The following is a 57,671-nucleotide window of genomic DNA, read 5'->3' on the forward strand; positions in this document are numbered from 1 at the left end:
ACTTACTCGGATTGGACTTTCACCAACTAGCAATTAACGGCTTGCTGGGCACGCAATAAAAAAGACACTATTGCTAGTGCCTTATTCCTTTTTATTTTATTCAAGTATGATAAATGCTGGTGGTCTATGTAAAAACTCAAGGAGATTAAAGCCGTCTTTTTGAACTTCCTGCCCTGCTTCGGATACTAATGCCTCATTTAAGAGATTTATATCTTCAAATTCTAGTTCCCCAATTAGGAACAAGTTTGCTTCAGTATTTTGTGATTGAAGAACCCTTGAAACTGAAACACTTTTTAAATTTGGAAGTTTCTTAGCAAGAGGGATATGAACATCAAAGTAGTGTCTTTCAAAACCCACTTGATTTTTCGGCATTTCATATTGTACCAGTATCTTTGCCAATATAATCACCACTTTCTCTTTTTTATATATTCTATTGATAGCTAGAAATTTCACATTTTAGATTCCTATGATTTAAATAATCAGATTAATTATCCAGGCATGTTGATTAACCAAATTTATACAAGCGACTTCCGAAAAAATGTAAAGTATTGATGTAGAAATCAGGCAATTTCTGCCTGCCATTCCAGAGGCAGCCCACTGTAAAGAAGCATTCGTTGAAAGTCTGCAAGAGCATTTTCTATATGAAGTAATGCAGGACCCAAAAAGTACCTTTCAAATCCTGTCTACTTATAATTTACTGTATACTCCCCCTTCCAATTTAAGGAGGAGCATGGACGATGCAAAAGAAGGGAGTGATGAACGATCTCAACTTTTAATGTACGAAATCACATTTCAAAAAATAATTAAAATGTATATTCGAATTTTGTTTCTAAGTATGCTTTAATGAAACTACATTATCAGCCCCCCTTCGATATGCCACCGCCCATATTAACTGTCACACCGCACATGGAACTAGCGGCATCCGAGGCAAGGAAGGCTACCATATTCGCAACTTCCTCAGGAAGTTCAACCCGTTCAAGTTCCACTTTATCATAGGCAGCGAGCATAGGCTCTATAGCTGGCCAATTTTCCTTAGTTGGATTTTTCATTAGATATTGTAATCCTTCGTGCATCATTACGCCAGGAGCAACACCGAGAACGTAAATGCCGTGGCGAGCCACCTCCGCAGAGAGATTACGTGTAAAACCGTGCACACCAGCCTTGCAAGCGTCGTAAATGCACAAGTCTGGGATTTCCGTACGACCTCCTTCAGCGCCGACATTGATAATACGACCGCTCCCCTGTGGAATCATATAGTCAAGAACCGTACGACACAAATATATTAGTTGTGTCAACGTCCCCTGAACTGTCTTGTCTATATCCCCCTTAGCAGCCGTCACAAAATCCCCAAAGTGCATACCTGCAACGGCATTGTTCACCAAGATATCTATGCCACCAAGCTTTTCATGACTCTCACGCATCATCCTTTGCACATCTTCCCAGTCGGTGATGTCACCCTTCACCGGGATAGCCCTTGTCCCCCAACGCTCTGTTATTCGTTCAGCAACCATTTTAGCCCCTTCAAAATTAATATCTACCACCGCGACATCTGCTCCGCTTCCTGCCAACCGGTTGGCACACGCTTGTCCCAAACCCGGCCCTCCAGCACCAGTAATCACAGCCTTCTTGCCCTTCAGGTTGAGTAACTCCGGCACACTCTTCTCTATAATTTGGGTGGGCACACGATCAAAGCCTACCTCTTTCAATAAATCTTTACCTTGATAATCCTCTAATTTAAATCGCTTTCCCATTTAAAAATTTCCCCTTTCGATAATTTAAATAATCTGCTTCCCCAATCGCATATAACTGACTGTTCCAAGAAAAATGCAGGTAAACCATAATCGTAGGGCACCTTGTAAACTATTTGGTATTTTCTATGACATAATTTCGGCATCTTCCACCATTATGTCATGTAATCACCCCCTTTCAGTTAGTTAAATGTTTGCTTGGAATCGACAACAGTCACTTCTAAAATTCTATTCCTTTTTTGCATTCTCAGGATTTGCCGCTATCCATCGAAGTGGACCTCTAAGTCCAAAATCAAGATTTCCCCCAAAAGGCACCATGGTGTTCGAACCTTGCAGGAAGGTTGTCGTTGATGATAAAGGACAGGAAGCTGTGGTGACGTTGACGTAGCAACCTAAATCATCTCAAAAAATAACCCATTACATACTTGTTATTACTAGTTAACCATCTGCTAGACTACTACCTTTTTCAAATTTTGATATGTATATAAAAGATTTTATTCAAGTTTAGCACTTACAAAGTTAAATCTTACTTCCCATGTGACCATATGGCATCAGTGGAGAAAACCATGAAGCTATCCTTCAACCAATTCTTCTCTGTCTTAAGAATTCCTATGATTTGACCCCATTGTTTTATTAAGAGTGTTTGACGGTGTGTTCGCTGTTCACTATAATCAATATATATGGACGTTATTACAAACACCACAGCACTTTTCTCAATTGTGTTTTAGGACCAACAAATAGACTGAAATTGTCGGAATACTAGTACAAAAAATCTATTGAAGGAGGTTAAAAGTGATGTCGAAAAAGAATCGGCGAGTCATGTACAGCAAAATTTGCTTGCAGCAGGCCCTGATTACACTGCTAAATGACCAGGATTTGACCACCATTAGTGTCAAGAAGCTATGTCAGCAAGCGGAAGTAAACCGCAGCACTTTTTACGCCCATTATCAAAACACAAGCGAGCTGCTGGCTGAAATTGAAAACCAACTGCTTCACGACATAAACGAGGGCATCTTTTATGCCAAAGGCGGCACCTCTCGTGACGACTTGCCGCGTAACATTGAAAAGCTGCTTCTGTTTTTGGAACAAAATCGTGAGCTCTATATCACCCTATGCCACCGCAGCCCCACCTTCATGACCAAGGTTACCGAACGCGCCATGGAAATGGACAGCCTGGCTCGTTCTAGCCGTGGGCTGCAACGCTATGCCTATCTATGTACCTTTAAATTCGTCATTGACGGCCTTTTCAGCGTCGTCCTGCAGTGGTTGGAACAAGTGAACCGCCTGCCAGCAGCAAGAATGACGCCCCTGTTCTGCCACCTACTGGACAATACTTCCCCCTTTAGTGAGGGGTTAATCTCATAATATACAGGCAGGTCCTCTATGATTATCTCAGTGAAAACTTTATGTTCAACCTGATACATGGATAACAGATTTATCATGCGTAATTCATTTAAGAACTCGAAGTTTCTGAGTGAAAATTTTCACTTGAAACCTTGTTACAATTGAATTTCTATTTAGATCTAAAAACAAAAAACACCCTTTCCCTGGTGAAATAAAGGTAACGACACCAACCAAAGAAAGGGTGTTTACTGTGTCCCATTTTTGAAAGTGCTTATTAATGTGAAAAATAGTGGTTGAGTGGGATAGGGCACAATTGTGAATGTGCGTTTTGGTCTCAGAAAACTAGATTCATTAACTAAAGCTAGTTATCTTTAAACAGCTGTGCAGTTAAAATATTATTCCTACACTTCACCCCCGCTTAAACTCGCATTCCCTCGTATCGGGATTACGATGGATACATATACTCATGTGTTACCAAATATGCAAAAAGAAGCTGCCCATCAATTTGAGCAGCTCATTAAATAACCTATGTAAATGAAGAAAAAACCCATGTTACCAAAATGTGACCAAAGATGATATTTTCAGTTGTTGGCCAACAACCTTAACCTCAATTTAACTTCTCAAATTCCTTATATATTAAGGTTGGCGGGACTGCGTGGGAATCGAACCCACCAGACCTGGCACGCAGGTCTCAAGCAGTTTTGAAGACTGTGGAGGACACCAGTACCCCATTCGCAGTTTCAAAATACCGTTAAATCAACATTTTCTATGACGCCAAAACAGATTTCTTATAACTTCTGATACAGTTTTCGTTCAACCATTACAGATTTATTATAGTTATAAGTTTATATTAGTGTCAATTATTCATCCACTTATTGATTAAACCCTGCTTTTATTTAATCTCAACCACATCAAAATTTTTACCAAAAAATCCTACTTCTACTAAAGGAGGTTGGATTAATTCTGAGGTAATATTACTAGAACTTTTGCTGCCTTCGATTCTACATAAGAACCATAGTTAATCGGTTCAGTTACCTGCCCCATCCCCTATTGAAATATACGAAAAAGACCGCACAAGTGAATAAATCACTACTATGCGGTATGTAATAGTATAAAAGTTAGCAAACTACGTGGTAATCGAAACTCCCAGTATACTATATATCCTAAATAGAAAAATACATCAATTAGAAAGTCAGATACATTTAGAAAAATCTGTGCATAAATTCCTGTGCTGAATGCTTATCATTTCTATTATAAACAAAATAAAAATCTTTATTTGAATTTTCATCCAAAACAACATTCAAATCAAATTGCACATTTATATTCTTTTGTTTTAAATACATATTTAAATATACTATTTCCGCAAAAAACCAATTATAAGATTCATTAACAAAAGCACAAGTAAGATTACAATTATTTTCATCAAAATACTTGAAATCACAATTCGCTTCAGAGATATGCTCCTTACCTTCTTCGAAGAATCCCTTTAGAGACTCTCCAGTAAGTCCATCATCTTCTAATTTTAATTTACATTTACGCCCACACCGATTTTTCAATCTTTCACTCTCAATTTTTCCTGTTGGTAAGTAATTGTGTATGATGGATAATTGAACAATAACTGGTTCATTGATATCTTCATTACGAATAGTTTTAATTTCTAAACTATTTACGCTTAAGTGCTTAACCCAATGGAATATAGATATATCATCCATTCTCTTAAAATTTCTTTCGAGTATTTCTTGTCTCACTCTTTCTCTAGATACATCAGATAAATCTGCCAACCTTAATAAAAGAGATAATAACTTTAATCTAATAGGATGATTACCGTCATGTAAAACCTCATTAATTTTGTTAACATTGGATTTTAACTCACCGTGGGCAGCACTCATTATTCCAATATCTCTTCTTTCAGCAACTGTTAATGGTAATGAAGGATAGTCTGAAACCAATTCTCTCTCTGACACATAAGGGTGTTCACTTCTAATAATCCCTTCCCTTATTTTTTCAACCTCGGTATGAATGTCATAAATATAAGGTAATTTAAGATACTTCCCTTCTTTACCTTTTTCTGTTGAAAATGGATTATCAATTATTTTCCCAACATTAGATATTAATTTATTTACATCTACTTGTGTGTGGTCTGCTAGCCTCTTATCGTCTGGTGAACTTAGCATTCCTAAATCATGTAGGTAACATGCCGCAAATAATCTAAACGCCTCTTTTGAATTTATATATATTGAGAAATCAGACCTCTTAAATATTTCGTGAATATTATAAATCAAATACCTAGCATGTTCATGATTATGCAGAGTATAAAAATTACATTCTTTTGCACCATTTTTCCAGCTATTCTCTACAAAAACACTTATTAAAAATAAATTATCCAGCGAATGGAAATCTTTAATGTAATGTTTTAGAGTTTTTTCCAATTTAAATTGTTCGAAACTTAATTCTATTCTATATCCTTCATATTTAATTGCATCTAATAAAAAACTAACAAATTCTTCAATATTAAATCTGTTGTGGAATAACTTTCTTAATACCCTATATTGCCATATATTTATTATTTTTGATTCATTGAATATATTAATCCCATTTTGCAAATCTATTTCAAATAAAACCTCAAATAATTTTATAAAAGATTCTCTCCAAATCTTATGTGAAGGTTCATAATAATAAATATCATTTTTATATAGGGGATTTCCAAAAAAGTAAAAAGTTTGGGATTCGTTGTTAAAATAAATATAATCTGGGTTAATAACACTGCATGGGATTCGTTGATTTGTAAATTTAAATTGATAATCTAACCATGAAGCCAAGTTAGTCAATACTAATTTTACAAAGGAATCATTTAAAGACATTTCTCTAAGAGATATGCCACAATTCTGAAATTCACAAGTCCATTGTCCACTGTTATCCTGATTAAATTTTTTGTATTTTATCTTTTTGAAATCTTCAGTTTCTAAGTAATTATCCTGAAGGTCATAAGAAGTACTAGAATGATATAACATATTATTTTGTAAATATATCCTTTTTTCACGATTGTAAATACTGTATATACTATTTATTTCTGAATTGATATTTAAACTAAATATTAAATTTTGTAGTTCAATATCTGAAAAACCCTCCAGATACTCCTTGTAAGGCTTTAAGTATTTTATCCAGTCTGGATGCAAATTAGTTAAAATTGCCTTTATCATAATTGGTGAACTACATGGAATATGAAAATCTAATTGTTCTTTAATTTTTTCTTTAGAGTACTTCAATTCAACTGGAGACCATCTATACATATATGAGAAAATAATATATTTAACGTAATTTATCTCTAGTAAATCTTCATTAGTTAGTAAACTATTCAATTTATCAATAAATGAGAGTTTTTGATTTAGATTGGACGCACTTAAGAACAAAGCATGCCACATAGCAATAAAATTCGAACTTAGATTTTCTAAATTCATAAATCGTATTAAATTAACATCCCATTCTTCTACATCGTCTTCAATTAACTTAATAATCCTATAATCAACAAATTTTCCAATTCTCTCCTCTAATTTATTCTTCTTTTCTTCAAACCTATAGATTTCATTTAATTCTTTTAATAGTAGACTTAAACGTTCTCTCATCTGTTCTTTATCTTGTGAAGAAAGTATTACATCATCTCTAATTGCTCTATCTAAATTAGATGCTCTCCCCATTATTTTTGTCTCATTTTTTTTACTCTCATCTACTTCATATATACCTGACTTATCTTCATTTAATTTAAGGTTTCTATTTCCCATAAATACTGATAACTCTTCAATAACCTCTTGTGCTTCTTCCTTAGTTTCACAATATACTCTAATATCATCAACGTAACTAAATGCAGCAACATTGGAATACTTATTTCTAATACTGTCTAAATACTTTCTGATGTAAAATAAAGCAAGAATTGGGGAATAAAGTGTACCCTGTGGGAGTCCACTTAATTCTTGTTTCTCTCCCACTTCCGTTATGCAATTTAGGTTTAGGATTTTATTTAACCAATGTACAAAGTCATTATCAGTTTCATCTAATGACAAAACACTAACAATCTCTTCTATTAAAAGTTGTTTATTAATATTAGGATAGAAATTTTCAATATCTGCCTCAACTACAAACCTGTATTTTTCATTTTCAGAACAAGTAATTTCCTCATTAACAAACTTCGAGTAACCATATTTCCAATATTGATACATATTTTCGGAGGTAGAACTGTTTAATTTATAACCAAAATTCGATATAGGCAGCATATATCGAATTTCTTCAGCCAATACGTTAATAACCGACTGAATAATCACGGAATCAAAAAAACTAGATTTTACTATTGGCCGAATCACCCATTGATTATCAATCTTTTTCTTTGGCTTATTTAATAATTCTAGAGGCTTAAGGATATAATCTTTTTTGCCTATTAAAATTGATTTTATTTCATCATAGACATATGGGACAGATTTTTCAAAAAGTTCCACCTCATGCAAATTATGGAGTTCTTTATTCATAAAATTATTTCTTGCTCTTAAATAGGCTAAATGTATATTTCTATAATCTGAAACTCTATCCATAATATTACCAATTATTTTATTATCTTTCTCAACAATAGTTAGCATAAACTTCCTCCTTGATAGACTGGCTAATACATTATAAATTAGTGAATTCCTCTTAGTTCAATTATACTAAAATTTGGCATTTGGTAGGGATATTAATTAATTTTAAAAGAATTATCTTAATCCTTGGTGTTTGAGTGAACCGACTATGGCTTTATTCCACTTCCGCCTCTAGTTCAAATGCGGAAATACACCCCCACCTCTACAATATTTAAAAAGAGACCCCTTTAGGAGCCTCCTTATTAAATAACTTGTTGATGCTCTTTGATTAACTTATCTAGTGTAGGTCTAGATACCTGTAGTTCCTTTGCAAGCTGAGACTTTGATACTTCACGATTCATATATCGTTGATAATGCTTTTCGAATCCTTGGATTGCTACCTCTTTTCGTCCTTTGTACTTTCCTTCTGCTTTAGCTATGGCTATGCCCTTACGCTGTCTTTCGAGCATATTTTCACGTTCAAAATCGTTTATAGCACTAATCATCTTTATCATTAGTCTACCTGTTGCTGTTGAGGTATCAATCTGCTCTTTAATTGATACTAGCTGAACCCCTTTTGATTCTAATAGTTCGACTAGTTCTAACAAGTCTTTTGTTGAGCGTGCTAATCTTGAGAAGTCTGCAACATAGATTGTAAGTACATGGGGAAATAATTGCAATATTTATAGTGTTGTAGCTAATTCTCCCGCTTACCATGAATCATATGCTAATAATAAATGCTAATGCTCTTAACTGTCTTTTCAAAGCAACTTCGAGATATCAATAGCAGGAAAAGTTAAACTCTCCTGAACTTTCTTCAGTAATTCATCAACTTGCTCTTTTAATTCAAATTGATGATACTCAAATGCGTAGTCAAATTTCGTTGGCTCTTTCTTATATGGGTTAATTCTATAATTAACCTCTGATAGTTTTTTACTAATTATTTTAGGATTACGTGAAGTTAAATCTTCAAGTAGTGAATCGTAATTACTAAGTACATAGTTAATCATTTTTATTTGTTGAGAATATTTATTAGTCAAGTAAATCTCTAGAGTTTGCTGTTGTTCTTCCAGAAAACTCAATTTCTGTACTTCTTCTTTATTATACAATTTTAGAATGATACTATGATTGAGGATGGTACTATCTTCCATGCGTATAATTTCTTCACCGAAACTTTGGAGTTTTTTTGCATATTTATTATATTTAGAGAAAAACTCCTCTTCAGATAAGTTAAACACATCATCTTTAATGTCTTCCTTATTAGCCTTCATAAAGGACCACATATAACTTGAAAAATCTTCTCCATAGTTTTTAACAGCAAATTCTTTTTTACGTCTTGCTCTAACTTGAAGTTCATCGTTCCATTTTTGTTCTTTTTCTTTCTCAAATTGTCTTATTTTTGCTTTAAACCTTGTGGATACTCCGTCAGCAATATTTTTAAAAGTTAATGCAGCAAAGTTAAATTCATTATTATATACAAATCCAATATCGCTTAATTTACTAGAATGGTCATGCGGAGCATGGAACTTATACTCTTGCGGAGGGAATTTCCTCCCATATTTATCTTCTCCTCTAATATCTTTGTATCGAAATGAAAAATCTATAGTAGTTTCAGAAGTATCGAGTTTTAGAAAATAACAAAATCCTGTTGTACTAAAAATTGTTTCCACAGGGTCTTTACGACGTCTTGCTTTTTGTATGTATGGGTCTTTTGAATTGGAAAATAATAAGAATTTATCAGCGTCTAGAATCCAAAAATCATGTATATTTGCCGCTCTATAAAGATTATGTCTTTGTTCCCAATCATTAGAAGACAATGGGCTATGTTGAAATTCAAAAGCCCACCTCATACCTTTTGCTTTTCCATTCGTATGAGTAACTAAAATATCAGCAATTTGGTGTGTTTCTGGAATATACACTTCTAATTCTACTATTGCATCTTTAAAACGTGTGGTAAGCCACTTAAACAGCATGTCTTTACCTTGCAAATGCTGCTTAGTCTCTTTTTCATAATTTGTAACAACACATTGAGCATCTGGTAGGTGTGAAAAATACGCTCCTTTTATTGGACCATTATTAAACCTTACCCCTTTTAAACAGTTAGGACATAATAGAGACCCTATCCTCGATAATTTCCTTGTAGATTCATCTTCGCATTCTGATGCAAATAGTACAACTTGCTCATTAGTTATACATCGTATCATAGGGCATTCACTCCAATAGGATTTCAAATTGAATTAATTCTTCTATTATTTTGTTAAAGAAAAGCAACGATGTTATTTAATTAATAGAAAAAACCTTTATTCTTGCATCATATGTTTATGGTACTAGTTGAGAGATTATACATCAATATATTTCTGGTTTTTATTGTAAATAAATCAATATTTCATTAATCGAATGAGTTCGGAAAAACCATGACGTGTGGATAAGCCTGCCTATCCCGTTTCCCACTTAAGACCCAGTGAATATGTGGAAATATCCCCCCCATATCCTTATGCAAAAGAAAAGAGACTCCTTGGTTCGGGAGTCTCTTATAATTGCTTTGCTTCTAGTTCATTCTTTCTGTTAATTAGTGTTCGCTTCTTTATTCCAGTCATTGCTTCAACTTCTTTGTATGTATGAGTCTTTAGCAATTCTAAAGCATGTAGAACTTGTTGCTTGGAGTGTTTTCTTGGTCTACCTTCTCTGAAATCATCTCGTTGCTTAGCCAATGCCTTACCTTCTTGAGTACGTTCTACAATCATATCCCGTTCAAACTCTGCGAATGAACTGAGTATATTGAAAATCAGTCTTCCTGTTGGGGTGTTTTCTACTAGTCCCATATTGAGGATGTGAACCTTTACTCCTCTTGAAAATAGAGCCTTAACTCTTTGAATACCTTCAACAGCTGACCTTGCAAATCTATCTAGCTTTGTTACGACTAGTGTATCACCTTCTTGTAATGCCTCAAGCACCTTGTTGAACTCTGGTCTATCTGTTTTAGTACCTGTGAACTTCTCTTTATATATAACCTCGCAACCTTCCGCTTGTAATGCTTGAAATTGAACATCCAAATCTTGTGCTATTGTTGATACCCTTGCATATCCATATTTCATGTTACATCCTCACTATTCGTCATACATTTATTGCACTAAGTTAATGCACCTGTTGAAGCCTATTATAGCAAGGTCATTAAAACAGTGCAATAACTTTCAAGTTTTTACACTTTATAATTATTTTAAAAATTACGGATAAACTAGTTAAATAAATCATTTAACAAGTAAACAATGTTACAAGGATTGATGATGATGTATTTATTTGGGAAGCATAATCAATCTCAATGAACCGTTTCGAACAATGTAAACATTTTACTAACACGTTTGCTCATTTATTAATCTTTAACCTAACTATATTTGAGTCGTATCGGAAATTTACTAAATGCTTTTGTGTGAATGAGAGTGGTTTCTTTAATCACATTATTGACACGTATTATAACGAATAAGACATTCAACCAATTTGGATGTCTTCCTAGGACTAATTCACTTGTTCTTGTATCATTTAATGTAACTTTGTAGCATTTAAAGAAATAATACCGCTAAAATTGTACTTAATATAGCACCAATCAACCCACCAATTACATAGTCCTTAAGCTTACTCTTTATTGAATTAGCTTCTTTCAGATTTTCCTCAAGTTCTTCAATTTTTTTAGATTGAGTTTCAATTGTCTTTGTTTGTGTCTCAATTTTTTCTGACTGAGTTTCAATTGTCTTTGTTTGTGCCTCAATTTTTTCTGACTGAGTTTCAATTGTCTTTGTTTGTGTCTCAATTTTTTCTGATTGGTTTGCAATATCATTCGCTAGTCTATCTATCGATTTATGTAGTCTATCAGATTCCTTATCCTTTTTAATTTCATCTGCATCTAATTTGTACGCTTGTAAAATACCAGATGCAGTCATTGTTTTTACCATTTCACCCTGCCTTATGTAATAAGCACCATTAGCAGATATAGGTTCATCTTTAACTTTTTCTACCTCAACAGCAAGAAGCGATTTCCCCTTATAATTTATTTCATAAATCTCTAAGTTAGGAGAGACGGACAAAATCTCCATAGCTTTTAAAATAGCTTTTCTTACATATGTTGTATCACAACCAACAACCCCTTCTACTTCACTTATCCCAAAAACAATTGTACCGCCTTTTGTATTTGCAAAAGCCGCAATCAGTTTTGCGATAATTGATGGACGTGGTTGGCCAATTTTAAACTCAATATTATCATTTTCCCCATTTCTTATAATATCTTCTAAACTTTCAAGTGTTACCTTCATTTGTAATTCCCCCATATCAAATAAATTCTACTAAACAGTTTCATTCACATAAGTATTGAAAAGTATGAAAAAAAACAATAATACCAAATTATACCACAACCATGCTACATAAATGAATGAAATCACAGTTTTATTAATCTTGTACAGCTATGTTTTGAACTCTTCCTATTTTAGACATCCGCCCCAAGCCACAAAAAGGGATAACTTAATCCAAGTCATCCCCATTCTGTACTTATTTTCATATAATTTCAGACCTATTACCAATCAAGAGAAATCAAAGAAGATATATTGTCTTTAATAAATTAATCAAGATGTCTCGCTCCTGTATACTTCTTAAAGTGAGCCTCCACACATTCCTTAGAGCAGAATTTATATCGTTCGTCGCCATAATATTCATAGTAATATTGCTGGTCTTCATCTGTCACACGTTTACCACAGGAAGGGTTTGAACACATAAATTGTTCTTTTTTCCTTTTATTATAACGTTGTTGAATCATGTCCTGAAATTCCCCTTGAAATTCTTTATTCCTGATGTAAGAAATGTCTTCTTCTGTTAACGCAAACCAATTATTTGTCACCATTCGATGAGTAAACATAATTTGAAGAAACTCTTTTAAGGAAACCGTATCTTCACTATAAATTTCAATCACAAAATCTAACGCTGCAGGAGAAGAGTTTTGCAAAGATTCCTTCCGTCTACTGATTTCCTTGGTTTCACCAAAACGATAGTTATTAGACACTAACTCTTTGTAAATGAATACATACCCTTTTTTTCTTCTACTCAGAAAACGGTAGTGGTTAAATTCTTGACGATGGTAATCAACATATTCTGTAGGTTGTTGGTTGTATTCAATGATTTCGTTATCGTCTACAATCTCGACGAAATTCATTAATCCCCTAACCACTTCAATCGTTTCTTCCTTCGTTAGAATATCCCCGAATTGGGTGTATAAATAAGCACTTTCCGTATCCTCATCAAATTTGAGGGAAAGTCCTATCTTATTAAATTTACGTAATACATTTTTATTAATCTCTAATTTTCCCATAAGACAAATTCCTCCACCATTATCCTTTTCCATGTCAATTTCGATGCTCATAAAATTCCGTTTGATAATGATAGTTGCCGTTCTGAACGCAAGTGAAGAACGAGCAACCGCCGAGGAGAAACGGAGCGATAGCGAAGTGACGGGCAGGCTGCCCATGTTTCCTCGAGAAATGATAGGCTTGTCAGCCCGTCACTCGTTCGTTCCTCCCCGACCATGTGCTAATCTTCGCTACGCTTCGATTAGACACATGTATAAGATTTCTTCGCATTAATACTTATGCGTTTTTATATATTCTTTTATAAGGAAATTAACACCAACCCCAACAACCACAAGGGTTCGGGGATTCACTTATGCAAAATTTCAAATATCCAATTCGTTATACGGTAAATACTTCATCTTTTTCAAACCAAGCAACAGCTTCTCCATTTAGATACTTCTCCAATAAATCTCTCATTCTACTGGAAGGAATGTATAATTCGATTGGCTTTCCTCGTCTTATTCTGCTTCGGAAAAGCCATTGAATCAACTCTGATAACGCCCAGAAATCTTCATCAACATTGACCTCATGATATTGGAAGAACTTAACTTCTACTGGATTCATAAATCGATTTCCAAGGTATATACAAACTTCTTTATCTACATAATCATTTGTTGCTCTCTTAGTAATGGAAACAAACTGTTTCTTTGCTGACTTTGGAGTCAATTTCTTTTCGAAATCCTTCAAGCATGTCCAAATCACTTTTTCAGACTTTACCTTGCATTTGTTCCAGTAGAAGTTATAAGCATGACTTTTAATTAATTTAACCATCTCTTTATCCTTAACGTTTTCTGTTAACCATGCCTTACTGAATGCACCTTTTTTATCTCCTACAGCGTTCATATCCTTCTCATTGTATCTAGTAGGGTAATAAATATTGATGTTTTGTTTAAGGAATGCGACATTCTCTTGTGTTGGTTTAACATATGGAATTAGCTCAAAGCGACCTGTCTCACTGTTTAATTCCACAGAATTGAAATACATTGGCACTTCAAACATTTTGAAATAATACCGCTGCGATTGTCCCCAGAACATATAAGTAAGAATAAAAACATCCTTGAACGCTTTGAATACTGATACAGGAAATGTCCAAAACATGGCTGTATTATTAAATATCATCAAATTATTGGTCTTGGCTACCCTTTCAATCCGCTTAAATGTGCCATCGTATTTTTCCTTTTTCCAAGAAACAAAACCATTTTCATCAACTGTAACATAAGGTTCATTACCATCATGACCAAGCAATAGTTTAATGTCATCCTGTGAAATTTGTGCTTGTACAATTACATTTGCTACCTCATCAAGAATAAGGGTATAGTTATGAGATTTGATAAAAGTTAATGTCGCTTCATCAATGTTTGAAAATAACTCGTGAGTACTAACGATGTTTTTCCCTTGCCTTACTAATCGTTTTAAACTGTCTAGTTTTGTTACGTTGTCTTTATCCACCTCAGGTTCTGAAAACTTCCTGTTTGTAACAGCGTTCTTAATCCTTTTGACTTCAGATAAAAATGGAGTAATAAACATAAACCTTTCTGATTCATGAGCCTCGTTCATATATTGAATTGCCCAAGAAGTTTTTCCTTTTCCACATGTAGCATCTATTATTCGAACTGCTTGGCTTTTTAATAATTTTTCCAATTTAACTCCCTTTTCTGATGGCTAGGTTTTGCTATTATTAGCAGCCATCTATTTCACTCCCTTCATGTTTTGGTTAGAAAATGAATCCTATAATGCTTAAATTGGTCTTATTCATTTTGATTTTTTTGATTACAAATTTTGTATCGTATCAGCCTCAAAATATTTATATATTAGTACCTCAATTCGGTACAGTTTTTTCATCCTAATTTAATAGTAATTTATTGAAAAAACTAGGCACTTCTAAATTCACTTTTTTTAATGATTACTTATTCTATTGTTGTGATAATCTTTTCTTTTTTTGCCTTTGATACCTTCTGCGTTGACAATCTCTCTGATAACATATTCTACATAAGTTATTAGTAAACACTCGTGGTACTGCTTCGTTGCAACAACTACATTTCTCCTTATATTGTTGACGCCTTTTTTCTATTTCGTGCTGATGTTGTTTTACATATTCCTGCTCAGCCTTGATTAATGATTTGAATTTTTCATCTGGCATCTTTCCTTTGCGAAGATTACATTCCCTACATAGTATCTGAAGATTAGATATATCATTACTACCACCATCTGGAAGTGCAACAATATGGTCTGCATGTGCTTTATTTGGCAAATTACGACCTACTCCGTACTCATCATGCACTTTGCATCCACAAGCTTTGCAGTGATAACCTTCTGTTTCAAGCAAGGGTCTCCTAACCTTAGCCAATTGATATGATGTCATAATCTCCATAAAAATCTCCTTTTTATTGATTTTTTTAGAGAACGCCAAAAAGAGCGATTCTACACGAATCACCCTGCAATAGACATACCTATCCCTATATAGTATAAGGGAATCAAAAATTATTATCTGTAATGATGGTATGTCCTCTTGCGAGGATTCATGTAAAAATCGCTCCTATATAGTTTATTTGTTTATAGCTTTATGTAATTTGAATGATTTAGAGTTATATTTTAACAAAATATGAGTCAGGTTACAATGGTAATTGTATCCACCAATTAAAAAGGAACAGTCTTGTTTGGCTGTTCCTTCGGCATAGTTACTAAATTGGTTTTACTTTCTATATCTTGAAATCCATTAACGATGTAAGAAATATAATACTCAGACCATTTTAGTTCATTATACTTTGGATTGAGTACCCATATAAAGTCGATAGATACCATTAGAAAGGACAGGAATGCCACTTTCTTAAAGGTCTTATTCCTGCTTTAATGTCATTTCTTTCAGGAAAACACTTGAGTCTGTGTCTATTTTTATCATGGTAAGAAATCCCCCATCGACGTCTACTATTTTAATACATCCCCCATTTTCTTCTATGTTTACTTTTTACTAAAGACATAATTTAGCGGTGAATGAATGTTATGCTGTTTTTGAACATCCATGTTTGTCATTTGGATATATCTACGAACCATGTTCATGTGCGAGTGACCAAGTATACGTTGTAAACTGAATGGGTCACCGCCATTTAATATATAGAATAATGCTCCCGTATGACGCAATGTGTGAGGACTACAGCGTTTATTATTAATACCCGCAACATGACCATATAACCTCATATTGTCCCTTACAGTAGCCTCACTCATCCTTTCACCCTCGTAAGTTAAAAACATATATTCATTCTTAAAATCCTCTGTTTCAGCCATATACTCACTTAGTAGTTTTGCAGTTTTTGCTGATATTGGAACAGTGCGGGCGATTCTTACTTTCGTATCCGCTGCCTCTAATTGAATGGTTAATTTTTTAAAATCTATATTTTTTCTTTTTATATCAACCAATTCAGACACCCGAACCAGTGTATCTAATAGGACAAACAAAATTACCTTAGTTCTAAACCCAGTATAAGTGGATTCATCTATTGCACCAATTAACCGTTTAAACTCCTCAGGTGTAAAAGCTTCAACATTATCAATAGGTGCTTTGATTGGCTTAAAGCGTTTGTGAATAGGTTCTTGAATCCATTGCTTATCTTCATAGATGTATCGTAAAAATGCCCTCATTGTTCTAACCCGTATGTTCACAGTTGCAGGAGAGTAATCCAATTCTTCACACATGTAACTTATCCAGCAAGTAAAAACCTCTGTTGTCATTTCCTTTGCTGATAATTCTCGTCCAATGTACTCCATGAAGTATAGAAAGTTATTGTAATACTCCTTGATAGTTCTTTTTGCTAATCCCTCTCCTTTTTTGATTAACATGAATTGCTCAAACATCTCTGAAATGGAATAAGCATATCCCCCAACATTTACTACTCTCGCTTCACGTTTCACCCTTCTTAATTGTCCTTGTCGCAAAATAAAAAACCCCTTCCATAATATAAAATTACGTAAGAGGTTGAACGGTTTTATGTATCAGTCCAAAACGGTTTTTCATTACAGCCTAACACAGTCTTCCATGTGACTGGTCGAAATCCGTTTGGATATAAGTGCAAACACCTATTCGGCATTACTTTTAAAATCTTAATTTGGCGGGACTGCGTGGGAATCGAACCCACCAGACCTGGCACGCAGGTCTCAAGCAGTTTTGAAGACTGTGGAGGACACCAGTACCCCATTCAGCCCCATGCGAATAATTTATATAATATTATCTTGATATCATAATACAATGGAATATAGTATTAATCAATAAATTCGTCTTATTTGTCATTTTTTCGACAAGCATTTTGACTTCAAATATTTAATTAATATCGCTTTGAACTTATTGATTAGCTAAAATTGTGGCGGATTCTTGTCATTCCCCTTTCAATAATACTATAATAGAAGTAAATAATATCGTTACTTGTAGGTGAAAAACATGCTTCAAGGTTGGTTTCTATGGTTTATCCTCTTTTGGGTAGTCTTTTTAATAGGCTCTTTTTCAATTGGCGGCTTTTTTATGTTCCGTAAATTCCTAAAAAAAATGCCAAAAGAAGATGGCAAGTCCACAATGGATTGGGAAGAGCACTATGTTAATGAATCCCTTCACCTTTGGGGGCCTGAAGAAAAAGAACTTCTAGAAGATCTAGTCAGCCCAGTTCCAGAACTATTTCGGGATGTTGCACGGCATAAGATTGCCGGTAAGATTGGTGAGCTGGCCTTAAAAGAAAATGTTTCAAGAATTACTGAAGATCTTGTGATCCGCGGTTATATTCAGGCAACACCAAAACGTGATCATAAATTTTTAAGGAAAAAGCTCTTTCAAAATCAAATCGATGTTGCACCATATGAACACTTATTCTAACCGCCAAAAAGGCGGTTTTTTCTTTTTCAAAAATAATAAAAACACTGATCCTAGAAGAATCAGTGTTTACCAATTAACTCATTTTACTATTATGAAGTTCCTTATAAAGCTTCTTATAAGACTGGAACATCGCTACACGCCAAGGGACAATCATGCTAAATGCTAGCAAAAAGAACATACCACTTAGCTGACCAATATCAATTGTACTGCTCAAAATAGCTTTAAGAACAAGGCGAAGAATTAACAAACCGACAAGGATAAAGATAAAAGCTTTCGAACGTTTTAAATAAATATCATTGTCACGAATTTCAAATTTGGATGTTTTGATCAAAAGTATAGAAAAAAGCATGCCAACAATAATCGCCTCGCCCATTTCCATTGGCGTTAATCTAAACTCAGGAACCACATACATGAATGCCCCTGTCGACATAAAAAAAGGAGGCAGGATAATTTTTTTTGCATTAGTAGGCTTCTTAGCAGCTTTCATACGAACAAACAAAGCGAGCGTGCCCATAATAACAGCTCCGATTGAAGAAACAACAACATAGTTCATTGGATTCAATCATCCCTTATCTAATCTAATTATTTACTCACTCATTATATCTCAAATCATGAAATTTGAAAAAAAATATTCACTATTTTTACCTTCAAAATAGGAAATGTTTAAGGCAATCCGTACAATAGCTGGTAAACTTCCCTTCACTTTCAAACTACAAAATTCTTAAAACCCTGTAAAACCTCCGAACATCCCTTGGAAAATAGTAATGATTTTTGTCATCCAGTCAAAGAACAGGACGATTCCCATGACAATCAAGATGTAACCGCCAATTTTCATGATCTTCCCACTGTTTCTCTTAATCCATTTCATCCGGCCGACAAAGAACGATAAGATTAAAAAGGGAATCGCAAATCCTAATGAGTAAGCAAGCATATATAAAACGCCTGATCCTGGATTGGATGCTGCAAGAAGAATGACGGATGAAAGAATTGGTCCAGTGCAAGGTGTCCAGCCTGCGGCAAAAGCCATACCGATCAACACCGAGCCAATAAACCCGGAAGGACGGTTTTTGAACTCATAACGGCGGTCCCTCATCATAAAGTCAGGCTTAAACACCCCAACAATCATTAACCCAAATAGAACAATAAAGATTCCGCCTAACTGGCGAATTAGGTCTTTATAGGACAAGAAAAAGCTTCCGATAAACGAAGTTCCAAACCCAATCGCAATAAAAATAATAGAGAAACCAATTAAAAAGCAAATGGTATGCAGCAAGCTCCGCCTTTGAAGCATGGCATTTTCATCTCTTAGTTCTCCAACAGACATTCCGGTTATGTATGAAAGAAAGGCTGGATAAAGCGGCAGACAACATGGAGAAATAAAGCTTAAAAAACCCGCTCCTAAGGCTAAAAATAAATTTACATCAGACATATAAACACTCCCACTATAGTCGATACCTCTTCATTCTAACAAAAATGATATCCAAAAGATAATGGTTCACATGAATTTTTTGTGACTCGGTGTTTACAAGACAATAAATAGTAACTTTCCCTTGAGATTTGATAATATGGATTTTTACTTACAAATTCCTTTGAAGTAATTGACATTATAGGTTATACTAGTAAAACAATGCTATTTTTTATAGATATGACTCTTTCATTTTACTAAAATATTTTAGGAGATACTCCGGAAAGGACTTCGGCCGTGTTAAAACAAGATTTAATTAACATGATAGAAACTAAACGTGCTGAATTAATTCAAGTCGCCATCACAAACGGCTTGACATCCTCCGTTGCCATCCGCTACAGCCAGGAACTTGATAAGTTATTAAATGAATATCATAAAATATATATAAAGAAAGTTCCATCAACCGCACTTTAATACATAAGCCTGGCAATTATGCCAGGCTTTTTCTTTTAATTAACAACATCCTCTAAACGCTCTGCAGCTCCGTTTTGCAGCAGGAACATCTTATGATACAATCCTTCAAGAGCAAGCAGTTCTTGATGGTTCCCCCGCTCGACAATCTCCCCTTGGTGCAGGACCAGTATTAAATCGGCATCCTGAATGGTTGATAAACGGTGGGCAATCGCAATGGTCGTCCGGCCTTTCCGCATTTTCGCCAACGCCGTTTGAATCATTTCTTCTGTTTCCGTATCAATATTGGCTGTTGCTTCATCTAGCACTAAAATTTTAGGATTCGCTGCAATTGTTCTTGCAAAGGCAATTAATTGCCGCTGGCCGCTTGAAAAAGTAGAACCTCTCTCCACTACTTTATGCTCATAACCTTCCTCCAGCTTTTCAATAAACGTATGGGCTTGAACGAACTCTGAAGCCTCTTGTACCTGTTCATCGGTTATGTTTTGGTTATGGAGCCGGATATTATCTTTTACAGTACCAAAAAATAGGAACGGATCCTGAAGCACGAGACCCAGTTTCTCTCTTATCTCAGGTTTTGTATACTGCCGGATCGATTTCCCGTCAATTAAGATTTCCCCTCGTTCAAATTCATAGAAGCGCATCATCAGATTAATTATCGAACTCTTTCCGCTGCCAGTATGACCGACAAGAGCAACGGTTTCCCCTGGATTGGCTGTAAAGGAAATCTGCTTTAAAACATCCCTTTCACCATCATATGAAAAGCTGACATCCTTAAACTCAATCTTCCCTTGTTCAATCATCAAACCTTTTTCCTGCTTCTGGGCTGGTGCCAATTCTTCCTCATCTAATAATGTAAATACACGCGAACCGGCAACGATGGCTTGCTGGTATAAAGAAAGCCTCATCATCATTTGATTCACAGGTTCAAAGAAACGGTCTAAATAATTAATAAACGCGTAAATGACCCCAACTTCCACACTTTGTGAGAATGACGTGATCCCAAAGTAACTAAGGACAAGGATTAACGCAAAAATATAAATAAGGTCTATCGCCGGTCTTAATAGTAATCCATCAATTTTGATATTTTTCATTCCAGCGTTATAATGCTTTTCATTGATACTGCCGAATTCCTTACGAAGACGTTTTTCTTGGCGGAACACTTGAATGATGGACATACCGGACAATGACTCAGCGAGCTTCGCATTTAATTGACCTAATCGCTCACGCATATCAAGGTAAAATTTTGAACTTAATTTTCTGTATAAGTTCATCACAAACAACAAAATCGGCAAAATAATTAAACAAAATAAAGCAAGCTTTACATTTAAAATAAACATGGCGATAAAGATACCTGTCAGTAAAAAGCCGCTTTGAATAAAGGTAGCAATGACCGTAACAAACATATCCTTTATTGCTTCTGTATCGTTTGTAACCCTTGAAACAATGCTTCCGGCTGGTGTTTTATCAAAATATTTTAATCCAAGAGCCTGCACCTTGGAAAAAACATCAATTCGCAGCTGCTGGATAATGTTGAGAGCGATCTCCTGAAATTTGACCAATTGAAAGAACAACAGAATCGCTTTAACGATTTGTATTCCCATATAGATAGATCCAAGCACCATCAGGGGCTTAAAGCTAAGCTTACCTGGGGTTAAATAATCATCAATAAAGATTTTCACGAGTAACGGAAGCACGATATCGCCAATTGTTGTTAAAATCAGGAGGACAAAGGCGAAGGTGATCATTTTTTTATGCGGCTTTGTGTAAGAAAGCAGATGGAATAAGATCTTTCTTTGTTCACGTTCTGTCAGCTGTATTTTCTCATCCATATCAATGTCCCCCATGCTCAACCAACTCTTCAAGCTGCTGGCGTAAATACATTTCCTTATACCATCCGTCATTTTCCATCAGTTCTTCATGTTTTCCCCGCTCCATGATTTTCCCCTCATCAATGACTAGGATGAGATTGGCATGTTGGATGGCACTTAACCGGTGCGAGGTGATAATGGTCGTTTTTCCTTCTCGATTCTGACGTAACGAGGAAAGAATCGCTTCTTCTGTTTTGGCATCGACAGCAGATAAGGAATCGTCTAATACCAATACCTCCGGGTTCATCAATAGGGCACGAGCAATGGAAATTCGCTGTTTTTGCCCGCCAGATAAGGATACACCACGTTCCCCTACCACGGTTTGATAACCATCCGTAAACTGGAGGATATCCTCATGAATATTCGCTAGTTTTGCTGCCCTTTCGATCTCATCACTTGAGACTTCTGGATTAGTAAAGGCAATATTCTCGGCAACGGTTGCAGAAAACAAGAAATGATCTTGCGGGACATAGCCAATCGCTTCCCTAAGTTTTTCAAGTTTATAGGTATGAATCGGGTTGCCGCCAAAAAGTATTTCTCCTTGAAAACCTTCAAACTCACGGATAAGCAATTTTAACAGTGTCGTTTTTCCTGATCCCGTTTTCCCAACGATACCAAGCGTCTCCCCTTTCTTAAGTGAAAAGAAGATTTCTGTTAAAATATGCCTAACATCCCCTGGATAGGTGAATTCATTAATCCTATACTCGATATCCCCCATTGGCATGTCGTCGATTGCATCAGGACGGTCTGTGATTTCTACCTTTTCATTCAGGAGAGCTATGACACGGTCGTACGAGGCACGCCCCCGTTCAACGATATTGAATAACCAGCCGAATGCGAGCATCGGCCAAATTAATAACCCTAAATAGGTAGTGAATGCAATTAGTTCACCAATGGTCAGCTCCCCATTAAGGACATATTTTGCACCAAACGTAATCGATAGGAAGAAAGAGATTCCAACGATAATTGAGATGGTAGGGTCATAGAGGGAATCAATCTTAGCAACCACTATGTTTTTTTGCACAACATCTTCTGATTGTTTTCGAAAATCCTCAATATCTTCCTGTTCCTGACCAAATGTCTTTATGACTTTAATCCCAGTAATACTCTCCTGTGTTTTATCATTAAGCGAGGAAAAAGCCTCTTGTGCCTTGTGAAAACTTTTATGCAACATCGTCCCAAACCAACTGGTCAGTATTACCATAAACGGCAGTGGGATCAAGCAAATTAGTGTAAGTTTCCAGCTGATTGTAAACGCCATCGCAATAATAACAAAACCGCCAGTAGAAAGGGAGTCTACAAGTGTAAGAACACCCATCCCCGCTGTCTGCTGGATGGCTGATAGATCATTGGTTGCATGGGCCATCAGGTCCCCTATTCGGCTTTTTTGGTAAAAGGATGGTGACATCTTCGTAAAGTGATAATATAAGCGGTCTCGGAGAAGTCTGCTTAATTTTACGGAGGAACCAAAGATCATAATCCTCCAATAATAACGAAGGATATACATCATAAGTCCCACGGCTATTAGTACGATCATCCACTGGATGAGCCTGCCGGCAGTAATGGTTCCTTCATGGATATCATCCGTAAGAATTCCAATGATTTTTGGAGGAATTAACTGAAGGACTGCGACAAATAACAAAACTAAAATCCCTGATATGTACGCTTTTTTCTCTTGTTTAAAAAACCAGGCTAACTCTAAAAATACTTTCAAATAAACACCCCCAAGTGACAAAACCGCTTGTATCGGAAAAAAACTCCGAACATCGAGGTATTTATTTTATCAAATTTTTACAAATTATTAAATACTTAGAAATGTATCAATAAAAAAAAAGCACCCATCTATGTGAGTGCTTGTCCGTTTTATTTAGATTGCTGCTTGTTCATGGCTGCCATCATTTGGTTGATCTTCTTTTGAGAAGGTTTCATACCCATTTGCATCATCATCATTTTTAACATTTGTTCATTGATTGGCGGATTTTTCTTCAAGTAGGTCATCATATATCTACGAGCAATGAAAAATCCTAGTGCTACACCAGCCGCTAATGCTAGTATACCAACCAGTACATATAATAACATTAAACTTCCTCCTTCATGTTGTCTACCATACAGTGTACTAAATAAAACGGAATAAAACAATATCTCATTTCAATTAGACAAATTTTCTTTCTTTAATAGGTTTTAACCATCCATACCGCTCATGTTCAAGGTCAATTGCTATAAAGGAAGTTTCGCATTTTCTTAATACTTCAAAAAAAGCAGTTTCTGCTTCATAGCTGCCCTCAGCTTCAACTGTAATTAAATCTTGAAAAACCTCTAACCTTGCCGTGCTTAGTTTTCCACTTAACGTAATGGTGTATGCACCATGATCGGCTTTAAATCCCTTCATTTTACCAAGCTGTTTTTGAAGAAGATTATGGATTTTTAGGACCTCTACCCGTTTTGTTATATATGTAATTTGTTTTTGTGTAATAAATTTTAGCTCACCGTCTGCTGCATGATGTTCATGAAAAAGCTGAAAAAATATTCGCTCTCGTCCGAAGTAATGTGCGGCAAATTCATCTTCTATTAAGTATAGCTGATATTTTCTCACCACTGTTCTCTCCTTCGCCTGAAACACTTTTTTCTATTATAAAAAAACATCATCAAAACGTTTGTCTTACGGCGCCAAAAACTTTCACTACTTTTGTCGATAATAAGAATCTATTTATGTAATTTCGGTAAAATTCAATACTTTCCTTTAAAAGCAGCCCTTTGTTCATAATATTGTAAAAGCTGGTGTAGCTAAAGACATATATCTATACCAAGAGAAAAAAAAGAGAACGGAAAATCCGTTCTCTTTTAACCTAAATTATTTTTGTAATAGAGCCTTCACACGAGCAACTACATTACCCACGTTAAAACCGTATTCTTCCATAATCTTTTCTCCTGGTGCAGATGCTCCGAATTGATCGATGGCTAATACATCGCCTTCATCACCAGTATATTTGTGCCAGCCTAATGATGCACCCATTTCAATTCCAAGACGTTTCTTCACATTTCTTGGAAGGACTGAATCTTTGTATTCTTGAGACTGCTGCTCGAAACGATCCCATGATGGCATGCTGACTACAGAAACTTGTAGTCCTTCACCAGCAAGTACTTTTTGTGCTTCAACTGCAAGACCTACTTCAGAACCAGTTGCGAGAATCAATGCATCTGCTGTTTCTTTTTCAGCAGGAGATACCACATATGCACCCTTTGAAACTCCCTCGTAAGCATTTGTATCTGTTCCTTTTAATGTAGGTAAATCTTGACGAGTCAAGATAAGAGCAGTTGGCTTGTCTGTTGATTCAACTGCTAGCTTCCAAGCAGCTGCTGTTTCGTTTCCATCTGCTGGACGGATGATAGAAAGGCCTGGCATTGCACGTAATGCTGCAAGCTGTTCAACAGGCTCGTGTGTTGGGCCGTCTTCCCCAACTGCGATACTATCATGTGTAAATACATAAGTAACAGGTAATCCCATGATTGAGGCTAAACGGATAGCAGGACGAAGGTAATCAGAGAACACGAAGAATGTTCCACCAAATACTTTAACGCCGCCATGAAGGGCAATACCGTTCATGGCTGCACCCATTGCAAATTCACGAACACCAAACCAGAAATTGCGGCCTTCATATGAACCTGGCATATAGTCTGCTGAACCTTTGATCATTGTTTTATTAGAACCGGCAAGGTCTGCTGAGCCACCAATGAAGATTGGAAGGTTCTTTGCAATTCCGTTTAGAGCTTCCCCAGAAGAGGCACGGCTTGCTAGACTCTTTCCTTCTTGATAAACCGGAATATCCTTATCCCATCCTTCAGGAAGTTCATTATTTAGAGCCTGTTCAAGCTGAATAGCTAATTCAGGATACTCATTTTTATATTGTGCGAACATTTCGTTCCATTCTTTTTCCTTCTTCTCACCATTTTCCACGATGAGTTTTTGGAAATTATCATATACCTCTTGTGGAACGTGGAAATCTTGTTCAAATGTCCATTTATATGCATCTTTTGTTAGCTTTAACTCGTCGGCACCTAGTGGAGCTCCGTGAACACCTGAAGTACCTGCACGGTTTGGTGAACCATATCCGATGATCGTTCTAACTTCAATCATTGTCGGACGGTCAAGGTCGTTTCTAGCATCTTCTAATGCTTTAGAAATCTCTTCAAGGTTGTTTCCGTCTTCTACACGAAGGTATTGCCAGCCGTAAGCTTCAAAACGTCCTTTTACACTCTCAGAGAAAGATTTATTTAAGTCTCCATCAAGAGAAATATCGTTTGAATCATAAAGAACGACTAATCGTCCTAGTTTAAGATGTCCTGCAAGTGAAGCCGCTTCTGCAGAAACACCTTCCATAAGGTCCCCATCACCACAAACACTATATGTAAAATGGTTCACAATTTCATAGTTATCTTTGTTATAAACACTTGCTACATGACGTTCTGCCATTGCCATTCCGACAGCCATTGCAATCCCTTGTCCAAGAGGACCAGTTGTTGCTTCTACGCCTTCTGTGTGGCGATATTCAGGGTGTCCAGGAGTCTTACTTCCCCATTGACGGAATTGCTTAATGTCGTCCATACTCAAGTTATAACCGGATAAGTGAAGCATGCTATATAACAATGCAGAGCCATGTCCTGCAGATAGAACAAAACGATCACGGTTGAACCAATGAGGATTCTTAGGGTTTTGGTTCATGAATCTTGTCCATAATGTATAAGTCATTGGTGCAGCGCCCATAGGCATACCTGGATGACCTGAGTTTGCTTTCTCAATTGCATCTATGGAAAGAGTACGAATTGATGTTACTGATAAATCATCGATAGTATTAAACATGAATTACATCCTTTCTTAATCGCAAATACTAAATACATCCTTAATATTATCCTGCTAGGGCCATTAATTCAACAAATAAACAAAAATATAGACAGAAATATCACTTTATTTCTTATTTTTGCACAAACATGAGGGTTGTATGTATAATAAAACCCCGCTTAATAAATATAAGCGAGGGAAAAAATTAATGAAGTGGTCTATTCTTTCTAACTTTTATTTTTTCAGGTGTCACGTCATTGCCTTCTGGGTCGATAAACTTTGTATTTGTTAATGTATCGAGCATATTTGCCCGGAAAGTAGCCAAATATTCACTTCTTAATTTGGATTGCTCTTTAGCTTCTAACTCGGTTAAACCGGCAGATTTTGCTTTTCTAGCAAGATCATTAATGCGAGCCATTTTTTCTTTTGATAGCATTTCTATTCACCCTTTCTATCAAATGCAGACAATTGATTTTACTAAAAAAAAGCCCTTATGACAAGTAAGGGCTACAGATTCTCGGATTCTATATATTCTTTGTATCTTCTATGTACAGTTGCTTTTGAAATGTTATACCCAAACCCTCTTAGTGTTGCTGCAATTTCGGCAAACGTCAGGTCATTATTCCGCAGCCGGATAATTTGGTCTATTGGCACCTCTATTTTATCTCTGCCTGAAGATTCCCCAAGATTCTTTAAGTTCTTTTCGGGTCTATAACCTTGTTCTACCGCTCGTTTCATGCCTCGTTTTATTTTCACATTATGCAGTTTTCTCTGATATTCCTCAACCATACTGACAATCTGCAGTACCATTGAATCTGATTCAGACAGTTGTAGTTCTCCATTGTGGGAGATACTATAAAGCTGGATCCCTTCTTTTAAAATGCAGTGAAGGAGAGCAATTTTCGCATTTCCTCTTCCCAGACGTGTTTCATCTTGAATAAGCATCGCTTTTACTTGTGGTTCTTTAATACGTTCTAATACCTCCAGGATCCCGTCTCTTTCAAAATCATAACCACTCGCTTGTTCTTTTATGATGGTGTCGATTTCAAATCCATATTGGTTCGCAAGCTGGATTAGTTCTTCTTCTTGACGTTTTAAGGAGGTTTCCTGTGTTTCTTTATTGGTGCTGACTCTGCAGTATATGATTGCTTTCATATGTTTCCCTTTCTATTCTTTTGGGGCACTTGCAAGTTCTGTTGTATCGGAGGATTCAGTTTTACTTACCGGTATTAAAATTTCTTCACCCGGGAAGATTTGATCTTTTATATTTTCGTTGTGTTTTTTTACCCAGCTGACAAACTCCTTGTTGGATAAGGTATGCTGGCCTTCATACTGATCTGAAATTTTCCAGAGTGTGTCCCCTTCAGCCACGGTGACTTTTACATATTGTTCATTCGATTGATGTTTTAATAATAATATAAAAGCTAAAGCAAAGCTCAAAATAATGAGAGTAATAGCATATGAGTATTGATTCCATAATTGTTTCATGTTCCGCACCTCTTATAAGAATATATGTTCTGCTTTAATTGTTTTCATTATAGGACGAACATTCGTTTGGTGTCAACCATTTTCTCGAACTTATGTTTGTATAAGATGGCAGAACATGCTATAATTAAGACAACAATAACCAGGCGAGGTGCATTTTATCATGGTAAAGATATCAAAGCGGCAGCAGGATATCCTGGAGTTCATTAAGGGAGAGGTTAAAAGTAAGGGATATCCGCCTTCGGTTAGGGAGATTGGTGAAGCGGTTGGACTTGCATCCAGTTCTACTGTTCACGGTCACTTAGCGCGCTTAGAGAGCAAAGGTCTCATTAGAAGAGACCCTACGAAACCTAGAGCTATTGAAATACTAGATGCAGATGAAGCTGCACAGATTCCTAGAAATAAAGTTGTCAATGTTCCAGTGGTTGGTAAAGTAACGGCCGGTTTACCAATCACAGCGATTGAGAATGTAGAAGAATATTTCCCTCTTCCTGAAAGTTTAGCTCCTGCAGATGAACAGGTGTTTATGCTAGAAATTATGGGTGAGAGTATGATAGAGGCTGGAATACTGGATGGGGACTATGTGATTGTGAAGCAGCAGCAAACGGCTAACAATGGGGAGATTGTTGTCGCGATGACAGAGGATGATGAGGCAACGTGTAAGAGGTTCTTTAAGGAAAAAGACTACATTCGTCTGCAGCCGGAAAACTCTACCATGGATCCTATCATTTTACGGAATGTATCGATATTAGGAAAAGTTATTGGGGTTTATCGTCATATTCATTAAACTAAGAGAGCTGAACTAGCTCTCTTTCTATTTGGTAATATTTAATAATCAAAAAAGCGCTGATCTTTTTATCCAGCGCTTTTTCAAGTCTATGGCAATTGTAATTGATTATGACTCTGTTAATAGAGATACTACCGCTTAATCAAGATTTATCTTTCACAGGCTATGTAATCTTTATCTCTGTCGCTCTTTTTATTTGCATCATATAGAGCTTTTGATACAAATGGTTTGTAGTATGTTTTTCCACCTTTATTTTTTACAGTAGCAGCGCGGGCTACTCCGCCTTTATAGACCTTATTTAATTCTGTACAATTTTTGAAAGTTACAATTTTTGTTGCTGCTTCAGATTCTCCTGCAGAGCCAAGAGTTAGTCCTATCAATAGTGCCATCGGAATTCCGACTGTCAAAAATTTTTTCAAGATGTACCCTCCTTCGTTCTTAAGTTTGATGAATTTAAGGCCTTATATAGACCTTTTTTCCTATTATCATTTTAATCACTATGATAAGAAAAATAAATGAGTATTTTTCGACAGTTTTCAACCGATAAAAGCAGCTCTCAACCTTCGAACGTTCATTGATGCGAGTGCTTCGTCCGATGAGGATGCTTTCAACCTTCGAACGCCCATTGATGCGGGTGCTTCGACCGATGAGGGTCGCTTTCAACCTTCGAACGCCCATTGATGCGGGCGCTTCGACCGATGAGGATAGCCTTCAACCTTCGAACGTCCATTGATGCGAACGCTTCGACCGATGAGGACAGCCTTCAACCTTCGAACGCCCATTGATGCGGGTGCTTCGACCGATGAGGATAGCCTTCAACCTTCAAACGTCTATTGATGCGGGCGCTTCGACCGATGAGGACGACTTTCAAGCTTCGAACGCCCATTGATGCGGGCGCTTCGACCGATGAGAGCAGGACTCAACCTATAGTACTTATTATAAATGCGTCGAACCAGTTCTTTTATACACAACACAAAAAAGCCTTGCCGCATAATTCGCGACAAGGCTTCCTTATTTTAGCTCTTAGTACATGCTCATGTACTGATCGCGTTCCCATTGGTGAACGACCGTACGGAACATATCCCACTCGATTTCTTTTGCTTCAACAAAGTGTTCGAAGATGTGCTCTCCCAAGCCAGCAACAATTACTTCATCAGACTTAAGTTCATCTAATGCACTTGCTAGAGTTGCTGGAAGATCGACGATGCCTTCTTCGATTCTTTCTTCCTTGCTCATAACGTAGATGTTACGATCCACTGGAGCCGGAGGAGTTAATTTATTTTTAATACCGTCTAAACCAGCTTTTAATAGAACAGCCATAGCTAAGTATGGGTTCGCTGCTGGGTCAACACTACGTACCTCAACACGTGTGCTTAATCCACGTGATGCAGGAATACGGATAAGTGGTGAACGGTTCATAGCAGACCATGCTACATAACAAGGTGCTTCATAACCAGGAACTAGACGCTTATAAGAGTTTACTGTTGGGTTAGTTACAGCTGTAAAGGCTGGAGCGTGCTTAAGGATACCAGCAATAAATTGACGAGCTGTATCACTCATATCTAAGTCGCCGCCTGGCTCATAGAATGCATTTTCATTGTTCTTGAATAATGAAAGGTTCATGTGCATACCAGATCCGTTTACACCGAATAATGGTTTTGGCATGAATGTTGCGTGTAAGCCGTGCTTACGAGCAATTGTTTTAACAACAAGCTTAAATGTTTGGATTTGGTCACATGCAGTTAATGCATCTGCATATTTAAAGTCGATTTCGTGTTGTCCTGGAGCTACTTCGTGGTGAGAAGCTTCAATTTCAAAGCCCATTTCTTCTAGCTCAAGAACGATATCACGACGGCAGTTTTCACCTAGGTCAGTTGGAGCTAAGTCAAAGTATCCGCCTTGGTCGTTAAGTTCTAGAGTTGGTTCACCTTTTTGATCTAATTTAAATAAGAAGAATTCTGGCTCAGGTCCAAGGTTGAAGTTAGTGAATCCTAACTCTTCCATTTCTTTTAATACTCTTCTTAGGTTGTTACGCGGGTCACCTTCAAAAGGTTTACCTTCTGGAGTATAGATATCACAGATTAAACGAGCAACTTTTCCTTTTTCTGCCGTCCAAGGGAAAACTACCCATGTGTTTAGGTCTGGATATAGAAGCATATCAGATTCTTCGATACGTACGAAACCTTCAATAGAAGAACCGTCAAACATCATTTTGTTATCAAGTGCTTTTTCCAATTGGCTGATTGGAATCTCCACGTTTTTAATAGTTCCTAGAATGTCAGTGAATTGAAGACGAATAAATTTTACATTCTCTTCTTTCGCCATCCGTTGGATGTCTTCTCTTGAATACTTTGCCATTTTAATTCCCCCTATTTTTCAAAAAGAATGATTAAAATTAATGGAAAAATCGAGACATATCGCCTTGGCGTAATGTAAATCGATTGTTTCTTCCAGAGTGCATTAATTCATTGCGGAGCAGCTTTCTTAGTTGTTCATCAGTTAGTTCTTGTTTTGCTTTTTCGGCTTGTTTTTCGATTACGTTTGTTTGCTGTTGCTCTTTGACCACGAACAGCTGCTTAATACCAGCCATGTTCACACCTTGGTCTATCAAGTCTTTAATTTCTAATAGTCTATCAATATCATTTAAACTGAATAGTCGCCTGTTTCCCTCGGTTCTTGCTGGAGAGATCAATTGGTGTTCTTCATAGTAGCGGATTTGCCGTGCGGTTAAATCAGTTAACTGCATGACCGTTCCGATCGGAAACAATGGCATGGAACGACGTATTTCACTCCCACTCACCAAATTTCTCCTCCCTTAACTCTAATCATATTGCTATTATATTTCTTGTTAGAAAAGATGTCAATGTTATGTAAGGGTTTCTTACATGGTTTTTTAGAAAAATTTAGGCATGTTAAAAACCTGTCACATTATTTTTACCTATTTCAGTTGGATTAATTCCTTTTCTATTAAATGATCCACCGCTAAACAAATGGCCATTTTAACATGAGAGTAGGTTAATCCTCCCTGAATGTATGCTACATACGGCGGTCTTAACGGCCCATCGGCAGTAAGCTCAATACTTGCCCCTTGAATAAACGTACCGGCAGCCATAATCACATCATCTTCATAGCCAGGCATATAGCTTGGGTGCGGAGTGACATAGGAATTAATCGGGGATGCAAATTGAATGGCTTGGCAAAATGAGACCATTTTATCCCGATCATCGAATTGAACTGACTGAATTAAGTCAGTCCGTTTGGCATTCCATTTAGGAGACGAATTCATACCTAATTGCTCTAGCATGGCCGCCGTAAACACAGCTCCCTTTAATGCCTGCCCTACAACATGCGGCGCTAGAAAGAAGCCTTGATACATTTCTTGAAGGCTATAAAGAGATGCGCCCGCCTCTGCCCCAATTCCAGGAGAAGTCATTCGGTAAGAGCAAGCCTCAACCCACTGTTTTTTGCCAACTATATATCCGCCCGTTTTGGCAAGGCCGCCGCCAGGATTTTTAATTAACGACCCTGCCATTAAATCGGCTCCCACATGGCATGGCTCCTGTTCCTCCACGAACTCCCCATAACAATTGTCTACGAAAACAACCAAATCAGACTTTATTTCTTTAACAAAAGAAATCATTTGACCGATTTCCGCTACGGTGAATGATGGTCGTGTTGCATACCCTTTCGAGCGCTGGATTCCAATCATTTTTGTGTTTGGTTTTATTTTTGCAGCAACCTCGTCCCAATTGATGGATCCTTCATCCGTTAATGCGACGCTGTCATACGAAATCCCAAATTCCCTTAACGAACCTACCCCATTGCCACGGATTCCAACAATTCCCTCGAGTGTATCATACGGTTTACCAGTAATATAAAGCAATTCATCTCCTGGTCTTAATACCCCGAAAAGGGCAATCGAGATGGCATGTGTACCAGAAATAATTTGTGGTCGAACAAGACCGGCTTCGCCGCCAAAGACATCTGCATACACCAGCTCTAATGTATCCCGGCCTATATCATCATAGCCATAGCCCGTTGACGGGATAAAGTGTGAATCACTAACCCGGTGTTTCTGATAGCTTTTTAATACGCGAAATTGATTACTTTCGATTCTTTCGTCTATTTCTTTATGTACTTCAGCGATTTGTTGTTCTACCTTTTTAACAATCGGCTGAAGGCTTTCCCCATTTTTTAACTGTTGAAACATGTTGTAGCTCCTAACTATATCGTGAATTTCTGTAGTTGTCCTGTAATTTGATGGTCTGGAAGTGTATAGCCTTTACATCGGTAAAATTCACCCTCTTCATCAAAAACAAGCTGTCTTAAGATGGTGTCATTTTTTAATTGTGATAGCAGCTTGCCTTCTGTTGAAGGAATTTGGACTTCATATGAATCCATCATGCCCATTACCACTTTTTCCATCTGTTCCTTTAATGCATGACGGTCATTTTCATCAAAGGCGCTGATAAAGATGGTCGGAGTATCTGCTGTCGGAACAAAATCAGGATGCTGGACATCCCTTTTATTATACACGGTTATTTGTGTAATATCTTTGACTTCCAGGTCATCAAGCAATTTTTTCACTGTTTTTTCATGCTGGTAATAATCCGGGTTGGACATATCCACTACGTGAAGAAGCAGGTCCGCTTCCTTTACTTCCTCAAGAGTCGAGCGGAAGGCAGCAATCAGGGTGGTTGGCAGATCTTGAATAAATCCAACCGTATCAGTAATCAATGCTAAAAAACCACTTGGTAAAATCAATTTGCGTGTCATTGGATCGAGTGTCGCAAATAATTGATTTTCCTCATAGGATTCCGCTTCGGATAAGCGATTAAAAAGTGTCGACTTTCCGGCATTTGTATAACCGACGATTGCGACTTGGAATGTTTTGTTTTTCTTTCTTCGCTCACGGTACCGATCCCGGTGTTGGACAATAACAGAAAGCTGGCTTTTAATATCATCGATTCGCCGGCGAATATGTCTTCGGTCTGATTCAAGCTTTGTTTCCCCTGGTCCTCTTGTCCCAATACCGGCACCTAGTCTGGATAGAGCTGTACCTTGTCCGGCCAGACGGGGAAGTATGTATTGCAGCTGAGCTAGTTCAACTTGAAGCTTACCCTCTTTTGAACGTGCACGTTGTGCAAATATATCTAAAATAAGTTGAGTTCGATCAATGATTCTTGCGTCCATTTCCGAGCCCAGATTTCTTTTTTGACTTGGAGAAAGTTCATCGTTAAATATGACAATGTCTGCTTCCAACTCCTCAACAAGGAGCCTTAATTCTTCGACTTTTCCTTTACCGATATAGGTGGCAGGATGGACACGGTCTCGTTTTTGAATAACGGAGGCGATGACCTCCCCCTGTGCGGTTTCGGTTAATGCTCCTAATTCTTCCATTGAGTAGTCAAAACGTAAATTCTCGTCATTGTTTGTTTGACAGCCTACGAGGATTACTTTTTCCTTCGTTTCTTTTTGTTCCACAGGCACCCTTCCTTCCTTAACTGTGCTCAAATTTCATCATAACAAAAAATCCCTGCAATCTCTAATTTTCCCCAAGCTTTTTGTTATTAAAAATAATTGTTGAAATTTTCACTCATCATGATAAAATTTTTATTGTTTGTTACGGACGTTTTTACTATTACCATTGTGTTTTTGTAGGGACACGCGGAGGAGAAAACAACATGACTTGGGAAGTATTGAGTATGATCGGTACCATTGCCTTTGCCATCAGCGGGGCAATTGTTGCTATGGAAGAGGAATATGACATTTTAGGAGTTTATATTTTAGGGATTGTAACGGCGTTTGGCGGAGGGGCGATTCGGAACCTGTTGATTGGAGTACCTATCTCCACTTTATGGGAACAAGGGTTATTTTTCCAAATTGCTTTATTAGCTATAACAGCGGTTTTCATATTTCCAAATAACCTTTTGCGGCACTGGCAGAAATGGGGAAATCTCTCTGATGCCATTGGCCTGTCCGCCTTTGCGATACAGGGTGCCATGTATGCGGAGAAAATGGACCATCCACTTAGCGCGGTGATTGTTGCGGCTGTATTAACCGGAATTGGCGGAGGAATTATCCGTGATTTGCTTGCAGGGAGAAAGCCGATTGTTTTAAGAGCGGAAATTTATGCAGTCTGGGCGATCCTGGCAGGACTGATTATCGGGCTTGAGATAGCTACTAAATCTTGGGAATTATATACCCTTTTTGTTTTAGTGACTGTCTTGCGTGTTCTATCATATACCTTTGACTGGAAGCTTCCTTCCCGGAGTCTCGAGGTCTCCCAAACTATACAAAACCAAAAACAAATCGGCGGATGAATTCCCGCCGATTTTTGCAATTAATCCTCCTCAAATACGAGGTCATTGCTTCTAAGTGTCATTAATTCATGTTTGTCATAGCTGTTTAACATTAACAGCCGCATGGCCTGTGCCCGTACCGATTTTTCAATGACATTACGGACATATCTTCCGTTTGAAAAACTATTAGGATTTAAAACCGCCTTTACCCAAATCAAATGATCTCTTAACTTTTTTTCTGCCTCATGACTAAACGTGTACTCTCTTTCCTCTAACATTCTGCCCGCAATATCCATCAGTTGATCGATGTTATAATCCGGAAAATCAATCACCAGCGGAAAACGGCTGTGAAGACCCGGGTTTAAAGTAAGAAAGTGATTCATTTCTCGTGAGTATCCAGCTAGAATTAAAATAAACTCATGCTGTTTATCCTCCATATGTTTGACCAGTGTATCAATGGCTTCTTTGCCGAAATCCTTTTCTCCACCGCGTCCTAAGGAATAGGCTTCATCTATGAAAAGAATTCCCCCCTGTGCCTTTTTCACTAAATCTCTGGTTTTTTGGGCAGTGTGTCCAATATACTCGCCAACGAGGTCCGCCCTCTCTGCTTCAATCAAATGACCTTTTGAGAGAACACTCATTTTTTGAAACAACTTGCCAATTAACCTTGCGACTGTAGTTTTTCCTGTCCCGGGATTTCCTTTAAACATCATATGGAGGGCTTGTTTTCTTGCCTTCAGGCCCATTTCTTCACGCTTTTTGTTCACATAAATCCAAGCGTAGATTTCTTTTATCATTCGTTTCATTTCTTCCATGCCAACCAATGCCCCGAGCTCTTCTTCAATTTCTTTTAGGGCCGTATGCTCTAGGGGAATGACCTTTGGAGCAACTTGAAAATCGGGTACTTCTTTTCTTACAGTTGTTCTTTCCTGTGAGTTGAGTACCACCCTTATTTGGCCGTTACTTTTTGTTCGAAATGGTTGATCCAAAGCTATCACCTCTCAATCTGCAAACAGTATACGTAAGGTAGCAAGTTTTAAGCTACACCGGAAGTGTTTAAGGTTAGGCATAATCCTTCAATTAATGTGTATTCATCTACAGTGGAATTCATTAAAGAAGATTTCTTTTATTTTCCGAAAACAAAAAAAGAGCCCCAGCTAATGGGCTCAATTTTATAAAATTTTATTGATTATCCAATTCAAGCTGGACGTTTCTTTGTGGCGCAAATGTAGAAATAGCATGTTTAAATACTAGTTGCTGTTTCCCCTCTGATTCAAATAAAACGGTAAAATTATCAAAGCCCTTAATTTGGCCTCTTAATTGAAAACCATTTAGAAGGAACACCGTTACATGGGTGTTGTCTTTACGGCACTGGTTCAAAAATTGATCTTGAATATTGATTGTTGTTTTCATTAGTATATCCTCCTCTTTTATCTCTACTAATATGTATTCGATTTTAGTTGAAGCTTTCCTTCAACATAATGTGAAATTTCAGCTATTTTTTTTGCTAAATTGTTCACATTCGTCATATCAAACCATTGTACATCCATTTTGTTCCGAAACCAAGTGAATTGCCTTTTTGCATATCTCCTTGAGTTTTGTTTGAGGGTTTCTACCGCGTCTTCCCATGATACTTTGCCATCTAAATAATCATATATTTCTTTATAACCGATGGCTTGAATGGATTGTACGTCCCGCAAGCCTTGATCATATAGGTCCTTAACCTCAGCAAGCAGTCCTTGATTGACCATAATATCTACTCTTAAGTTGATACGCTCATATAGTTTTTCACGATCCATCGTTAATCCGATAAGTGCCGTATCGTAAAGTAGGTCCGGCTGCTGCTTTTTCTGATACTCTTGCATGGTTTTACCTGTTAAATGAAAGATTTCAAGTGCCCGAATGACCCTTCTCACATTATTAGGATGAATTTGCGCCGCACTTTCCGGGTCAACCTCCTGCAGTTCTTTATGTAAAGCTTCATTCCCGATTTCTTTCACTCTTTCTTCTAACTCAAGACGGAAAGCTTCATCACCTGATACATCGGAAAATTGATAGTCATAAATGACAGACTGGATGTATAACCCTGTCCCGCCAACAATGATGGGAAGCTTTCCCCTTTTGGCAATCTCATTTATTTTTGCACGGACCAAGAGTTGAAAATCGGCTACTGAAAAAGCTTCTTCCGGTTCCTTGATATCAATTAAATGGTGTGGGATACCTTGCATTTCTTGTTTCGTTATTTTCGCTGTCCCAATATTCATACCGCGATAAATCTGCATGGAATCACCGCTGATAATTTCACCGTTATAGCGTTTAGCCATTTCAATGCTTAGATTGGTTTTTCCCACAGCGGTTGGGCCAATGATCACTAATAATTTTTGTTTGGAATCCACTTTTTTCTCACTGCCTTATCTTTTTTTCAGCGATGGACAGCTGTCCACCCCTACATGGTAACACAATTTTGAAAAGCAGTAGAACATCAAACAATTATATACAAAAATTTTCTTTTCTATGCGTATTTTGTTAAATGAAATTTTTATAACACCTTTCTTCAAAATATGACAAATAAATATATAAGTTTACAAAACCATAACGGTTCTTTTACAAAAGGCTTTTTACCCCCATATTCATGGTAGGCTAAAACGTAGGTTTTTATGAAATAATACTTTTAGAAACTAGGTGAATGGAATGCTTTCTAATTTTGATCTTGGAATTGATTTAGGAACTGCTAATATATTGGTTTATAGTAAGACTAAAGGAATTGTCCTTAATGAACCATCCGTTGTGGTTATTGATACGAATACAAAAAATGTGGTTGCAGTAGGACGTGAAGCTAAAGAGATGGTTGGGAAAACCCCTGAAAAAATCGTTGCCATCCGCCCATTAAAAGATGGGGTTATTGCAGATTTTGATTTAACCACTGAAATGCTTAAACATATGATGAGGAAGGCGTCTAAAAAGTTAGGCTTTGCGATCCGCAAGCCGAATGTTGTGGTTTGTATCCCTTCTGGTTCGACAAGTGTTGAGCGCCGGGCAATTGAGGATGCCGTTAGGAATGCTGGTGCGAAAAAAATCTCTTTAATCGAGGAGCCTGTAGCTGCGGCGATTGGGGCTGGATTACCAGTCGACGAGCCTGTCGCCAATGTGGTTGTCGATATCGGCGGCGGAAATACCGAAGTTGCGATTATCTCCTTCGGTGGTGTGGTGGCCTGTCACTCGATTAAAATTGGCGGGGATCGTTTGGATGAAGATATCGTTCAATATGTCCGAAAAGAATACAATGTCTTAATTGGTGAGAGAACAGCTGAGAACATTAAAATGGAGATTGGTTTTGGGCTTATTAAGCATGAGGAAAAGTTTATGGACGTGCGGGGCCGCGATTTGGTTACAGGGTTACCAAAAACTATTTCTCTATCATCATATGAGATTCAAAATGCAATTAGAGAATCCTTGTTGCATATTTTAGAAGCGATTCGTGCGACGCTTGAGGATTGCCCTGCTGAGTTAAGTGGTGATATTGTTGACCGCGGAGTTATTTTGACTGGCGGGGGTTCGTTGCTAAATGGAATGGAAGCTTGGCTGAGTGAGGAGATTTTTGTACCAGTTCAGTTGGCATCTAGTCCGTTAGAGTCTGTGGCTGTTGGAACTGGACAGGCACTTCAGTTTATTAATAAGATTCATGTTGGTATAAAATAGGTATTCTAAAAGGCTGCAGAATGGTTTCTGCAGCCTTTTTCAACGTTCTTTTATAAAAGATTTTTCCTGATTTGGTGAGAGGTTGTTGGGGACGGTTTTCTTGGAATTCTTACATTTTTAGTCCCCAAGAACCCTTATTAAAGACATTTACTTTGTAATCTTTACCAGTTTTGTCCTCAAGAATCCTTATTAAAGACAACTTCTTTGTAATCTTTACTAGTTTTGTCCTCAATAGCCCCTATTAAAGACAACTTCTTTGTAATCTTTACTAGTTTTGTCCTCAATAGCCCTATTAAAGACAACTTCTCTGTAATCTTTCCCAGTTTTGTCCTCAAGAATCCTTATTAAATACAACTTCTTTGTAATCTTTACTAATTTTGTCCTTAATAGGCATATGATTAAGGACAGTTTCAGTGATTTTGAAATCAAGATCACTAACTTACATCACTCGTTTAAACATCTTCTCCATCTCATAAACTGAATAATGAACAATGATCGGTCTGCCATGCGGGCAGGTGAACGGGTCAGAGGCTTTCCGCAGGTCATCGAGAAGCGCCTGGATCTCATCATTGCGTAAATGACGATTCGCCTTAATCGAGGCTTTACAGCTCATCATAATCGCTGCCTCTTCACGAAGCTTTTTAATATCCACCTTTTTCATCAATAAAACCTGTTCAATCATATCCTCAATGATCTGCTTTTCCTCCCCTTTTGGAAACCATTGCGGATGAGAGCGGACAATAAAACTATTCAAACCAAATTCCTCTAGAAACACGCCCACTTTTTCTAGCTCACTAAGATTCTCCATTATTTTTACATACTCATCTGTAGAATACTCTAGCGTAATCGGCACAAGCATTTCCTGTAATTCTGACTGTACCTGTCCTACTTTTTCCCGGAAATATTCATATTTCAACCGCTCCTGAGCGGCGTGCTGATCGATGATATATAAGCCATTTTCATTCTGAGCAAAAATATACGTACCATGCATTTGACCAATTGGGTAAAGACGCGGTATCCTGCTTTGGACTTCGTCTTCTGCCAGAGGAGTCCTTTCTATTGGCCGCGAATCACTTGGTTGGTAATTAACCTCTGAAGGAGTTTCAATAACATACGCATCTCCCTCTGTTTCCTCTTCCGTTTCAAAAATCGTTTCTCTAGTGATTACCTCTTGCTTAAAAGGAATGCTTTCAAATCGAGGAGACGGAATTGTTATCCTTTCCTGGATACTCTGCGTACTAGCGGGGGGCTCCCATGGTGTTTCAATGGGTTTACTACTCCTCACCGGTATTCCTTCATCCAGCGATAAAGCAGTTTGCTCCGATTTGACTTCATCTTTTTTCACAGGAGTATAAGCCGTTGGAATCAAGATTTTCGATTTAAAGGTATCCTTGATCATCGTTGTGACCAGTTCATTCAGCTCGGCTTCCTTACTAATACGGACCTCCATTTTTGAGGGATGCACATTGACATCCACCAGTAATGGATCCATTTCAATATTAAGATACACAATCGGATAACGCCCGATTGGAAGCAGGGTATGGTAGCCTTCCGAAATGGCTTTTGCCAGCGGGTAATTTTTAATAAAACGGCCGTTGATCATGGTCGAAATATAGTTTCTAGATGCCCTGGTTACTTCAGGCATTGAGGCAAATCCAGTAATCTTATAATCCAACGACGTACCCGAAACGGGGACAAGCTGTTTCGCAATCGCCAGCCCATAAATCGACGCCAGAACCTGGCGGACATCACCGTTTCCGTTCGTTTGCAGCAGTTTCCGCTCATTATGGATCAGCCGAAAAGCTACCTCCGGATGGGAGAGCGCCAATCGGTTCACCACATCGGTGATGTTACCAAGCTCTGTATGAATGGTTTTCATATATTTCAAACGAGCAGGCGTGTTGTAAAATAAATCGGTAATCGTGATATCGGTGCCGCGTCTAGCCGAAGCTTTTTCAAACACTTCGACCTTTCCGCCTTCAATCAGAACCCTGTTACCTGCCCCTTCTCCCGTAGAAGTCTTCATTTCCAGCCTTGAAACAGAGGCGATACTTGGCAGGGCCTCCCCGCGGAATCCGAGGGTCCGAATTCGGAATAAGTCATTTTCATTTTTAATTTTACTGGTAGCATGGCGTTGGAAGGCGATTAATACGTCCTCTTCTTCAATCCCATAGCCGTTATCGGTAATACGAATCTTCGCCAGTCCAGCTTCTTCTATTTCAATTTCAATTACTGTACTGCCGGCATCAATCGCATTTTCCACCAGTTCTTTGACGACAGAGGCAGGGCGTTCCACTACCTCTCCGGCCGCTATTTTATTTGATAATATCTCATCTAACTGGATGATTTTCCCCATCCATAACGCCCCCTTACTTTAACTTTTTCTGGAGCTCATATAGCAGGTTAATCGCTTGAAGCGGTGTAACATCTAATAAATCTAACTCTTTTATCTTTTCTAACACACGTTTTTCCTTTGGTGTTGGCTCAGCTTTCTTTGGCAATGCAGGTTCATCGAAAAACGATAATTGTGCAGGTTGATCAACAGGTTTTTCAACCTGTTCTTCTTCGATTGTTGGTTCAATCTTGTTCACCGCATTTGTCCGTTCAACGATTTTGGCAGGCGCATTTTGAGTATCTGTCTTCTCTAGTTCAGCTAAAATCTCGCTCGCCCGCTGGATCAATTCAGCTGGCAGTTCGGCAAGCTGTGCGACATGGATTCCGTAACTTTTATCAGCTGGACCTTCCTTGATTTTATGAAGAAAAACTACCTTGCCATTATGTTCAATTGCACTGACATGAATATTTTTTAGCTTTGATAGTTCTTCTTCTAAAACGGTCAGCTCGTGATAATGCGTGGAAAATAACGTTTTCGCCCCAATTCGCTCATGAATGTATTCAATAATCGCCTGTGCAAGGGCCATACCGTCATAGGTAGAGGTTCCCCGGCCGATTTCATCGAATAAGATTAAACTATCTTGAGTCGCATTCGCAATGGCATTTTTTGCTTCAAGCATTTCCACCATAAAGGTACTTTGGCCGGAAATTAAATCGTCCGCTGCACCGATACGTGTAAATACCTGGTCAAAAATCGGCAATACGGCTTCTGCAGCCGGTACAAAACAGCCAATCTGCCCTAAGATGGCAATCAAGGCGATTTGCCGCATGTAGGTACTTTTACCAGACATGTTCGGTCCTGTGATCAACAAAACATCACGGTCGCTGTCCATAAAACAGTCGTTTGGTACATATTCTTGCTTGTTTAGTACTTTTTCAACAACCGGATGGCGTCCGTCCTTAATCACGACTCGGCGTTCATTTGAAAACTGTGGTTTCACATAGCGGCGTTCTTCACTGACTTGAGCAAAACATTGTAAGACGTCCAGTTCACTAACCGCTTTAGCCAATGCCTGGAGACGGGGGATCTGTTCTTTAACGATTTCACGAATTTCAGTGAACAAATTATATTCAAGTTCACCGCATTTTTCTTCTGCTTGTAAAATTAATGCCTCTTTTTCCTTTAATTCAGGTGTAATGAAACGTTCAGCATTGGTTAATGTTTGCTTTCGCTCATATTGACCTTCTGTTAAAAGATGCAGGTTGGCACGGGTAACTTCAATATAGTATCCAAACACACGATTATAGCCGACCTTTAATGATTTAATTCCGGTTTTCTCGCGTTCTTCCCGCTCAAGCTGGGCAATCCAGCTCTTCCCGTTACGGCTGGCATCGCGATACTGATCAAGCTGTTCATGATAACCGTCGCGAATGATATTCCCTTCTTTTAAGGAAAGAGGAGGATTGTCCACAATCGCCTGCTCAAGCAGATCCGTCACTTCTTCACATGGATCCAGCTTATCCGCAATTTCATTCATTTGCTCATTCTGCATTCCATGGAGGATTTGTTTTAAAAATGGGACCTGCAATAAGGAACGTTTTAACTGGACTAAGTCACGTGCATTCACGTTTCCAAAAGCCACTCGTCCTGCTAATCTTTCCAGATCGTAGACTTCTTTTAAGTTTTCACGCAGCTCTTGTCGTTCAAAATAATGGTGGATTAAGACGCCAACCAAGTTATGACGGTGCTCAATTTCCGCCTGTTGAATCAGTGGTCTGTCGATCCAAGTTTTCAGCATTCTGGCGCCCATGGCTGTTTTCGTTTCATCAAGCAGCCACAATAGGGAACCTTTCTTCCCTTTCGAGCGAATGGTCTCAGTTAATTCTAGATTTCTTTTTGAATAGTAATCAATTTTCATGTATTGCTGAATTTGATAGGTTGTCACCGGCTGAAGATGGTCAAGACTTCTCTTTTGTGACCTGAATAGATAGTGAAACAATCTTGCTGCTGATTGCTTTAATTTTTCCTGATTAAGGTCTTCAAGCAATTGGGCAAAGTTGATATCTATTGAACTATTATCCTCAAAGGAAATCGCGAGTACATCGCGTTCGCGCATCTTTTTTTGAAGTTCTACGTCAAAGTTGCTGGCCACCACGACCTCTTTGGCACCTAGGACCGCCAGTTCATTGAGCACTTCATCAGATTTGGTTAGGAGTGTGACTCGGCTTTCTCCAGTTGAGATATCGTTGTAGGCGAGTCCAAAGGTTTGATCGTCAAACGCTGTGATGGAAGCAAGATAGTTGTTCTCTTTGTCGGTTAGCCCTTTGCCATCCATGACGGTCCCCGGGGTGATGAGCTGAACGACTTCCCGTTTTACCATGCCTTTTGTTTGTCTCGGGTCTTCCATTTGTTCGCAAATGGCTACTTTATAGCCTTTGGAGATAAGTTGTTCGATATAGTTGGGCGCGGAATGGTAGGGAACTCCGCACATCGGAATCCGATCTTCTGACCCGCCTTCACGGCTTGTAAGGGTAATTTCAAGTTCTTGTGATGCTTTAACGGCATCATCGAAAAACATTTCATAAAAGTCGCCTAGGCGAAAAAATAAAAAGGCATCTTGATAGTCTGCCTTAATGGTTAGGTATTGTTGTATCATCGGCGTATAACCAGCCATAATGACCTCCAGGTTTTCATCTATTTATTAAGGTGTTGCGGATTTTGTTATAAGGACAAATCTAGTGTTAACTTTGCAATTTTTGTCCTCATGAGGGTTTCATGCGGACATATTTGGTTCTCTGCTTGCCTTTTCTGTCCTCATGACGGCTTCATGCGGACATATTTGGTTCTCCGCTTGCCTTTTCTGTCCTCATGACGGCTTCATGCGGACAAATTTGATTCTCCGCTTGCCTTTTTTGTCCTCATGACGGCCTCATGCGGACAAATTTGATTCTCCGCTTGCCTTTTTTGTCCTCATAACGGCTTCATGTGGACACAATTGTCTGCAATTGTACCCATTTAGTCTCCATGACAAAAAAATCCGGGTGTATTTCACAGGAATTACAGACTAAAATTTTCTAATTCGATTTTCTTCGACAAACTATTATATCATACACGGCAGGTGTCAGGCACCCGTTGAATATTTGCCAAATTATTTACTAAAAATTTTTTCCTGTCCTCTAACTTTCGACTTTTTCTGAAATCAAATCATGGTAAAGTACAAAATACAGGAGGTGTTCGCTTGGGGTGGTTCGGCCGCAGTTCGAAAAATTATGATTTTGATATGTTTTCTCTTAGTCATATAATCATTATTGCCCTCTTACTAATTGTGGCAACTTGCATATATTTATATAGAGAACAATTGAAAACAGACAAGACAAGACCCTGGGAGATTGGGGCAGCCATTTCTTTAATTATTATAGAAGCAACCTATCATGTTTGGATGATAATAAATGGCAGTTGGGATGTTAGCCATGCAATTCCATTAGAGCTTTGCAGCATTAGCCTTATTTTAAATATCATTTTATTACTGACTAGAAAAAAGAGTGTTTACGAAATTTTATTATTCACCGCTTTATTAGGAGCATCGCAAGCAATCTTCACGCCATTATTAAATTATGACTTCCCGCATTTTCGGTTTTTTCATTTCTTTTATACTCATTTAATGACCATCTGGGTTCCTCTTTATTTTACTTGGGTCAAAGGATATCGGCCAACCATCTGGTCTGTTTTGAAGTTGTTTATCTTTTTGAATGTGCTTATGCCAATTATCATGCTTATTAATAAGCTTGTTGGAGGAAATTATATGTTCTTGAGCCATAAGCCAAGTGGCACCAGCCTTTTGGATGTTCTGGGTCCCTACCCTTGGTATATATTATCTTTGGAAGGGCTATTAATTACACTAAGCCTATTGGTCTGGGGATTATTTCGAGAAAAGACAGGAAGAAAAACAGAAGTGGAGAGGGATTTACCTATTGCTTAATTTCAAATTTTTATTGACCTTTTTAATTTAACTTATTATAATAAATAAAGTTCATAGTGTCCCGATAGCTCAGCACGTTCGAATATGCTTCAGTGGTTTACTTCAGCGTACTGATCGAGCTGCTCCTTGAGTAATTCATTCTGAGATCAGGACGGGGTCACTAATTATGTGTAGGAACAAAATATTTTCACTTAACTTTGTCCCGATAGCTCAGCAGGATAGAGCAACAGTTTCCTAAACTGTAGGTCGGAGGTTCGAATCCTCTTCGGGACGTCTAAAAACCCTTGCGATTGCAAGGGTTTTTCTGTGTTATCAAATATAGTCATATTTATTAAACAAGTGGTCTGCGGCGATAAATAAAATCTTTTTAATATTGTTTTCTAAGCACTATTGATATTTATTCTACAAGATAGTTTAAATAATTTAATTAGGGCAATCATTATGATATTGATTAATGAAAGGAGCAATATTAAAATGGGATCAAAATTGTTAGCTTGCCCAAACTGTGAAGCGGTATACCTTGCAGATATTGATTACTCAAAACCAGAAGATAAATCTGGGAAACCGCAACATTATATAAGCTATTGCTCAAACTGCGAAGAATTTATTGAAGGTTGATTATTTTAATTTCTTCGAAACATGGTTGTAACCAATTAAAACATGAAAATAGAGGCTCACCATTTTATAAGAGAGCCTCACTTATTTATTTTGTATTAGAAATTGACATCCAGACAACTCCCAATATTTCCACCTAAAATAACATGCCCCCATAATCATTCCAAACAAAACTAATTATCGTCCGTAAATATTATTTTTTCCATCTCGAATTACTTAACTGTATACTTATCATTAATAATCGTTTGAATTTGCGCTACTGTTGCTGGGTCTTCAAGCCCTGTTATATCACCTGAGACCCTCCCTGATAAGAAAATTTCTTTTAACAAGCGGCGCATGATTTTGCCGCTAACTGTTTTTGGGAGTGTTTCTGTGAAAATAATCGTTTTGGGCAGAGCAATTTTTCCGATAAGCTGGATAATCCGTTCATTTATTTTTTCTATCAAATGATCTGTCCCTAGCGAAGGATCATTTACTCTGGCAAATACGAGCGGTACTTCTCCTTTAATTTCATCAGGGACACCAATGACAGCCGCCTCAGCAACTCCTTCACATTCAAGCACTGCACTCTCAATTTCCATTGTACTTAACCGATGCCCGGCAACATTGAAGGCATCATCCGAACGCCCAACGACCCACACATAGCCATCCTCATCAATTAGAGCCAAATCACTTGCAAAATAGCTGCCTTCTACCTGACTAAAATAAGAGGAAAGGTAGCGCTCTGGTTCCCTCCAAAGCGTGCGGCATAGCATTGGAAATGGTTTTCTAATAAGTAAATTCCCTAATGTACCCGGTTTAACTGGATTTCCCTCTTCATCTACAACAGCAATATCAGCTCCTAAAAATTGCATTCCGGCTGATCCAGGCTTCATTGGGGTTAACCACGCCGCGCCAGCAATTGGACAACCAGCCGTTTCGGTTTGTCCCCATGTATTATTGACGCATATCTTTTTCTTTCCTAGTACTTCATACGTCCATTGCCATGACTCAGTGTCAAAAGGTTCGCCCACTAATGAGATGACATCCAGGCATGATAAATCAAATTGATCCAAAACTTTTTCACCAAGACTCTTTAACATCCGCAATGCCGTTGGGGCAGTAAACAATTTATTGACACGGTACTTCTCAATCACCTGATAAAATCTATCCTTTGTTGGATAGTCCATTGCACCTTCATATACAACCGTGGTGACCCCGTTTGCTAACGCACCTGCAATGCCCCAAATATGCATCGTCAGCCAGCCAATGTCCGCCGTACACCAGAAAACATCGTCATCATGATGATCCATATGATATTTGCTATAGATGTAATTTTGGATAATAAAGGCCATTCCTGAATGAACGACTCCCTTTGGCTTTCCTGTTGTGCCGCTTGTATAAAACACTATTCCATATTCATTGGCCTCTAGCCTCTCAGGTTCACAATGGATACTTGCCTTTTTCGTTAGTTCCTCCCACCAGAAATCACGACCTTCTTTCATATTGATTTCTGTGTTTAGGCGGTTTACCACAATCACCGCTTTAATCGATGGAATATCTGGAATGACTGCATCCACTTTTTCTTTCAAGTAAACCTTATTTCCCCGTCTTGTTGTCGCGTCCGTCGTCACGATAATCTTTGGCTCAAAGCTAACCAGACGGTCCTTCAAAGACTTTTCAGAGTATCCGGAAAAAATGGTATTATAAATAGCACCTATACGAAAACAAGCAAGCACAGCAATAATCGCCTCAGCCAAATTAGGAAGGAAAATAGCCACACAATCCCCTTTTTTCACACCGAAGGACCGGAGAACATTAGAGAATCGGTTTACTTCAGCTAACAGCATGTTATATGTATAAAACTTGGTGTCTCCGTTTTCTCCCTCCCAAATGAGGGCGGTGCGATTTCCTGCACCGTTTTCTATATGACGGTCAAGTAAGTTAACACAAGGATTGCTAATCCCACCTTCGAAAAAACGGAAATCTGGAAGACTCCCACTCATTGTTTTTCTCCAAGGTTCATACCAAACTAGCTCTTTCGCAACATCGTTCCAAAAAGCCTCGGGATTTTGTTGGGATTTTTGAAGAAGTTCCTGAAAAGCTTTACCGCTTCCAATTGATGTGTTTGATAGCTTTTCTTCATTTGGATAAACCAGTTTACTTTCTGCAACTACCTTTAAAATTCCACTAACATCCATCTGAATCCCCCTATAAATGAAATATTAAATGCCTATCGCTTTAGTTCATAAGTTGTTGTCTATCATCTGTTTCTCTATAAATAAATCAGAATTTATTAAGAAACCTTCCCTCCTTTATACATATTTATATATATGCCAAGTTATGGAGAAAACTAGATAAAATACAACACCCATTGGAATGAAAGTGGATTGATTAGGAATTCAGTCGTATGAAAGCGCTTTAATATCTTTGCATTCCAAAATCGCTTTAAAAAAGATGTTGATGCCAGGTAGTTAATAAGAATGATAATCATCTATCATCCAATAAAAAATTAACATAAATATTCAGAATTTTCAATATCTTCATGAAGAATTCATTCTAGTATTCTTTTATATACGTAAAAAGAGAGCTGTAACCCCTTGAGGCTGCAGCTCTTCTCTTATTGCATCGTCAATTTCCAGGCCTTATTAGGCCTAAAAACTTACTTATTCTGTTGTGCCCACTTATCAAGTTGCTTTTGCTTTTCTTCAATAATCTTATCAATACCGGCAGCTTTTAGTTTCTCTTGGAATTTTGGCAACTCGGTTTTTGGATCAACCAGACCATCTTCCAATGCACCCTTAAACTGATTGATAGCGTTTGATACGGCAGCAACTTCTGTTTTAACTGATGAAGAGTCAAATAAGAAACCAAGAGCTTCGGATGCTTTTGCGTCCTTATTAAATGAATCCATTTCTTTCCAGAGATCAGGTGAGTCACCTTTCCAAATATTAGATAAAAATTGATTACCGAATTGGAACCCTGAGTTTAACGCATAACCTGTAGTGTTTGCATCAACACCCTGCGGGTAATCAATCACACCTGTATCTGTTTTTACATAATGTTTTCCTTCAATTCCCCAATCGATCAAATTGACTAAATCCTTGTCAGAATACAATAAGTTAAGTAATTCCACGGATTTTTGAGGATTTTCTGCAAATTGTGGAACAGCCCACATAAAGCTAGTTACTTTTTGAGTGTTGGTTGAGATTGGTGTTAATGGCACACTTACTACTTCCGATCCTACACTCTTTGAGATTTGCCCATCAATTCCCGGTTTTGAACTTGATATGAATGCAAATATCTTCTTCGCCTTCATAAGTGCTTCTGCGGATTCCTTGTTTGTAGCTGCACCAGGCAAAATATATCCGGCTTTGTTCCATTTTCTTGCGAGTTTTACTAATTCTGAATATTCATCAGACTCGTAGTAATTAGTAACCTTTAATTCAGATGAATCTAGCAGGACACCAAGATTATCCCCTAGTGAATCTCCTTCGGGAAGAAATAGTCCATCAACAATTGTTGCAGCCCCAACTTGTCCAGGCATTAATGGAGAAACCCCAGGTTCATTTTCTTTAATTGTTTTTAAAACTGCTTCGACGTCATCCAAGGATTTTATTTTACTAAGATCGATTTTATATTTATCTACTAAATCTTTTCTCATGATCAGACTTCGGTCTCCAGCCAAATCTCTTATTGTTGGAACACCATAAGTTTTTCCGTTAATTTTACCGGCACTGATGAATTGTTCTCCTAGAGATCCAGATATACCTTTTCCATACTTTTCAATCAACTGATCTAATGGAAGAAGCTGTCCTTTCACAGACTGTCCAGAATAATCAAGAAACCCAGGGATGTTACCTGTAACAAGTAAATCTAGCTTTTCTTTACTCGATAACATCAGATTCGTTTGTTGTGTATATTGACTGGCATTGATAGGAAGTAATTTTACTGTTGCGTTGATTTTTTCTTTCGTCAATTTATTAATTTCAGCTTGAACCAATTCCAAATCCTTCGGTGGAGGACCAAATGCCAAAAAGGCCATGGTTAATTCGACAGTTTTATTATCTTTATTACCTGTTTGATCTTTTTTGTTTTCATTTGAGGTCGTGGTGTTATTACTGCAGGCAGCAAGAAGAATCATGATAGAAATAATAATAGAGAAGAAGCAATAATTCTTTTTCATTTTTTTCCCCCATAAATGATTATTTTTGATCATTTAAAATTTTTGTAACTGCCAATAATGCCCCCACCCCCCTGCACTGAAAGCGCTTTATGTAACTTTACATATAATATAGCATCTAATTTTCAGTAAAACAATATACTTTTTTCATTTTTTTCATTAATTATCTTGATATTTTCTATTTATTTCAGTTATTTTTCGGTCTATTCTCAGGAAAAAATATCAATAAAAATAACCTGGGTAAATTCATTTCCCAGGTTATTTTTGTTTGATTGATTGATTAAGAAACTGTTGATCCGCGTTTAATAAGTTTATGTTCAATTAATACCCTTCTACCCGTAGAAATTTCACCTTTCATAATACTTTCAAGCATTTTCATCGATTCATACCCAATTTCATAAAAAGGTTGATCAACAGTGGTTAATTTTGGGTTGGTCATTTCTGAAATTTCCTGATTATCAAAACCACATACGGCAATATCCTCTGGAACACGATAACCGGCATCTTTAAACATATTTAAACAAGCTACAGCCGAATTATCTGTTACACAGAAAACGCCATCAAATGGAATATGTTGTTCCAATAATTCTATCGCCGATTGGGCACCGCTTTCATAACTATTATCGCTATACTTCACTAAATCCTTATTAAAGGTGATCCCGTAGTCTTCCAACGCTCGACGATAACCTATAAACCGATCTTTTGAGAAGTTTGTGGAAATATAACCTTCTCCCTCTTCGATTCCCATACCAACAAAAGCAATATTTCTTTTTCCTGTCTCAATCAAATGAGAGACTGCATGATAAGCAGCTTTTTCGTCATCTACAGTAACTGCATAGGTATTTGGAATAGAGGTATACTGACTGCATTGCACAACAGGAACAGTGTTACTTATTTCTAGAAGTTCTTGTTCATTAAATAACATATTTAAGATGATTACCCCGCCTAATTGCCCTTTCGGTAAAAAACTCCAAGGTTGTGAGCTTCTCGTTTCACTCGCATGATAGCTAATCATAATCTCATAACCATGTTGTACTCCAAAATCCTGTATTCCAGCAATAATATCATGAATGATAGCTGCTGCAAGGACAACAATTACCTTCTTTTCATTGTTTTTTTCACTTCGAACGGAGGTTTTAGGAACATAACCAAGCTCCTCAATCGCCTTTAAGACTTTATCTTTTTTCTCTTTTGTCACCATGTAATTACTATTTAATACACGAGAAACAGTTGCAACAGATACCCCTGCCTTCTTTGCAACATCTACCACTGTAACCATTTTATCACCTGTTTTTCTGTAAATACTCCAGCTATTTACAGCCAGTTTTGAATTAATAGTATCACAACACATTACAGTAATAAAGTTTGGATTTCAAAACGTTTATTTGTACAATAGATGGAGGCCCGTTTTCAAACGGACCTCCATGGTAAAGACTATGACAATACAGAATCTATATCTTTTCACCAATTAATCTTGAAAGCATCTCCTGATGACGTCTTACCTGATCTACCTCATCAGCCAAGAACTCAATACCTCTATCTTGCTGATCTCTTTGACCTTCATATTCTGAATTGATATATCCGTTAAATCCATGTTCCTTTAAATACTTAATAGGAGTTTCATAGTCTATAGCTAGATCTTCATAACAGCCTGGTTTACCTGGTATTTCTGTCATATTGTAGAACTTGCCATGCATACTTACGATGTATGGGATAATATCTATGATATCTTCAGGATCTGCTGATGATTTACTAAGACTCATTCTTTCAATAGTTGACAGATCAAGTTTATGATCAGGATACTTTTCACCCAATACGTTAACAATATCGTCTAAACCATAATTTTTTCCGTTTTCTAGAAGAAAATCAACGGTTTCCGGAATTTTTGCATGTCTTTTTGCATAATCAATTGCTACTTGAGATGGAGAGTGTTGGAAAATCCCAAAATCAGGTACTAATCCAACATGCTTACTTCCTGTACGATCAGCAAGTTCAATAATTTGCTCTGACATTCTAAAATCCAGGGCTGCTGCCATTCCTGTTTTAGGTTGTACCCTTGTTCCTGGCTTAATAGGAAGTGGTGCATGAATTTCTTTCCCAATCCTCACATCAAATTTTTCTGCCGTTTCAAGTGCCATTTCAATTACCTCTATTGGTACAAGGCAAAGCGGACGGACATTTTTAAACCCTAATTTTGCAGCAATTTTAATATCATTTTTTAATCTTTCTGCCGCCTCTCTATGAGTCATAATATGATCCCTAAATTGGTGTACATCTAAATAGACATCCATTGTAACTGCATTCATATTATATCTTGCCATTTCATTATTCCAATCAAATATAAACTGTTCAGATGGAAATGGATAATCTCTAATAATGGCTTCATCAATAATCTCAATCCCATCTGTTTTAAGATGATCGTGAACTTCCTTAATCATATCCTTCCAATTCATTTGTTTAAAAAATTGAGCTTGCTGATAACTATATAGTGAGACCCCTCTTTTAATGGACATACGATCATCTCCTTCCCTGTAATTCTAAATCAAATGAACAAATATTTGCCGTCTTTCCCGCACCCGCCCCATGTCCTGGAACTGGCGGGTTCTTTAACCATTCCTCGTCCCATGGCATATAACCATATGTGGCTAAAACAGATTGTTGCAGTTTAATAGTATGTATTCCTGCTGTTAACCCGCCTTCTTTTTCAACATAAACATACCCTTCATCATCATAATTCCAATGTTCCCAAACGCATGTTTTAATTTCTTCAAAATCCCTTGGCACTTTACCATTTATTTCAAACTTTTGCAATTCTCTAGGATATTCAACCCCATCACATTCAATGTAATATCCATTGTGTAAAGACAAGAAACAACCTCTATAATCTGCTATACGGACTGCAAATTTGAATCCTATCGCTTTATCATCTTTATATACATTTTCAAGACTATCTTTTCTAATTAAAAAATTATCAAACATTATTATTCTCCTTTCATTTCTTATTTGATCGTTATTCTACTAACTAATTTGATTTTACCTTATAATTTTCAGAAAATAAATATCATTTTCTTATATTTACATATATTTTCATAATTAATTTTCTCTTTTTACATATAGATTTTACATTTCAGGTTAAAAATTTGATGCATATCTTTATCATCATTATTACCTAAACCTAAAAGAAAAAACGCACTCTGAGAGTGCGTGCATAGACATTATAAAATATTAAATTCGAAACTAAACATTAAAAATATACTCTTCAGATTCCTATCCTAACACTTTTACGAACGTATCCTTCTTCGTACATGGTCTCCAATCTTCTATTCTATCTCTATTTGGATTGCCATTTCTCATAAAGTTTGACCAGTAATCAAGCATTAAATCACTCAATTTATAATCATGTTCTTCCCATTGACGCCAGCAACGATTCATTGTTCCAAACATATACCAGAGTTCAGCTGAATGGAAGGCACCAGCTTCATCTCCTGGAAGATCCCGTCTAAACTCATAGACATAGGCAGGCTTTATTTCTGGATCATCGAGTATTTTACTCCAGGCGATACAGCCGCTTTGTAATTTGCTTGGCACACCAGCTTTAACATCCTCTGGATCTACTAATATATCATCTTTTGTTGAGCCTAGCATATATGGAATATTTTTAACCTTTTTCTGATCAATCAATAGATTATATCCTTCTTTTAAAACATGGCCATCTATGACTGGCACCATGAAGAATGATTTTTCCTTTTGTAAAATGATAGGCATTGCTTTGTTAAATACCGTTAAAACTTCCTTAGCTGACATCGCTCTGAACTCTTCTATTGACTTGATGCCTGCCATGTCTGTAATTTCCTGACCAATCTTTTCCGCATGTTTTAGTGTCATGTCATCTCGATTTAGCCCGCTATCATATCCTCCTCCACTTTGCATAATCGCCTTACTGATCATATTTTCTGTTAAATCAGAAGATACAAGTGTTTGCACACTCATTGCACCTGCACTTTGACCAAAAATAGTAATATTGGAAGGGTCTCCTCCAAATGCAGTAATATTATTATAGACCCAATTAATGGCTGCGATCTGATCTAGTATTCCATAATTTCCTGAGATCCCTTGATTATTTTCAGCTGATAACCAGGGGTGGGCCATAAATCCAAAAATATTCAATCGATAATTTATCGTGACTAGAATGACGCCTCTCTTACAATAGGCTTCTCCATCAAATTCTAACTCGCTTCCATAACCGCCCATAAATGCACCCCCGTGTATCCAAATGGCGACGGGCAGGTTTTCTTCTGAACTTTTAGCTGGAGTCCAAATATTTAAATAAAGACTGTCTTCGCTAGGTTCATAAACAAATTCCGGATTACTATAAAACTCTTTATCATAAAACGAATCCCTTGGACCAACCTCCTGCATACTTGCCCTAGGAAATGTATCCGCAAGATAAATGTTATCCCATGCATCCACTTCCTGGGGAGCTTTCCATCTAAGGTCACCAACAGGCGGCTTGGCATAAGGTATTCCTTTAAATACAGTATATGCCTTCAAAGAAATCCCTTTCATTTTTCCTTTTGCTGTATTTGCGATAGTGATCGACATTTCATTCATCCTTTCTGTATTGCTATTTTAAATTTTTAAAAGACTACTATTTATTTTAAATCTCTATATTGCTTTTTTCTTTCCTTATTTTAATTAATTTGTTGTAGATTTTTGTTTTCTTTTATTTAGAAGTTGGGATATTGAGAAAAAATCAATACACGTTCAATTAAATATTCATAACATTAACACTAAATCTCCCTTATTTCTGCAAAGTTTTTATTTACTATATAGATAAGAAAAGAAAGGAGTGAAAGTTAATGAAAAAGTTTATTATCGGGATTGTAAGTGCTGCTTTTATTCTTGGAGCTGGAACCGCTGTTTTTGCAGCTGGTAATAGCAAATCTGATGATGGTGTGAATTTTGAGAAAATGTTGCCGTTTATCCAAAAGATGCATCCAGATTCTACAAAGGATGAATTAAAAGAAATGTACAAAGCTTGCCATGAAGAAAATGGAATGATGGACGGTACTAATGGCACAGACATGAAAAACACGATGAATAACTTATAAACAGAGGTGACTATCTACTTTTGGACCAAATGATAAGTGATATGGACATTGCATTGCACTATGCATCCTAAAGTGACTATAATGCTATATGTTAAAAAATCAAAAGGCTCTGACTAAATCCCCTTGGTCAGAGCCTTTTTTTCCTCTCGTTAATTAGATAACCTACTTTTTCTTCAAAAAAATTCATTCTTCCCTTAGTTTTTTCCAAGTCATAATTATTAGAAGAATCGCAATTGCAGTGGTTATTACTTTCCCTTGAATGGTCCAATTAAACACCTGTTGAGTAGAATAAGCTTCTATCATGATTGCAGGGATTTTCCCAATGGAACTAGCAATGACAAAAATAAGAATCGATGTCTTTCCAATTGCAGCAAAGAAAGTCACAACACCGGACGGGACAAAGGGCAGTAGTCTTAGTGAAAGAATTAAGAAAAATGATTCTTTTCCTTGAGCGGTAAGTAACCGCTTTACCTTTGGATGAGAGAACTGCTTTAAATTAGATAGTTTCCTAAATCCTTTTCGGTACAATACAAAAGAAATTATAGCTCCTAGTGCTTCACCCGCAAATGAAATAAACATGCCTTCCCAAAAGCCAAATACTTGTAGATTTATAGCAGTTAGAAAAACACTGGGAACTATTCCGAGCACACTAATAATAATGTTGGTTACAATACTTAAAAGGAAAGCGATATGTTCATAGGTTGAAAATAATTGAAGAGTTAACTCCTTCACTTCCATCTTTCTTAATACTCCCTCACATTAATTGACTAACTATCCTCTTCCGCTTTACCTTTATTCTACCTGAATAAATAGTAGTAAAAAATTAAAATTTACTGTTTATATTAATTAGGAAAAATTAAATGGCGTGACAAACGCCACGCCATCCATAAAAGGTTTGATTTTCTACAAAAACCATTCTTTATAAAGCTTTTCTATTTATACCCTATGTATCATCGGAAGTGAGAACAAATAAATGTTTGCTGCTGCAAGTAATACCATTAGTACATAATATGGTGCTAATGCTTTAAATGAACCTTTATTTCCAATACGGTAGGCAGTATAAATGGAGCCAATCATTCCAATTACTATAATAATATATTGTAACAGTTGAACGGATGATGCTGGTGCAAATGCAAGCTCACCCCTTGTAACATTCATACCAAATAATGCTGCTGAGTTGTACCAGATTGCCTTTCCTTCAGTTATGATATGGAACAAGTTGTGAGCAAGGTGTCCTGCTAAATCCAAAGGAATAATGGCATAGCCAAATCTGATAAAATTTTTCTTTACTTTTTCTACTGATCCCCCAGTTAAGGTTGCAATTTTTGCCGTTCCGTACAAGAGACCCACTGGAATTGCCATTGCAATAATGAAAGCTACAGAAAAGTTTACATTATAATTACCTGTTCCGGTTACAGTTCCAATTGCGTTTAAAATATCCTGCCAAATGGTTACCATTGTGATGTTTTGAACAAATACAATACCCATAATAACCGCTGCTAAGAACGTATGCTCCAACATTGGTTTTTTAATTTCCCATAGATCAGATGTAGGCACTCGGGGAGAAATGCGAATAGAGTTATTTGGACAATTTTTCACACAGTTTCCACATAAGTTACAATCAGCTCCTGTATCCATTGTTCTAACAAATTGAAACATTGGACAACCTTCTGCTTTTTCGCTTCCTTTATAGCAAGATTGTGTTTTGCATGTCTTGCATATTTCAGGCGTCCCGCGAAGTTCTAATGAACCAGAACGAGAATAGTTTCCAGAAAGTCCCCCTAGAAAACATAAGGTTTTACAAAATGTTCTTCTTTCGTAAAAAATAGAGGTTCCAACTACCATTGTTACTAGTAAAAGAAGTAAATAACCAGATCCTCTCGGGGATTCAACCACACCCCAAATATGATCACTATAAGTAATGGCAATAAAGAATAAATCAATCATCCATAAACCATACTTTCTTAAGAACTTTGGCATTGGACGATTACTGCCTATCGTTTTCCGAACAATATCACTTACTTTACCAAATGGACAAATCGTACACCAAAATCTACCGATGACTAAGAAGAAGATTGGTATTAAAGGCCACCACAACACCCATGTCAGTGAAGTTCCCACATTTCGTGTTGGATCCACTGTTCCTGCTACCAATTCATAAACAATGACTGAAAAAACCGCAAGGACGATCCATTGAAAAATTCCAGGATACCATTTACTCTTGATGAAGTTCTTAACCATAGGTATGGTTAATAGATTATAGGGCTTTATTTCTTTAGATAACTTGTCTTTTGGAATTGCCATTAGACCCATCCTTTCTTCTAAACCACTTATTCCAAACGCCAATCACTATAAAGGAAAGATTAACCGCTCCAAAAGTTCCTAAAACCTTAAGGTTTGCTGGTTCTTCTTTGACTGGTTCATGACTGTGACTGCCACTTTCCTCCATATCCATGCCTTCCATGTCTCCCCCGTCAGTCATTCCTTCCATGTCATGGCCATCACTGGTGGTATGATCACTACTCATACTTTCCATATCATGACTTTCAGAGCTGTTTCCCCCACTCATGTCCATCCCTTCCATATCATGCTCTGAATGGTCATTTAGGTTAGATGCGGATGGAACTTTACTATGGTTACCATCTGCTAAAGCTATTCTTCCACCTGAAAAAACAAC

The 57,671-nt window shown here is 37.3% G+C and carries 48 protein-coding genes and 3 tRNA genes (1 of these 51 running past the window's edge); 9 read left to right on the forward strand and 42 right to left on the reverse strand.

Annotated features, from left to right (window positions below; all coding sequences use genetic code 11):
* Positions 1-96 precede the first annotated feature (96 nt).
* Together GXK58_RS03175 and GXK58_RS03180 are read right to left on the reverse strand one after the other, a co-directional pair.
* Entirely contained in the window at positions 97-453 is a 357-nt protein-coding gene (locus GXK58_RS03175; protein WP_160719810.1) for an EthD family reductase, read from the reverse strand.
* A gap of 404 nt (positions 454-857) precedes the next feature.
* Positions 858-1,751 (reverse strand): SDR family NAD(P)-dependent oxidoreductase, encoded by an 894-nt coding sequence (locus tag GXK58_RS03180; protein ID WP_160719812.1) that lies wholly within the window; start codon positions 1,749-1,751, stop codon positions 858-860.
* A gap of 792 nt (positions 1,752-2,543) precedes the next feature.
* Between GXK58_RS03180 and GXK58_RS03185 the strand changes: the two genes are divergently transcribed.
* Positions 2,544-3,113 (forward strand): TetR/AcrR family transcriptional regulator, encoded by a 570-nt coding sequence (locus tag GXK58_RS03185; RefSeq protein WP_160719814.1) that lies wholly within the window; start codon positions 2,544-2,546, stop codon positions 3,111-3,113.
* 622 nt (positions 3,114-3,735) lie between these two features.
* Here the strand turns inward: GXK58_RS03185 and GXK58_RS03190 are convergent.
* The 11 genes from GXK58_RS03190 to GXK58_RS03240 form a co-directional block, all read right to left on the reverse strand.
* Positions 3,736-3,828 (reverse strand) — tRNA-Sec (locus GXK58_RS03190).
* Positions 3,829-4,294: 466 nt separating this feature from the next.
* On the reverse strand, positions 4,295-7,717 hold the full coding sequence (locus GXK58_RS03195) for an RNA-directed DNA polymerase (RefSeq protein WP_160719816.1): 3,423 nt from the start codon (positions 7,715-7,717) through the stop codon (positions 4,295-4,297).
* A 239-nt stretch (positions 7,718-7,956) separates the two neighbouring features.
* Positions 7,957-8,373: a recombinase family protein gene (locus GXK58_RS03200; RefSeq protein ID WP_237389556.1), complete on the reverse strand. Its 417-nt coding sequence runs from the start codon at positions 8,371-8,373 to the stop codon at positions 7,957-7,959.
* 81 nt (positions 8,374-8,454) lie between these two features.
* A complete protein-coding gene (locus GXK58_RS03205) occupies positions 8,455-9,897 on the reverse strand; it encodes a competence protein CoiA (protein ID WP_160719818.1) in 1,443 nt (480 codons plus the stop codon).
* Between the two features lie 327 nt (positions 9,898-10,224).
* Positions 10,225-10,788 (reverse strand): recombinase family protein, encoded by a 564-nt coding sequence (locus GXK58_RS03210; RefSeq protein WP_160719820.1) that lies wholly within the window; start codon positions 10,786-10,788, stop codon positions 10,225-10,227.
* A 462-nt stretch (positions 10,789-11,250) separates the two neighbouring features.
* Positions 11,251-11,997 carry an ATP-binding protein gene (locus tag GXK58_RS03215; RefSeq protein ID WP_160719822.1) on the reverse strand — a complete coding sequence of 249 codons (747 nt, stop codon included), beginning with the start codon at positions 11,995-11,997 and terminating at the stop codon, positions 11,251-11,253.
* 302 nt (positions 11,998-12,299) lie between these two features.
* Positions 12,300-13,043, reverse strand: coding sequence for a GIY-YIG nuclease family protein (locus GXK58_RS03220; RefSeq protein WP_160719824.1), 744 nt, complete (start codon positions 13,041-13,043; stop codon positions 12,300-12,302).
* A 376-nt stretch (positions 13,044-13,419) separates the two neighbouring features.
* Complete coding sequence (locus tag GXK58_RS03225; protein WP_160719826.1) at positions 13,420-14,721, reverse strand: DEAD/DEAH box helicase family protein; 1,302 nt, start codon at positions 14,719-14,721, stop codon at positions 13,420-13,422.
* Positions 14,722-14,992: 271 nt separating this feature from the next.
* Positions 14,993-15,451, reverse strand: a complete 459-nt coding sequence (locus tag GXK58_RS03230) for an HNH endonuclease (protein WP_160719828.1) — start codon at positions 15,449-15,451, stop codon at positions 14,993-14,995.
* A 587-nt stretch (positions 15,452-16,038) separates the two neighbouring features.
* A complete protein-coding gene (locus tag GXK58_RS03235; protein ID WP_237389557.1) occupies positions 16,039-17,010 on the reverse strand; it encodes a tyrosine-type recombinase/integrase in 972 nt (323 codons plus the stop codon).
* Positions 17,011-17,181: 171 nt separating this feature from the next.
* Positions 17,182-17,278 (reverse strand) — tRNA-Sec (locus tag GXK58_RS03240).
* Positions 17,279-17,509: 231 nt separating this feature from the next.
* Here GXK58_RS03240 and GXK58_RS03245 point away from each other — a divergent pair.
* The gene (locus GXK58_RS03245) at positions 17,510-17,935 is read left to right on the forward strand and encodes a DUF2621 domain-containing protein (protein ID WP_160719830.1); all 426 of its coding nucleotides are present in this window, start codon (positions 17,510-17,512) and stop codon (positions 17,933-17,935) included.
* A gap of 73 nt (positions 17,936-18,008) precedes the next feature.
* Here the strand turns inward: GXK58_RS03245 and GXK58_RS03250 are convergent, their stop codons facing one another.
* Positions 18,009-18,488 carry a CcdC family protein gene (locus tag GXK58_RS03250; RefSeq protein ID WP_160719832.1) on the reverse strand — a complete coding sequence of 160 codons (480 nt, stop codon included), beginning with the start codon at positions 18,486-18,488 and terminating at the stop codon, positions 18,009-18,011.
* 168 nt (positions 18,489-18,656) lie between these two features.
* The gene (locus GXK58_RS03255) at positions 18,657-19,364 is read right to left on the reverse strand and encodes a cytochrome c biogenesis CcdA family protein (RefSeq protein ID WP_160719834.1); all 708 of its coding nucleotides are present in this window, start codon (positions 19,362-19,364) and stop codon (positions 18,657-18,659) included.
* A 297-nt stretch (positions 19,365-19,661) separates the two neighbouring features.
* On the opposite strand from GXK58_RS03255, the gene GXK58_RS03260 reads away from it, so the two are divergent.
* The gene (locus tag GXK58_RS03260) at positions 19,662-19,814 is read left to right on the forward strand and encodes a Spo0E family sporulation regulatory protein-aspartic acid phosphatase (RefSeq protein WP_202171288.1); all 153 of its coding nucleotides are present in this window, start codon (positions 19,662-19,664) and stop codon (positions 19,812-19,814) included.
* Between the two features lie 35 nt (positions 19,815-19,849).
* Here the strand turns inward: GXK58_RS03260 and GXK58_RS03265 are convergent, their stop codons facing one another.
* The 8 genes from GXK58_RS03265 to yneA form a co-directional block, all read right to left on the reverse strand.
* Entirely contained in the window at positions 19,850-21,643 is a 1,794-nt protein-coding gene (locus tag GXK58_RS03265) for an ABC transporter ATP-binding protein (RefSeq protein WP_160719838.1), read from the reverse strand.
* Position 21,644: 1 nt separating this feature from the next.
* A complete protein-coding gene (locus tag GXK58_RS03270) occupies positions 21,645-23,396 on the reverse strand; it encodes an ABC transporter transmembrane domain-containing protein (RefSeq protein ID WP_160719840.1) in 1,752 nt (583 codons plus the stop codon).
* Between the two features lie 149 nt (positions 23,397-23,545).
* A complete protein-coding gene (locus GXK58_RS03275; protein ID WP_160719842.1) occupies positions 23,546-23,761 on the reverse strand; it encodes a YneF family protein in 216 nt (71 codons plus the stop codon).
* Positions 23,762-23,834: 73 nt separating this feature from the next.
* Positions 23,835-24,275, reverse strand: a complete 441-nt coding sequence (gene sirA / locus GXK58_RS03280; protein WP_160719844.1) for a sporulation inhibitor of replication protein SirA — start codon at positions 24,273-24,275, stop codon at positions 23,835-23,837.
* Positions 24,276-24,533: 258 nt separating this feature from the next.
* Positions 24,534-26,540, reverse strand: a complete 2,007-nt coding sequence (gene tkt / locus GXK58_RS03285) for a transketolase (RefSeq protein WP_160719846.1) — start codon at positions 26,538-26,540, stop codon at positions 24,534-24,536.
* A 184-nt stretch (positions 26,541-26,724) separates the two neighbouring features.
* Positions 26,725-26,955, reverse strand: coding sequence for a DUF896 domain-containing protein (locus tag GXK58_RS03290; RefSeq protein ID WP_160719848.1), 231 nt, complete (start codon positions 26,953-26,955; stop codon positions 26,725-26,727).
* 71 nt (positions 26,956-27,026) lie between these two features.
* On the reverse strand, positions 27,027-27,674 hold the full coding sequence (locus GXK58_RS03295; protein WP_160719850.1) for a YneB family resolvase-like protein: 648 nt from the start codon (positions 27,672-27,674) through the stop codon (positions 27,027-27,029).
* Positions 27,675-27,686: 12 nt separating this feature from the next.
* A complete protein-coding gene (gene yneA / locus GXK58_RS03300; RefSeq protein WP_160719852.1) occupies positions 27,687-28,007 on the reverse strand; it encodes a cell division suppressor protein YneA in 321 nt (106 codons plus the stop codon).
* 160 nt (positions 28,008-28,167) lie between these two features.
* Here yneA and lexA point away from each other — a divergent pair, with 160 nt between their 5' ends.
* Positions 28,168-28,791, forward strand: coding sequence for a transcriptional repressor LexA (gene lexA / locus GXK58_RS03305; RefSeq protein WP_160719854.1), 624 nt, complete (start codon positions 28,168-28,170; stop codon positions 28,789-28,791).
* A 149-nt stretch (positions 28,792-28,940) separates the two neighbouring features.
* Here lexA and GXK58_RS03310 read toward each other — a convergent pair whose 3' ends face one another.
* From GXK58_RS03310 to hflX, 5 genes are all read right to left on the reverse strand, one after another.
* The gene (locus tag GXK58_RS03310; RefSeq protein ID WP_237389558.1) at positions 28,941-29,210 is read right to left on the reverse strand and encodes an excalibur calcium-binding domain-containing protein; all 270 of its coding nucleotides are present in this window, start codon (positions 29,208-29,210) and stop codon (positions 28,941-28,943) included.
* Positions 29,211-29,814: 604 nt separating this feature from the next.
* A complete protein-coding gene (glnA, locus tag GXK58_RS03315) occupies positions 29,815-31,149 on the reverse strand; it encodes a type I glutamate--ammonia ligase (protein WP_160719856.1) in 1,335 nt (444 codons plus the stop codon).
* A gap of 37 nt (positions 31,150-31,186) precedes the next feature.
* Positions 31,187-31,591: a MerR family transcriptional regulator gene (locus GXK58_RS03320; protein WP_160719858.1), complete on the reverse strand. Its 405-nt coding sequence runs from the start codon at positions 31,589-31,591 to the stop codon at positions 31,187-31,189.
* 138 nt (positions 31,592-31,729) lie between these two features.
* Positions 31,730-33,001 carry a methionine gamma-lyase family protein gene (locus tag GXK58_RS03325; RefSeq protein WP_160719860.1) on the reverse strand — a complete coding sequence of 424 codons (1,272 nt, stop codon included), beginning with the start codon at positions 32,999-33,001 and terminating at the stop codon, positions 31,730-31,732.
* A 14-nt stretch (positions 33,002-33,015) separates the two neighbouring features.
* Positions 33,016-34,275, reverse strand: coding sequence for a GTPase HflX (hflX, locus tag GXK58_RS03330; RefSeq protein WP_160719862.1), 1,260 nt, complete (start codon positions 34,273-34,275; stop codon positions 33,016-33,018).
* Between the two features lie 200 nt (positions 34,276-34,475).
* Here hflX and GXK58_RS03335 point away from each other — a divergent pair, with 200 nt between their 5' ends.
* On the forward strand, positions 34,476-35,114 hold the full coding sequence (locus GXK58_RS03335) for a trimeric intracellular cation channel family protein (protein ID WP_160719864.1): 639 nt from the start codon (positions 34,476-34,478) through the stop codon (positions 35,112-35,114).
* A gap of 20 nt (positions 35,115-35,134) precedes the next feature.
* Here the strand turns inward: GXK58_RS03335 and spoVK are convergent, their stop codons facing one another.
* From spoVK to miaA, 3 genes are all read right to left on the reverse strand, one after another.
* Positions 35,135-36,082 (reverse strand): stage V sporulation protein K, encoded by a 948-nt coding sequence (spoVK, locus tag GXK58_RS03340; protein ID WP_160719866.1) that lies wholly within the window; start codon positions 36,080-36,082, stop codon positions 35,135-35,137.
* Positions 36,083-36,275: 193 nt separating this feature from the next.
* Positions 36,276-36,506, reverse strand: coding sequence for an RNA chaperone Hfq (hfq, locus tag GXK58_RS03345; protein ID WP_007083878.1), 231 nt, complete (start codon positions 36,504-36,506; stop codon positions 36,276-36,278).
* 26 nt (positions 36,507-36,532) lie between these two features.
* The gene (gene miaA / locus GXK58_RS03350; protein WP_160719868.1) at positions 36,533-37,489 is read right to left on the reverse strand and encodes a tRNA (adenosine(37)-N6)-dimethylallyltransferase MiaA; all 957 of its coding nucleotides are present in this window, start codon (positions 37,487-37,489) and stop codon (positions 36,533-36,535) included.
* A gap of 295 nt (positions 37,490-37,784) precedes the next feature.
* On the opposite strand from miaA, the gene mreBH reads away from it, so the two are divergent.
* Positions 37,785-38,792, forward strand: coding sequence for a rod-share determining protein MreBH (mreBH, locus tag GXK58_RS03355; RefSeq protein ID WP_160719870.1), 1,008 nt, complete (start codon positions 37,785-37,787; stop codon positions 38,790-38,792).
* Between the two features lie 439 nt (positions 38,793-39,231).
* Here mreBH and mutL read toward each other — a convergent pair whose 3' ends face one another.
* Both mutL and mutS read right to left on the reverse strand, forming a co-directional pair.
* Positions 39,232-41,148, reverse strand: coding sequence for a DNA mismatch repair endonuclease MutL (mutL, locus tag GXK58_RS03360; RefSeq protein ID WP_160719872.1), 1,917 nt, complete (start codon positions 41,146-41,148; stop codon positions 39,232-39,234).
* A gap of 13 nt (positions 41,149-41,161) precedes the next feature.
* Positions 41,162-43,801: a DNA mismatch repair protein MutS gene (gene mutS, locus GXK58_RS03365; protein WP_202171289.1), complete on the reverse strand. Its 2,640-nt coding sequence runs from the start codon at positions 43,799-43,801 to the stop codon at positions 41,162-41,164.
* A 564-nt stretch (positions 43,802-44,365) separates the two neighbouring features.
* Between mutS and GXK58_RS03370 the strand changes: the two genes are divergently transcribed.
* Together GXK58_RS03370 and GXK58_RS03375 are read left to right on the forward strand one after the other, a co-directional pair.
* The gene (locus tag GXK58_RS03370; RefSeq protein ID WP_160719874.1) at positions 44,366-45,106 is read left to right on the forward strand and encodes a YwaF family protein; all 741 of its coding nucleotides are present in this window, start codon (positions 44,366-44,368) and stop codon (positions 45,104-45,106) included.
* A gap of 199 nt (positions 45,107-45,305) precedes the next feature.
* A tRNA-Arg gene (locus GXK58_RS03375) sits at positions 45,306-45,379 on the forward strand.
* A 554-nt stretch (positions 45,380-45,933) separates the two neighbouring features.
* On the opposite strand, the gene GXK58_RS03380 is transcribed toward GXK58_RS03375, so the two are convergent.
* The 6 genes from GXK58_RS03380 to GXK58_RS03405 form a co-directional block, all read right to left on the reverse strand.
* Positions 45,934-47,901: an acetate--CoA ligase gene (locus GXK58_RS03380; protein WP_160719876.1), complete on the reverse strand. Its 1,968-nt coding sequence runs from the start codon at positions 47,899-47,901 to the stop codon at positions 45,934-45,936.
* A gap of 461 nt (positions 47,902-48,362) precedes the next feature.
* Positions 48,363-49,886 carry an ABC transporter substrate-binding protein gene (locus GXK58_RS03385; protein WP_160719878.1) on the reverse strand — a complete coding sequence of 508 codons (1,524 nt, stop codon included), beginning with the start codon at positions 49,884-49,886 and terminating at the stop codon, positions 48,363-48,365.
* Between the two features lie 277 nt (positions 49,887-50,163).
* Entirely contained in the window at positions 50,164-51,162 is a 999-nt protein-coding gene (locus tag GXK58_RS03390) for a LacI family DNA-binding transcriptional regulator (RefSeq protein ID WP_160719880.1), read from the reverse strand.
* A gap of 172 nt (positions 51,163-51,334) precedes the next feature.
* Positions 51,335-52,396: a TIM barrel protein gene (locus GXK58_RS03395; RefSeq protein WP_160719882.1), complete on the reverse strand. Its 1,062-nt coding sequence runs from the start codon at positions 52,394-52,396 to the stop codon at positions 51,335-51,337.
* 4 nt (positions 52,397-52,400) lie between these two features.
* Positions 52,401-52,862 carry a C-glycoside deglycosidase beta subunit domain-containing protein gene (locus tag GXK58_RS03400; protein WP_160719884.1) on the reverse strand — a complete coding sequence of 154 codons (462 nt, stop codon included), beginning with the start codon at positions 52,860-52,862 and terminating at the stop codon, positions 52,401-52,403.
* A gap of 288 nt (positions 52,863-53,150) precedes the next feature.
* Entirely contained in the window at positions 53,151-54,485 is a 1,335-nt protein-coding gene (locus GXK58_RS03405; protein ID WP_160719885.1) for a carboxylesterase/lipase family protein, read from the reverse strand.
* 257 nt (positions 54,486-54,742) lie between these two features.
* Between GXK58_RS03405 and GXK58_RS03410 the strand changes: the two genes are divergently transcribed.
* A complete protein-coding gene (locus GXK58_RS03410) occupies positions 54,743-54,994 on the forward strand; it encodes a hypothetical protein (RefSeq protein ID WP_160719887.1) in 252 nt (83 codons plus the stop codon).
* Between the two features lie 183 nt (positions 54,995-55,177).
* Here the strand turns inward: GXK58_RS03410 and GXK58_RS03415 are convergent, their stop codons facing one another.
* From GXK58_RS03415 to GXK58_RS03425, 3 genes are all read right to left on the reverse strand, one after another.
* The gene (locus GXK58_RS03415) at positions 55,178-55,732 is read right to left on the reverse strand and encodes a TVP38/TMEM64 family protein (protein ID WP_442862453.1); all 555 of its coding nucleotides are present in this window, start codon (positions 55,730-55,732) and stop codon (positions 55,178-55,180) included.
* A gap of 198 nt (positions 55,733-55,930) precedes the next feature.
* Entirely contained in the window at positions 55,931-57,298 is a 1,368-nt protein-coding gene (locus GXK58_RS03420) for a 4Fe-4S binding protein (RefSeq protein WP_160719888.1), read from the reverse strand.
* Positions 57,270-57,671: the 3' portion of a hypothetical protein gene (locus GXK58_RS03425; protein WP_160719889.1), read on the reverse strand. 36 nt of this gene lie beyond the right edge of the window; 402 of the gene's 438 nt are visible here — the last part of the coding sequence; the start codon falls outside the window, past its right edge — the gene reads right to left on this strand; the stop codon is at positions 57,270-57,272. The genes GXK58_RS03420 and GXK58_RS03425 overlap by 29 nt, the downstream gene beginning before the upstream one ends.

The organism is Bacillus sp. USDA818B3_A, assembly GCF_009928415.1.
GTDB lineage: Bacteria > Bacillota > Bacilli > Bacillales > Cytobacillaceae > Neobacillus.

Coding starts and splice junctions, on each gene's coding strand:
- GXK58_RS03255 (WP_160719834.1), bottom strand. CDS start 19,364: ATGTCTGATGTAAATTTATTTTTAGCCTTAGGAGCGGGTTTTTTAAGC.
- GXK58_RS03410 (WP_160719887.1), top strand. CDS start 54,743: ATGAAAAAGTTTATTATCGGGATTGTAAGTGCTGCTTTTATTCTTGGA.
- GXK58_RS03215 (WP_160719822.1), bottom strand. CDS start 11,997: ATGAAGGTAACACTTGAAAGTTTAGAAGATATTATAAGAAATGGGGAA.
- glnA (WP_160719856.1), bottom strand. CDS start 31,149: ATGGCAAAGTATTCAAGAGAAGACATCCAACGGATGGCGAAAGAAGAG.
- mutS (WP_202171289.1), bottom strand. CDS start 43,801: ATGGCTGGTTATACGCCGATGATACAACAATACCTAACCATTAAGGCA.
- mutL (WP_160719872.1), bottom strand. CDS start 41,148: ATGGGGAAAATCATCCAGTTAGATGAGATATTATCAAATAAAATAGCG.
- GXK58_RS03275 (WP_160719842.1), bottom strand. CDS start 23,761: ATGTTATTATATGTACTGGTTGGTATACTAGCATTAGCGGCTGGTGTA.
- GXK58_RS03290 (WP_160719848.1), bottom strand. CDS start 26,955: ATGCTATCAAAAGAAAAAATGGCTCGCATTAATGATCTTGCTAGAAAA.
- GXK58_RS03205 (WP_160719818.1), bottom strand. CDS start 9,897: ATGATACGATGTATAACTAATGAGCAAGTTGTACTATTTGCATCAGAA.
- GXK58_RS03335 (WP_160719864.1), top strand. CDS start 34,476: ATGACTTGGGAAGTATTGAGTATGATCGGTACCATTGCCTTTGCCATC.
- GXK58_RS03390 (WP_160719880.1), bottom strand. CDS start 51,162: ATGGTTACAGTGGTAGATGTTGCAAAGAAGGCAGGGGTATCTGTTGCA.
- yneA (WP_160719852.1), bottom strand. CDS start 28,007: ATGAAACAATTATGGAATCAATACTCATATGCTATTACTCTCATTATT.
- lexA (WP_160719854.1), top strand. CDS start 28,168: ATGGTAAAGATATCAAAGCGGCAGCAGGATATCCTGGAGTTCATTAAG.
- mreBH (WP_160719870.1), top strand. CDS start 37,785: ATGCTTTCTAATTTTGATCTTGGAATTGATTTAGGAACTGCTAATATA.
- GXK58_RS03220 (WP_160719824.1), bottom strand. CDS start 13,043: ATGGGAAAATTAGAGATTAATAAAAATGTATTACGTAAATTTAATAAG.
- tkt (WP_160719846.1), bottom strand. CDS start 26,540: ATGTTTAATACTATCGATGATTTATCAGTAACATCAATTCGTACTCTT.
- GXK58_RS03180 (WP_160719812.1), bottom strand. CDS start 1,751: ATGGGAAAGCGATTTAAATTAGAGGATTATCAAGGTAAAGATTTATTG.
- GXK58_RS03295 (WP_160719850.1), bottom strand. CDS start 27,674: ATGAAAGCAATCATATACTGCAGAGTCAGCACCAATAAAGAAACACAG.
- GXK58_RS03210 (WP_160719820.1), bottom strand. CDS start 10,788: ATGAAATATGGATATGCAAGGGTATCAACAATAGCACAAGATTTGGAT.
- hfq (WP_007083878.1), bottom strand. CDS start 36,506: ATGAAAACAACAATCAATATTCAAGATCAATTTTTGAACCAGTGCCGT.
- GXK58_RS03185 (WP_160719814.1), top strand. CDS start 2,544: ATGTCGAAAAAGAATCGGCGAGTCATGTACAGCAAAATTTGCTTGCAG.
- GXK58_RS03415 (WP_442862453.1), bottom strand. CDS start 55,732: ATGGAAGTGAAGGAGTTAACTCTTCAATTATTTTCAACCTATGAACAT.
- GXK58_RS03395 (WP_160719882.1), bottom strand. CDS start 52,396: ATGTCCATTAAAAGAGGGGTCTCACTATATAGTTATCAGCAAGCTCAA.
- GXK58_RS03230 (WP_160719828.1), bottom strand. CDS start 15,451: ATGGAGATTATGACATCATATCAATTGGCTAAGGTTAGGAGACCCTTG.
- GXK58_RS03325 (WP_160719860.1), bottom strand. CDS start 33,001: ATGTTTCAACAGTTAAAAAATGGGGAAAGCCTTCAGCCGATTGTTAAA.
- GXK58_RS03405 (WP_160719885.1), bottom strand. CDS start 54,485: ATGTCGATCACTATCGCAAATACAGCAAAAGGAAAAATGAAAGGGATT.
- GXK58_RS03265 (WP_160719838.1), bottom strand. CDS start 21,643: ATGGATGAGAAAATACAGCTGACAGAACGTGAACAAAGAAAGATCTTA.
- GXK58_RS03385 (WP_160719878.1), bottom strand. CDS start 49,886: ATGAAAAAGAATTATTGCTTCTTCTCTATTATTATTTCTATCATGATT.
- GXK58_RS03400 (WP_160719884.1), bottom strand. CDS start 52,862: ATGTTTGATAATTTTTTAATTAGAAAAGATAGTCTTGAAAATGTATAT.
- GXK58_RS03250 (WP_160719832.1), bottom strand. CDS start 18,488: ATGAACTATGTTGTTGTTTCTTCAATCGGAGCTGTTATTATGGGCACG.
- GXK58_RS03260 (WP_202171288.1), top strand. CDS start 19,662: ATGATAGAAACTAAACGTGCTGAATTAATTCAAGTCGCCATCACAAAC.
- GXK58_RS03195 (WP_160719816.1), bottom strand. CDS start 7,717: ATGCTAACTATTGTTGAGAAAGATAATAAAATAATTGGTAATATTATG.
- GXK58_RS03245 (WP_160719830.1), top strand. CDS start 17,510: ATGCTTCAAGGTTGGTTTCTATGGTTTATCCTCTTTTGGGTAGTCTTT.
- GXK58_RS03380 (WP_160719876.1), bottom strand. CDS start 47,901: ATGGATGTTAGTGGAATTTTAAAGGTAGTTGCAGAAAGTAAACTGGTT.
- GXK58_RS03420 (WP_160719888.1), bottom strand. CDS start 57,298: ATGGCAATTCCAAAAGACAAGTTATCTAAAGAAATAAAGCCCTATAAT.